Source organism: Pseudomonas sp. MOIL14HWK12:I2, assembly GCF_000510745.1.
Lineage (GTDB): Bacteria > Pseudomonadota > Gammaproteobacteria > Pseudomonadales > Pseudomonadaceae > Chryseomonas > Chryseomonas oryzihabitans.
Genome location: NZ_KI783313.1, coordinates 554389 through 610315, shown reverse-complemented (window position 1 = coordinate 610315; position 55927 = coordinate 554389). Strand labels below are relative to the sequence as shown.

The window sequence follows — 55927 nt, the reverse complement described above, 5'->3', positions numbered from 1 at the left end:
CTCCCCGAGGGGCGCCGCTGCGATGCCTTACCGAATAAAGACAATGAGCGGGAGGTAACAAATGGCTGGACAAGGTCGTGGACTGGTACTCGTCATGCTGTTCCTGGCGGGGGTCGTCAACTATCTGGATCGCTCGGCGCTGTCGGTGGCGGCGCCGCTGATCCAGAAGGACTTCGCGCTCAGCGCCGGCGAGATGGGGTTGCTGTTCAGCGCCTTCTTCGTCGGCTATGCGGCGTTCAACTTCATCGGTGGCTGGGCCGCCGACCGCTATGGCGCCAAGACCACGCTGCTGCTGGCCATGGTGCTCTGGTCGGCGTTCAGCGGCCTGACGGTGCTGGCCTCGGGCTTTGCCGCGCTGATCGTGATCCGGGTGCTGTTCGGCATGGCCGAGGGGCCCCTGAGCGTCTCCACCAGCAAGATGGTCAACAACTGGTACGCGCCGCACAACCGCGGCCGCACCCTGGGCCTGTCGATGTCGGGCACCCCCCTGGGCGGCGCCATCTCCGGCCCCATCGTCGGCGTGATCGCGGTGGCCTACGGCTGGAAGGTGTCCTTTGTCGTCATCATGCTGATCGGCTTCGTCTGGGCGGTGGTCTGGTACCTCTGGATCAAGGACAAGCCAACCGGCCAGCTGGCCGCCGACATCGCCGCCGAGGAGCGCGCCGTGGCCGTGGTGGACACCGAGGTCAGGCCGCTCAAGTACTACCTGCGCCAGCCCACGGTGCTGTTCACCGCCCTGGCGTTCTTCGCCTACAACTACACCCTGTTCTTTTTCCTCACCTGGTTTCCCAGCTACCTGATCCAGGCCTATGGCCTCAACGTGAAGGACATGAGCATCGCCACGGTGATCCCCTGGGTGCTGGGCTTCATCGGCCTGGCGGTGGGCGGCTATCTGTCCGACTGGGTGTTCCGCAAGACCGGCCGGCTGATGTTCTCGCGCAAGGTGGTGCTGGTGAGCTGCCTGCTGGCCTGCGCCCTGTGCATCGCCGTGGCCGGCCTGGTCAGCACCCTCTATGCCGCGGTGGCCCTGGTGGCGCTCTCGGTGTTCTTCCTCTACCTGACCGGGGCGATCTACTGGGCGATCATCCAGGACACGGTGCCGGCGGCGCGGGTGGGCGGGGTGAGCGGCTTCATGCACTTCCTGGCCAACACCTCGGGCATCATCGGCCCGGCGGTGACCGGCTACCTGGTGCAATTCACCGGGGCCTTCACCAGCGCCTTCCTGCTGGCCGGCGCCCTGACCGTGATCGGTTCGCTGTGCGTGGCGCGCTTCGTCAAGCCGCTGGCCGAGCGGCCGGCGGACGCACCCGCCGAGCTGGCCACCGGAGGCGCCCGATGAGCGATTTCGAACGTATTCCTTCGCGCTATCCGGCGCCCGCCATCGGCATCGTCCACCTGGGCCTGGGCGCCTTCCATCGTGCCCACCAGGCGGTCTACCTGGAGCGCAACCTGGCCCGCCATGGCGGCGGCGCCTGGGGCCTGTGCAGCGCCAACCTCAGATCGGGGCGGGCGCTGGTGGAGACCCTCAGCGCCCAGCAGGGTCGCTATCACGTGGCCGAATACCGCAACCGGCGCGAAGGGGTGCTGCGCGAGATCGGCGTCCTGCGCGAGGTGCTCTACGCTGGCGACGGCGGGGCCGGGCGCGAGGCCCTGCTGGCCCGGCTGGCCGATCCCGGGGTGCGCATCGTCACTCTGACGGTGACGGAAAAGGGCTATTGCCTGAGTCCGGCCAGCGGCGCGCTGCGCCGCGACGATCCCGGCATCGTCCACGACCTAACCGAACCGCGGGCGCCGCGCACCGCGCCGGGGCTGCTGGTGGAAGGCCTGCGCCGGCGCCGGGCGGCCGGCATCGCGCCCTTCACCGTCCTCTGCTGCGACAACATGCCGGACAACGGCCAGCGGACCCGCCAGGCGGTGGTGTCCCTCGCCGAGGCCCAGGACGCCGGGCTGGCGGCCTGGATCGCTACCGAGGTGGCCTTTCCCTGCAGCATGGTGGATCGCATCGTCCCGGCCATGGACGAAGCCGCCTTCGCGCGGTTGCGCGATCTCGGCTGCGATGACCCGGCCGCCGTGGTCGGCGAGGCCTTCAGTCAGTGGGTGGTCGAGGACCGCTTTCCGCAAGGGCGCCCGGACTGGGAACATGAAGGGGTGCAGATGGTGGCGGACGTCCGTCCCTTCGAGACCATGAAGCTGCGCCTGCTCAATGGCAGCCATTCGCTGCTGGCCTATGTCGGCAGCCTGGCCGGTCACGGCACCGTGGCCGAGGCCATGGCCGATGAACGCCTGGCGGCCCTGGTGCACCGCTACATGAGTCGCGAGGCGGCGCCGACCCTGGACATGCCGGAAGGCGTGGATCTGCCGGGCTATGCCCAGGCGCTGGTCGCGCGCTTCCGCAACGATGCCCTGCAGCACCGCCTGCGGCAGATCGCCATGGACGGCTCGCAGAAGCTGCCGCAACGCTGGCTGCTGGGCGCCCGGCAGCTGCTGGAGCAGGGCGGTGATCCGGCCTGCACCGCCCTCGGCGTGGCGGCCTGGATCCAATATGGTGAAGGCGAGGGCGAGGCGCTGGACGATCCCCTGCGCGCCACCCTGGCCGCCTTGCCTACGGGCGCGGCGCGGGTGGACGCCGTGCTGGCGCTGGCCGAGGTCTTTCCCCCCGACCTGGCCGCGCACCCCGTCTTTCGCGCCGCGGTGCAACGGGCCCACGCGCGCATCGCCGCGGCGGGTATCGAAGCGGCCATCGCCGATCTGACCGAGCAAGGAGTCTGACATGGAACACACCTGGCGCTGGTTCGGCCCGCGCGATCCCATCTCTCTCGCCGACATCCGCCAGACCGGGGCCACCGGCATCGTCACGGCGCTGCACGAGATCGCCAATGGCGAGGTCTGGCCGGTGGCCGCCATCGCCGAGCGCAAGGCGCTGATCGAGGCGGCGGGGCTGTCCTGGTCGGTGGTGGAGAGCATCCCGGTCCACGAAGACATCAAGCGCGGCCTGCCGGGTCGCGAGCGCTATCTGGAGAACTACTGCCAGAGTCTGCGCAACCTCGCCCAGTGCGGCATCGACGTGGTCTGCTACAACTTCATGCCGGTGCTCGACTGGACCCGCACCCAGCTGGCCCATCGGTTGCCCGACGGCGGCTGGGCGCTGAGATTCGATCAGGACGCCTTCGCCGCCTTCGATCTCTGCATCCTGCAGCGTGACGGCGCCGAGGCCGAGTACAGCACCGCGGAGATCGAACGGGCGCGCCGCTATCACGCCGGGCTCGACGACGCCGGGCGCGAGGAACTGGTGCGCACCCTCATCGCCGGTCTGCCGGGCGCCGAGGAGGGCTACACGGTGGCCGACCTGCGGGCCCTGCTGGCCACCTATGCCGGTATCGACGCCGCGCAGCTGCGCGAGCACCTGGCGACCTTTCTCCAGGCGGTGGTGCCTGTGGCGGAAGAAGTGGGCATCCGCCTGGGGGTGCATCCGGACGATCCGCCGCGACCGCTGCTGGGTCTGCCCCGGGTGGTCTCCACCGCCGCCGATGCCCAGTGGCTGCTGGATGCTGTGCCGAGCCCGGCCAACGGCCTCACCTTCTGCACCGGCTCCTATGGCGTGCGCGCCGACAACGACCTGGTGGCCATGGCCCGCCAGTTCGCGCCGCGCATCCATTTCGTCCACCTGCGCGCGACCCGGCGCGAGGCGGATCCGCGCAGCTTCCACGAGGCCCATCACCTTGACGGCGACGTCGACATGGTCGGGGTAATCCGCGAACTGGTGCGCGAGGAGCGTCGCCGCGCACGCGACGGCGGAGCGCGCCTGCCCATGAGGCCGGACCACGGCCACCAACTGCTGGATGATCAGGGGCGGCGGACCAATCCGGGCTATTCGCTGATCGGCCGGCTCAAGGGTCTGGCGGAATTGCGCGGCGTGGAACAGGCCGTGCGGCAACTGGAAGAGGAGCGCGGTTGATGCGGATCGGCAGCTATCAGGCACCCCTCAGGCGTGATCCAGACCAAATTCGAAGGCTGACGTGGAGACCCCTATGGAATTGATCACCCGCAGCGGCGCCGTGGCCGCTGCCCGCGCCACCCTGCGTCTGCACCCGCAAGACGATGTGCTCATCGCCCGCCAGGCGCTGGTGCCCGGTCTGGAATTGCCGGAGGAGGGCGTGCAGGTCCGCGAGCCGGTGCCCGCCGGGCACAAGGTCGCCGTGCGCGCCATCGCGGCAGGCGCACCGGTGCGGCGCTATGGCCAGATCATCGGCTTCGCTCGCGAGGCCATCGCCGCCGGCAGCCATGTGCACGTACACAACCTGGCCATGGGCGACTTCGCCCGCGAACACGCCTTCGGCATTGAGGCCCGCGGGACACCGGCGCCCATCGAGCGCAGCTTTCTCGGCATCGTCCGCCCGGATGGCCGGGTGGCGACCCGCAATTACATCGGCATCCTCACCTCGGTGAATTGCTCGGCCACGGTGGCCCGGGCGGTGGCCGACCATTTCCGCCGCGACGTCCATCCCGCGGCGCTGGAGCCCTATCCCAACGTCGATGGCGTGGTCGCCCTGACCCATGGCGTCGGCTGCGGCATCGACACCCAGGGCGAGGGCATGGCGGTGCTGCGCCGCACCCTGGGCGGCTATGCGGCCCACCCCAACTTCGCCGCCGTGCTGTTCATCGGCCTCGGCTGCGAAGCCAACCAGATCCCCTCACTGCTGGCTGACCAGGGCCTCGCCGAGCATGCGGGACTGCAGACCCTCAATATCCAGGACAGCGGCGGCACCACCGCCACCGTGGCCCGTGGCATCGCCGCGGTCGAGGCGTTGCTGCCCGCAGCCAATGCGGTGCAGCGCGAACCAGTCAGCGCGCGGCATCTGATCCTCGGCCTGCAATGCGGCGGCTCGGACGGCTATTCCGGCATCAGCGCCAATCCGGCCCTGGGCCGGGCGGTGGACCTGCTGGTGGCCGCCGGGGGCACCGCCATCCTCTCGGAGACGCCGGAAATCTACGGTGCCGAACACCTGCTCACCCGCCGCGCCGCCAGCCCGGCGGTGGGCGAGCGCCTGGTGGAACGCATCCGCTGGTGGGAAGACTATTGCGCCCGCTTCGGCGCCAGCCTGGACAACAACCCCTCGGCGGGCAACAAGGCCGGCGGCCTGACCACCATTCTGGAAAAATCCCTGGGCGCGGTGATCAAGGCCGGTTCCACCGATCTGATGGCGGTCTATGGCTACGCCGAGCCGGTGCGCACCCCGGGCCTGGTGTTCATGGACACCCCCGGCTACGACCCGGTCTCGGCCACCGGCCAGGTGGCGGGGGGCGCCAACCTGATCGCCTTCACCACTGGCCGGGGTTCGGCCTATGGCTGCGCACCGACGCCGTCGCTGAAGATCGCCACCAACACCCGGCTGTGGGAGAGCCAGCGCGACGACATGGACGTGGATTGCGGGGGCCTGGTGGACGGCAGCACCACCCTGGAAGAGCGGGGCGCCTTCATCTTCGAGCGCCTGCTGGCGCTGGCTTCGGGGGAGCGCAGCCGCAGCGAGTTGCACGGCTACGGGCAGAACGAATTCGTCCCCTGGCAACTGGGCGCCACCACCTGAGTGGGCGGTATCAGGGCTCTGCCAGCCCGGTGTCGATGCCGCTGGTCACGGCCTCGCCATCCGGTTGCAGGTGCCGCCAGATGATGATCGCCGCGGTGTGGGTGAAGGCCGCGGCCAGTTCGAGATCCATCGCATCCGGCAGTCGGGGATGTTGGAAATACATCGCCAGGGAACCGAGGCTCTCACCGTCCGCAGTCTTGACCGGAAAGGACCAGCAGCCACGGAAGTCGTATTGACGTGCCATCCACGCCCGGGATTCCCAGAGCGGCTCCTCCAGCACATCGCGGGTGATGACCGGCTCACCCAGCGCGATGGCCAGCCCGCAGGCCAGCGAATCAAGGGAGATCGGGCAACCCTCCACGTCCCGGGCGTAGCGCTCCGTCATACCCACCACATGGCTCAGACCCGTGCTCTTGGAGAGAAAGAAGGCGCACCGGCGCTGATCACCCGCTTCGGCGATCAGGGCCTGGATCAGAATGCCCAGCGACCGGCGTAGGCCTTCTCCCCTCATGGCGGACTGGAAGGCGTCCTTCTGCGCGGTGAGCCATTGCTGACTGCGTTTCAGCTGGCGTTCGCGTTCACGCAGTGCCAGCTCCGCCTGGGTGCGCAGGGTGATATCGGCGAAAGTGACGGCGACACCGGCGACGGCTCGCGGATTGCCCGTATCCGGGTAGATTCGCCGCAAAAACCAGCGGCTGTCCCGGGACTGCACCACCGCCGTGCGGGGCTTGCCATCCTGCAACACCTGCCGAATGTCCTCGAACAGCTCGGGATCCTGGAACTTGGGTACCAGGTCACGCACATGCCGCCCGGTATCGGCCTGTTGCAGCGGCAGCAGGTCGGTCATGGCCGGGGTGAACCAGAGGATCTTCAGCTCGGCATCCAGGCAGAGGGTCATCACGGCGCCGGAGGACAGGACCCGCCGCTGCATCTGCAACTGCCCGATATGGTCCTGCAGCGAATCGTTCGCCCGGTTCAGGTCCTCGTTGCTCAGTTGCAGCTGGTCGTTGGTGTCCTTGAGTTCGTTGTTCAAGGCCTTGAGTTCTTCGGTGAGTGCCTGCAGCTCCTCGCGCGAGGCTTCGAGCTCTTCCTGCGAAAGGCGGATCGCTTCACGCCAGTCCGCTTCCTCTACCACCCGAGTGTCATCGAAAACGTCTGGAGACGCGGGTGTCCCAGCGCTCCCTGACTGACGGATGAAGGACACCAGCACCTGATCCTGTTGACCCGGACCATCCAGGGGCGTGATGCGCAAGGTGACGCTCAAGGTGGCGTCGAAGCGATCCGGCAAGCCCGCGACCAGCGTTGGCTCGCCACCGTGCAGGGCGCCGGTGAGGTGATGGCGCAGGGTGGCGACCCAGGGGCGGGGCACCAGATCGAGCAGTCGGTAGCTCGGTTCACCGACCGGCAGGCCGAGAAAGGCCTCGGTGTTGCCGTACAGGCGCAGCACCTGCCCCTCGACGTCGATCAGCACCGAGGGCAGCTCGAAATGTTCGAGGGCCGTGCGCTCGGCTTCGAGGGCGCGCACTGTCCGGCTGGATCGTCGCCGGGGCAGGGTGGGCGGCGGGCCTGGCAAGGGCCCTGCCTTGCGATGGATGTTCCAGCGCAGGGCCACGGGTTCGAAGCCGAAGCGATGCAGGGGATAGGCCTCGCTCTTGCCCAGCAGCAGATAGCCGCCAGGCCGTAGCGCGCCGTGCAATAGCTGCAGCACGAAGTCGATGGTCTCGGGTTCGAGGTAGATCAGCAGATTCCGACAGCTGATCAGATCCATCGCGGCGAACGGCGGATCGAGCAGTAGGTCCTGGACCGCGAAGACCATGCGCTCGCGCAAGGAGCGCCGAACCCGATAGGCCCCATCGACGGCATAGAAGAATCTTTCCAGACGTGCGGGTGACAGCGTCGCCAGCTCTCTGCCGCGATAGGCGCCACGGCTGGCCTGGGCCAGCATCTCCGGGGCCGGCTCGGTGGCGAACAGCTGCGCTCCGGTGGTGCAGCCATGGGCGGTACGCAGTTCGTCGAGCAACATCGCCATCGAATAGGCTTCCTGCCCCGTGGAGCAGGCGGGGATCCAGATGCGCAGGGGCTCGGTCGCCGGGCGCTTCAGCAGCGGCAGCAGCACCTCTTCGCCGAGTACGTCCCAGGCGTCCGGATCGCGAAAGAATTCGGTGACATGGATAGGGATGCCCTTGACCAGGGCCACCAGCTCGGCGGGGTCGTCCTCCAGCAGCGCGGCATAGTCGCCGAAGGCCCAGACCCGGCGTACATCCATACGCTGCTGGATGCGCCAGAGCAGGGGGGACGTCTTGTAGCCGCTGAAGTCGAACGCCGCCTGGCGGCGGATCAGCTCCAGGATCTGCTCCAGGGTCGTTGCCAGGGAGGTCGGCTGGGTCGTGGGCTCCGGCCAGTGGTACTCCGGCGCGGCGCAGCCGATCAGATAGCGCGCGATAGCGGCGATGGGCAGGGCCAGATGATGCAGACCGCGCTGGGCGATGGCGTTGGGCATGCCTTGATGGGCGGCCGTCAGCGGATCCTGGACGATGACCGTGCCCCCGCACTGGCGGATGTGGATAGCCCCGGCGGTGCCGTCCATGCCACTGCCGGACAGGATCACCGTGACGGTACGGGCGGCCGCCTGCGGCGAAAGGCTCTCCAGGAAGGCATCGATGGCGTCGGTTTCCGGCCTTCGCTGCCCACCTTCGGCTGGGCGCGTGTGAAAACGCTGGTCTTCCAGGGTCAGGATGGCGGCGGGCGAGGGCAGATGGACAGTGCCGGGCTTGGGGTAGGTGTCACTCGCGGCCGTCTCGACCGGCATCGCTGACCAGTTTTGCAGGAGGCTGCGCAGACCACTGGGGCTGCTGGGCGGTAGATGCTGCAGCACGACGAAGGCGAAGGGCAACTGGGTGCCGATGGCCTCGAACAGCTGCTGCAGCGCGGTGATGCCGCCGGCGGAGGCGCCGATCACGATGAGCGGGGGAAGCGCGACAGCCTCCGATGGGGACTGGAGTCTGGTCATGGGAGAGTCCTTGGCGGTGCCCGGGCGGGGGCATCGGGGCGAGGGGCGGCCACAGGAGCGGGTGGCGCCGGATCCCTACCAGCATAACGTCACCCCGCCTTTGCGCCAGCGAAGCGGCGCCTTCGCGCGCCCGGTTGCCCGCTAACGGCGCCCATGGAGCAAGCCATAGAGCACCGGGATCAGCCCCAGGGTCACCAGGGTGCCCAGGGCCAGGCCGCCGATCATGCTGATGGCCATGCCCGTCCACAGGGGGCCGGCAAAGAGCATCAGCGGGATGAGACCGAGGATGCAGGTCAGCTTGGTCATGATGATCGGCCGCAGGCGCTCGCCGGCGGCGTCGAGCAGCGCCGGCACCAGAGGCTTGCCGGCCTGGCGTTCGGCTTCGATGCGCTCGAGCAGCAAGACCGCGTTGTTGACGATGATGCCGGCCAGGGACAGCAGGCCGAAGGTGGCCATGAAGCCGAAGGGATGGCCACTCAGCCAGAGCGCCAGGGCCACGCCGATGAGGATGAAGGGAATGCTGGCAACGATGATGAGCACCTTGCGCCAGGAATCGAATTGCCAGAGGAACAGTAGCAGCATGGCCACGGCGGCCAGCGGCAGGTAGCGCAGCAGGGCGTCGTTGGCGGCGGCGGAATCCTCGCTCTCGCCGCCCAGCTCCAGGCGGTAGCCGGGCGGCAACTGCAGGGTCGGCAACTGGGGCGCGAGGGTGGCGACCAGGGTGGCGGCGGTCATGCCGGGATTGCGCGCGCTGACCGTGAGGGTGCGCTGCAGATTGCGTCTGACCTTGACCCCGGCCTCGCTGGCCAGCTCGATCCGGGCCACCGACGCCAGCGGCAGCGGCGCGCCGCCGCCCTGGGGATAGACCAGCAGGCTGCCTGGATCGCCGTCAGGGGCAGGGCTGCGCGCGGCGATCTCGACCGGATACTGGCCATCGCGCAACCGGGCGCCGCTCAGGCCGTCGCCGGCCAGTTGCAGCGTCTGGGCCAGGTCGCGCCGGTCGAGTCCGGCGGCGCGGGCCCGGGCCGGGTCGACCTCGACCTGATAGCGCAGCAGCCGCGGACCCCAGTCGTCCTGGATGTCGCGGGTCCCGGGGACGGCGGCGAGCAGGTCGGCAAGATCGCTGCCCAGCTGACGCAGGACCGCCTCGTCCGGCCCGCTCAGGCGATAGACCGCCAGGCCGCTCTCGGTGGTACCCAGGGAAAAGCGCTTGGGCTGGGCGCGCACCTCGGGATAGCCGCGCGCCAGCTCGGCGCCGACCCGGGCCATGACCTGGGCGAGATCGGCGTCCGGGCGAGTGGTCACGGTGAAATAGGCGACATTGGGACCGGGCAACGGCGGATTGAGCCCCAGCACGATGCGCGGACCGCCCTCGGCGACGTAGCCGATGCTTTCGACGATATCGGCATCCACGCCCAGCCAGCGGCTGAAGCCCTGCATGAGGTCCAGGGTGCGCTCGGCCGAGGTGCCGGGTTCCAGCTGGATGGGGATCTGGAACTGATTACGATCCGAGGGGGGCAGGAAGTCGTAGGGCAGGCTGAGCACCTTGAGGGTGGCCAGCACCAGCAGCCCGAGCATGGCCAGCAGATAGGCCAGCCGGTGCCGCAGCAGGGCTTCCAGCAGCCGGCGATAGCCGCGGTGCAGGGCGCTGTCGGTGCTGGCGCCGGTATGGGTGGGATCCGGCACCAGGCGCAGGCAGAGCAGCGGCGTCACCGTCAGGCTGAGCGCCCAGGAGCCCAGCAGGGTCAGCGCCAGCACCACGGCCAGGGACCTCAGGTATTCGTTGGTGCTGGTCTGGCCGAGAAAGAACGGCGAGAAGGCCAGGATGATCACCAGCGAAGAGGTCAGCAGCGGGATGGCCAGGGTCCGGCCGGCGGCCTCGCAGGCGGCGCGGCGGTCCTCGCCGGCGCGCAGGCGTCGTTCGATGTCTTCGGCGATGACGATGCCGTTGTCCACCAGCAGTCCCAGCGCCAGGATCAGCGCGGCGATGGACACCGTCTGCAGTTCGATGCCCAGGGCGCGCATGACCAGCAGGGTCGCCAGCACCGTGAGCGGCACGATGGCGCCGACGATCAGTCCCAGGCGCCAACCCAGGAACAGCATGACCACCGCCATGACGATCACCATGGTCTCCATCAGCACGTGCTGCATGCGCGCCATGGCGTGATGGACCACCTCGGCCTGGAAGGTCACCCGGTGCAGGGCGAACCCGGCGGGCAGACTGGCCTCCAGGGCCTTGAGCCGGTCGTGCAGCGCAGCGCCGAAGGCTTCCACGTTGCGTCCCGGGGTCATGGCGATGCCCAGCACCAGGGCGCGCTCGCCGCGATAGAAGGCGGCGCTGCGCACCGGTTGCGCGGGTTCGACCCGCACCTGGGCCAGCTCGGCCAGGGGCACGGCGCGGCCTTCGGCCAGCTGGATCGGCACGGCGCGCAGCGCGGCGGGATCGGCCAGTTCGCCGCCGATGGCCAGGCTCAGCGTACGGTCGCCCTGGCGCAGGCTGCCGCCGCTGATCAGTGCGTTGCGCGCCCGCAGCTGCGCCAGCAGGGCCTGGGGCGAAAGACCGGTCCGCGCCAGGGCGGTGGCGTCCAGTTCGAGGGTGACGCGGTCTTCCTGCAGGCCATAGAGGGCGATGCGATCCACCCCGGGCAGATCATAGAGCGCCCGACGCAGCCGTTCGGCTTCGCTGCGCAGTTCGCTCGGGCTGAAGCCGGGCGCGGTCACGGCGATGGACGCCACTGCCACCCGGCCGAAGTCGTCGTCCACCACCGGCCCCTGGGTGCCTTCGGGCAGCTCTTGCGCCACCTCGGCGACCTTGTTGCGCACCCGTTGCCAGAGCGCCGGCAGGTCCGTGATCTCGTCCCGTGCGGTGAGCTGGACGATGGCCTGGCCGGGTCTCAGGGTGGTCACCATGGTCTTGAGTTCGGGCAATTCGCGCAGCCGGTCTTCCAGCGGCTTGGCCAGCAGCTCTTCCACCCGGTCGCTGGGCAGGCCGGGCAGGGCGACGCTGACCAGGGCGTCGCGCACCGTGACGCTGGGCTCCTCCTGGGAGGGAAAGCCGAGAAAGGCATAGAGACCGCCGAGCAGCAGGGCCAGGGCGACAAAGAGCACCAGGCGACCCCGGCGCAGGGCGAAAGCGGTCAGGGACATAACTTACTCCCCCGTGAGCACGGTGCCGGGCCGATAGGGCAGCACATGCTCGCCCGCGTGCAGGAAGGCGGCCCCGGCCACCACGATCTGGTCACCCTCGGCGAGACCGCTGGCGATCAGCGCCTGGCCCTGCTGCAGGGCCGCCACCGTGACCGGGCGCGGTTTCACCTGCTGGGTCTCCGGCTGGTAGACATAGACCTGACCGGCGCTGCCGCTCTGACCGGGCAGCAGCGCGCCCAGGGGCACCGCCAGCTGCGCCTGGGCCGGCAGCGGCAGACGCACGTCCAGCAGGCTGCCGCTGGGCAGGGCCGGTGCCTCCTGGTCGAGGGCGAAGACCGCTTCCTGCAGCAGGCCCTGCTCGGCACGCGGCGAAAGACCGACCAGCCGGAGCGGCAGGGGCGCGCCGTCGCGCGTGGCATAGGCCTGGGCCTGAGTGCCGGGCGCCAGCCCCTGGGCCAGGGCGGCCGGCACCTGCACCACCACCTGACGTTCGCCGTCGGCCTGCAGCCCGAACAGGGTCTCGCCCGCGCCCACCAGCCGCAGCGGCTCCGGCGCGCGCAGGACGATCTGGCCAGCGAAGGGCGCTATCAGCCGGGTCTGGGCCAGGGCGCGGCGCGCCAGGGCCAGTTCCGCCTCGGCGCCTCCTTGCTGGGCCTGGGCCGCACCCAGGGCGGCGTTGGCGGCTTCCAGCTCAGCCTTGGCCAGGTTGCCGTCGGCGAACAGCTGCCGAGCACGCCGCTGTCCGGCGCGGCGCTGGTCCAGCTCCACCCGAGCGGCCTGCACCCGAGCGCTGGCCTGGGCCAGGCGCAGGCGTGCCGGTTCGGCGTCCTGCTCGGCGAGCAGTTGCCCGGCCGCGACCCGGGCACCCACGTCCACGGCCACCCTCAGCACCCGGCCGCCATTTTCGAAGGCCAGCGCCGAGCTGTGCGGCTGGCGCACCAGGCCGGGTAGCAGCGGGGCCTGGGCCGCAAGCCGCGCGACCGGCGCGAGCTTGACGGTGCGCAGGGGCACCGGACCGGGGCGTTCATCGGGTGAACAGCCGCCCAGCAGGGGCAGCAGCAGGAGTAAGGCGAGGGCGGAGGTCAGGCGCGGGCCAGGCATGGCGGGCTCCAGGATCAGAAGCTGTAGGTCAGGGCGACTTGGGCGGTGGTGGCGGTGGCGCGCTGCCGCAGCGGGCTGTCGCGTGCCTGGTCGCCGTAGTAGGTGGTGGTCAGGGTCGCCACCGAACTCCAGTGCGGATCGAAGGCGTGCAACCAGTTCAGCGCGGCGGAATAGGCATAGATGCCCCGGTCGAGCCGGGCCGGGGCGAAGCCGCTGGCGGCGCTCTGGGCGGCGGTGACGCCGAAATAGGTCTGGTTGAAGCGGCTGTCACTGGCGTGGGCGTCGAGATCCAGCGCCAGGGTGTCCTGGTCGGTGTGCAGGCCGATGGCTTCCACGCCCAGGCGATAGCGATTGCCGCGCTGGGCCCCGGCCAGTCGCCATTCGCCCTCGGCGTTGAGGCTGAGCCAGGGCGCCAGGGCCTGGCTCAGATTGAGGTCCAGCACCGTGGCGCCGTCGACCTCGCCCATACCCTTCAAGCGGTCGGCGCCTGGCCGCGAGGCGTTGTCGCGGTCATCGCGGCCGAAGTCGTAGTTCAGGGCGCCGCTGAGGGTCAGTCCCTGGGCCGACTGCCATTGCAGGCCGAGGCCGCGACTGGTGTCGGCAAAGAAGGGCCCACGCTGCACCACCACCAGCGGCAGCAACTGCGGCCGGTAGGCGGCCGAACCCATGTAGCGACCGACCGCGCCGGCCACCAGGCCGAGGCTGACGTCGGTGTGGTCACCCCAGGGCGAGGCGTCGGCCGCCTGGGCGGCCAGGGGTGTCAGGCAGAGCAGCAGCAGCAGGGTGGTGCGGGTCATGGCGAGTCCTCTTAGGTGGCGGAAGGGTGGTCGAGGCCGTGCAGGGCGCGGTACAGGCGCAGGCGATTGAGGCGCAGGGCCTGGTCGGTCTGGCGCAGCGCCTCGCCGGCGCGCAGCCCGTCGAGACCGGCCTGCAGGCTGGCGCCGGGATCGCCGGCCCCGGCCTGCCACTGGCGCGCCAGACGCTGGCGGCGCTGTTGGCTCAACTGCAGCTGGGCGGCCAGGGTCTGCCGCTGCGCGAGCAGCAGGCGGCGCTCTTCCAGGGCGTCGGCCAGTTCGCGAAAGGCGTCCTGCAGGGTGCGTTCGTAGGCGGCCAGGGCCAGGTCGCGAGCGGTCCTGGCGGCGTCCAGGTTGGCCTGGTTGCGCCCGCCGTCGAACAGCGACAGGGACAGCGACGGCGTCAGCAGGCGCAGCCCTTGACCGGCGCTGAACAGGTCCTGCAATTGCGGACTGGCCAGGCCCACCGCGGTGCTCAGGCGAATGCTCGGGAAAAAGGCGGCACGGGCCGCGCCTATGCTGGCGTTGGCCGCCTGCAGACGCTCCTCGGCCGCGCGTACGTCGAGACGCTCCAGCAGGCGGCTGGAGGGCAGGTCGGCCAGCTCGCCCGGCAGTTCCGGCGGCGGACCGGCCGGGGCAGGCGCAGCGCTGGGCGAGGGCGCCAGCCGGTAGCCGGTAACCCAGGCCAGCGCCCCATAGGCCTTGGTGCGTTGGCTCAGGCGCTGTTGCTCCAGTTGCCGTGCGTCCAGGGCGGCCTGGGTCAGGGGCTCCAGGGCAGCCGGGGCCAGGTCGCCGGCGGCGATGCGTGCCCGGGTCCGCTGCACCAGCTCATCGCTGAGGGCCGCCATGGCCTGGGCGCTGAAGACCTGGGCATCGGCCTCGCGGGCCAGCAGGAAGAGGCGCGCCACCTCGGCTACCAAGGCGCCGCGCTCGGCCTGCTGGCCATAGGCGCTGGCCAACAGTTGGTGGCGGGCCTCTTCGCCGAGGCTGGCTACCCGCCCGAAGAAGTCCAGTTCGAAGGCGTCCACGCCGAGGGTGGCGGTGGCCAGGTCCTGCTGGTAGCGCTCGTCCAGCGCCTGGTCAGCGAAGCGCTGGCGCGGCCGCTGCACCGCCAGGCCCAAGGTGGGCCAGCGGTCGGCCTGGCGCGCGCCCAGCTGCGCCCGCGCCTGCTCGACCCTGAGCTGGGTTATCCGGTAGTCTCGATTGCCCGCCAGCGCCTGGCCCACCAGCTCTGGCAGGAGAGCTTCAGCGCTGACCGCGGCCAGCAGTTGGCGCTCGTTAGGGCTGAGATCAACGCCCGCCGCGGGGGCAGCGTCCTGCCGGTGCCACAGCCCCTGGTGCGCGGGCACCGGCAGGGGCGGCCGCTGATAGTCGGGAATCAGCGAGCAACCGCTGAGGCCCAGCAGACCGATCAGCAGCAACTGGCAGGTGATGGAAGCGGCGAGTGAAGGCATGGCAGGCGGACCCGGTGCAAGGCATGGGTCGCAGGCTAGGGACGCCGAATCAAGATTCCTTCGGCTAATTGTCTAGATTCGATCAAGAGAGCGGACGTGGGCGACAAACTCATACTCATCGTCGAAGACGACGCCGACAGCGCCAGCGTGCTGGAGGCCTATCTGCTGCGCGATGGCTTCGCGGTCATCCTCGCCGAAGACGGCCGCCAGGGGCTGGAGCTGTTCCAGCGCGAGCGACCCGATCTGGTGTTGCTCGACATGATGCTGCCGCGCCTCGGTGGCACCGAGGTGCTGGCACAGATCCGCCGCGCCGGGGATACCCCGGTGATCATGGTGACCGCCATCGGCGACGAGCCGGAAAAGCTCGGCGCCCTGCGCTATGGCGCCGACGACTACGTGGTCAAGCCCTACAACCCCAAGGAGGTGGTGGCGCGGGTGCACGCGGTGCTGCGTCGCTGCCACCAGGCGCCGCGCGATGACCGCTGGCTGCGCCATGGCGCCCTGACGGTGGATCTGGAACGTTTCAGCGCCACCGTCGAGGCACGGGCCCTGGAGCTGACGCCCACCGAATTCGGCCTGCTCGCCACCCTGATGCGCACTCCGCACAAGGCCTTTACCCGCGAGGAATTGCTGGAGCGCTGCCTGCCGGAAAGCGAAGCCCTGGCGCGGGTGGTGGACACCCACCTGCACAACCTCAGGCGCAAGCTGGAAGCGGCGGGCCTTCCCGGCGTGCCGGTGACGGTGCGCGCCATCGGCTATCGCTTTTCATGAAGCGCCAGGCGCCGCTGGGGCGCTGGGTCGGCTGGCGCATGAGCCTGCTGGCCCTGGGCGCGGTGCTGCTGATCGCCGCCGGCATGTACCTCTGGTTTCTCTTCGGCGACTGGTGGGTGCTGCGCCAGGTGCCCCAGGCGGCGCGGGCGGAAATCCTCCAGCTGCGCGCCGATCCACAGGAAAACGAGGCGCGACTCTGGGCGCTGTTCAGCCACTACTATCCGGTGCGCTATTTCCTGCCCGGCATCGCCAGCCGCGACTGGTGGGTGCTGGCGGGGCTGCTGCTGGCGGCCGTGCCGCTGATCCTGCTGGCTGGCTTTCGGCTGTCACGCCCGCTGTCGAGCCAGTTCTCCGCCATCGCCGCGGCGGCGCGGCGGGTGGCCTCCGGCGATCTGGAGACCCGCCTGGAGGTGGCCGAGACGGCGCCGGCGGAATTGCGCCGCCTGGCGCTGGACTTCAACAGCCTCACCGCGCGGCTGCAGCAATACGAGCGCGACGTGCGGGATTCCAGCGCCATCCTCGCCCATGAGCTGCGCACCCCGCTCAACGCCGCCTCGGTGCGGGTGCAGGGCATCCTCGACGAGGTCTTTCCCGCCGATGCCCGCCAGTTGCAGATGGTCAAGCGCCAGCTCGACCTGCTCAACACCCTGGTGGGCGATCTGCACACCCTGTCGCTGGCCGAGGCCGGGCAACTGGCGCTGGATCAGCGGCCCTTCGCCCTGGCGGCATTGGTGGAAGAGCGGCTGGCCTGGTTCGCGCCCCAGCTGCAGGCCGAGGCCATCCAGCTGCGCCTGGAACTGGATCCCCGCCAACGGCTGTACGCCGACCGCCATCGCATCGGCCAGTTGCTCAACATCCTGCTGGAAAATTTCCTGCGCTATGGCGCCAGCGGCGGCGAACTGGAGATCGTCCAGCTGGCCCTGGCCGAGGGCCTGGTGCTGGAATTCCGGGATCGCGGCCCGGGCATCGCCGAAGCCGATCGCGAGCGGGTCTTTCACCGCTTCTGGCGCGCCGACAGTTCCCGGGCACGCCACCTTGGCGGCAGTGGCCTGGGCCTGTCCATCGCCCGCGCCATCTGCGCGGCGCATCAGGGCCGCATCGTCGCCCTGGGGCGCGAGGGTGGGGGGACGGTCATGCGCATCGAATTGCCGGGACGGCTGTCCTAACGCGGCGGGCGTCTGGAACGACTGCCCCTGTCTGGGCGACAGGGGCAGCGGGGCTCAGGCGGAGGCGTCGTCTGCGGGAGCGGCAACGGTCTCGGCCGCTGCAGGCGCTTGCGCTTCGGCAGGCGCGGCGGTGTCCGCCTTGGCCTTGGCCTGCTCACGGCGGGCCTGGGCGCGCTGGCGGCGTGCCTGCTGCTTGGCATAGACCGCCTGGGAGGCGGTCACGGTGCCAGCCGGCTGGCCATCCAGATCCAGGCGCGGGGCGTTTTCGGTCATGGCCGCCCAGTAGCGGGTGCCGCGACACCAGGTGGCGATCGACTGCTTGAGCTGATCACCGGTGATGCCCAGGCGCTCAAGGTGCTGCTCGGCGTCCTTCAGGATGCCTTCCTTGAGCGGCACCTTGGGTGCCGGATTGACCGGGAAGGCCAGCGGGAAGTGCTTTTGCAGACGGCGGATGCCTTCGACCACCGGATCCTGCTCGCGGGGCTTCTGCTCGCGGGGCTTGGCTTTCGGTGAAGGTCTCCGCGCCGGCCGCTCGTTGCTCTCGGTCTTTACCTGCGCTTTTTCGGCCCGCAGGCGGTCGCGTAGTTCAGCTAGTTGCTCAAAGCCCATCGTTCAGCTCACCGCTCCAAATAGAATTCACGTGCAAGGGTAACCCATGCCGGGCTTGGACCGCGCCAATCGCAGATCGGCACGCCCAAGGCTGGCGGCCCGTCATTCTAAAGGCTGGTTTGCCGCTCGTGCATCCTTGGAGGCGTCATTCCCGGCGGATGGTGTGCCCTGCTGGGCGTTTTCCAGGTCCGGTACGAAAGTCGCCGAGCGAAGGTGAGGCGGATTGAAACGACCAACGGGAGTAACCGCCCAAGGCTGCTCAAAGGGGTAGCGCTCACCAACCAAAAAGCAGAGGGAGCGCAGTGTACGTGCGGTAAAGGAGCATTCCGACCGGGCTGGCGATCCAGGGGTTTTTCAACGAAGCATCGCCGATGCGCAGGCACTTCTCGTACTGGACCTAGCCGCCTCCGGTCAGGCGCGACACCCACTGCGCCAGTCGCAGCTTGAAGGGCGAATAGGGCGGCAGCAGCAGACGAACGGCCAGCAGCGGACCGGCGGCGAGCACGCTGCGCTCGTGGGAAAAGGTGCGAAAACCGGCCTGACCATGGGCGCTGCCGCTGCCGGAGTGATTGACGCCGCCAAAGGGCAGGTGCAGCTGGGTGTACTGCTGCATGCACAGATTGAGGCCGACGCTGCCGGAGCTGGTGCGGGTGATGACTCGCTGCTGGATGTCGCGGTCGCGACTCCAGAGATAGAGCGCCAGGGGCTTGGGCCCGGCGTCGATGCGCTGCAGCACCTCTTCCAGGTCGTCGTAGGCGATCACCGGCAGGAGCGGACCGAACAGCTCCTGGCTGTCCAGGGGGCTGTCGATGGCCGAGCAATCCAGCAGGGTCGGTGCGAGGTAGCGCCCGGCCGCGTCGTGCGCGCCGCCGTGGATCAGCTGGGCACCGGCCGCCTGGGCCTGTTCCAGCAGTCCGATCAGCTGGCTGGCGTGGCGTTGGTGAATGAGTCGGGCATAGTCCGGGCTGGCGGCGGCATCGCTGCCGTAGCGCTGCACCAGCAGGGCGCGACAGCGCTCCTTGAAGGCCGGCAGCAGGCGGCGGGCGACGAAGACATGATCGGGCGCCACGCAGGACTGGCCGGCATTGAGGAATTTGCCCCAGAGCAGCAGCTCGGCGGCGGCGTCCAGGTCGGCGCTGGCGTCGATGATCGCCGGCGACTTGCCGCCCAGCTCCAGGGTCACCGAGGCCAGGTGCCGGGCAGCGGCCTGCATCACCAGGCGGCCCACGGCGGTGGAGCCGGTAAAGAAGAAGTGGTCGAAGGGCAGCGCCAAGAGCGCCTGGGCGGTGGAGACATCGCCTTCGCAAAAGGCCACGGTGTCCGGGGTGAAGGCCTCGGCCAGCAGTTCGCGCAGTACCGCGTTGACCGCCGGGGTGAATTCCGAGGGCTTGAGCATCACGCTGTTGCCGGCCGCCAAGGCCGACACCAGGGGGCCGAGCAGGGTGGAGACCGGGTAGTTCCAGGGGCCGATGATCAGGCAGCGCCCGCGCGGCTGGCTGTGGATGTGCGCCGGGCAGCCGAGGGAGGTCAGGGTCGGGCGCACCCGCCGTGGCTTCATCCAGCGGCGCAGGTGGCGGCGCGCGTGCTGGATCTCTTCCAGCACCGGCATGATCTCCGACAGTTCCACCTCCACCTCGGGCTTGCCGAAGTCCTGGCGAAAGGCGGCATAGAGCGCCCCCCGCCGCGCCACCAGGGCGCCATGCAGGCGCTGCAGCAGGCTCAGGCGCTCGGCGGCGCTGGAGCCGCGCAGGGCCAGGGCACGCGGTCCCTGGGCGGCGAATAGCCGCTGCAGGGTCTCGGGGTCGACCAGGGCGGGAGCGGGATCGGGGAGGGGCGCATTCATGGCAGCAGTCCGCAAGGGGGCAGGAAGGGGACGATTCGGTGACGGCGGCAGTATTCAGTCTGGGCGCTGCCAGCGCCAGCGCGGCACCGGCCGGGGGCCGCGGGCACTGAGGGCGAGCAGGGCCGCCAGCCCCAGGGCCAGCAGGGCGAGCAGGGCGCTCGTCAGGGCGGCGGGCCTGACCGCGGCGCCCTGCAACCAGAGCGAGGCCAGCGCCGGGCCGGCGGCGCAGCCGAGCAGTTGCAGCGAGGGCACCAGGGTGGCGACGCGGCCACTGGCGTCCAGCCGCAGGGCCAGGCTGATCTGGAAGGGGGTGAGGGTCTGCCAGAGAAAGGTGAAGGTCAGGCACAGCAGCACGAAACTCAGGTGCGCCCCCGGCGCCAGGCCATAGATCAGCGCGGCCAGGCTGCCCAGCGTCAGGGTCGCCAGGGTCAGGGTGGTGGCGGCCGGCAGCCAGGCCACCAGGACCGCGCCGGCCAGGCCGCCGAGCAACTGGGCGGCGAAGCTGGCGGCGATCAGGGTCTGGGCTTGGCTGGCGTCCAGTCCGAGGGCTTCGCCATAGGGTTCCAGGTAGGCCCAGAGCGCGCCGATGGCCGCCAGCTGGCAACCGACGAAGGCCAGCAGCAGTGCCTGGGGCAGTCGCCATCTATGGCGGACCGGCGCGCTGCCAGGGACGTCCACTGCCGCCAGCCGGCGTGGCAGGGCGACGGTCAGCGGCAGCGCCAGGGCGGTGACACCGGCCAGCAGCCGGAAGCCGCCGGCGCTGCCCAGCCGGGGCAGGATCCACAGCGCCAGCAGGGCGGCCAGCAGGCCCTGGCAAAAGGTCTGCAGAGCCATGAACAGGCCGGACAGCCGCTCGGCGGTGGGTTGACGGACGATCAGCGCCACCGCCGCCCAGAGCAGCAGGCCTTCGCCAAGGCCGGCGAGGGCGCGCAGGCCGAGCAACGGCAGATCACCGCTGGCCTGGGCGCTGGCCAGGTCGGCGGCGACCGCCAGCAGCGTCGCCGGCCACAGTACGGCTGGCAGCCCCAGGCGCGGGCCCAGGGCCTCACCGGCGATCACGCCCAGGCCCAGGGCGACGATCTCGCCCATGGCCACCAGGCCGAGGCCGTCGAGGCTGGCCCGGCCACTGGTGAACAGCTCGCCGAGCAGCAGCGGTTGCAGGCCGAGGATGAGCAGCGCCAGGGAGCCCAGCAGCAGCGCGGCTTGGACCTGGCGAGGCGGAGCGGGCGCGGTGACGGTCATGGGGTCTACCTTCGAAGAGTGGCTAGTAACCACGGCTTTCCGCCGGCAGCCGGCCCTGACGAAAGGCCTCGGCGGCGGCGCGCTGGTCGCGCTGGAGTCGGCGGGTGGCGATCAGCACCACCCACCAGGGCAGGCGGGTGAGCACCGCGCCGGTGGCCTGGGCCAGGGTGTAGGCCTTGGCGCATTTCTCGAACAGCTCGGCATTGAGGGCGGCGCGACTGGCGGTGGTCCCCAGGCACAGTGGCTGGCCGCCGAGCAGCTGGACGTTGCCGCGCGCGGCCAGGGCTTCCGCCAGGGCATCGCCCCGGGCCACCGCGGGCGCCATCCGCCCCAGGTGCCGGGCCTGCTCGTCGAACAGCTCCGGCAACTGGCCGCCGAAGTCCGCCACATGCTGCCCGTAGCGCCCCGCGCCCTGGATGATGGCGCCGACATCCGGTCGCGACCGGTAGACGAGTGCATGATCCAGGGCGGCGCCGCTGCGGCGGGCCAGCTCGATCTCGCAGGGCGCGGCATCGCCCAGGGTGCCGTACCAGAGACTCGCCGCCCCCGGTATGCGCACCGACAGGGCCAGGGCCGAGCGCTCGCCCTGTCGGGCCAGACGCTGCTGCAGATCCAGCCATTGCTGGCGCGATTCGGCTTTCATGGGCGGCCTCATACCAGTTGGAAGACCCGGTCGAAACGCTCCAGGGCGTCGTCGATCACGGCGTCGGTGTCGGCCAGGCTGGTGTAGATGCGGCTGCCGGCCAGGGTGATGAGGCCATGGGCGGTATAGGCCGCGCCCATCTCTTCCATCATGTGCTTGCGCGCCTTGGCCTCGTTGCGCACCCGCAGCAGCTTGAGCGGATTGCCGGTGTCGAGCAGCAGCACCCCGGAGGTCTGCAGGTGGACGATGGAGCCCAGGTTGTAGGCGACATAGGGCAGGTTGCGGCGCTGGATGATCTCCTCCAGGCCCTGGCGCAGTCGATCGCCGGCGCGGCCGGCCTGGCCGGCGGCGTCGAGGCGCTGGATCTCCTTGAGGGCGTAGTAGCCGGCCACGCAGCACAGCGGATTGGCCGACAGGGTGCCGCCGACGAAGGCGCGCTTCGACGAGGTGCCGATGCCGCCCACCAGCAGCTGCATGACCTCGGCCTTGCCGCCCAGGGCCCCGGCCATGGGGTAGCCGCCGGTCAGGCATTTGCCGAGCACGGTGAGGTCCGGCAGCACCTTGAAGTAGCCCTGGGCCCCACCCATGCCGGCGCGGAAACCGGTCACCACCTCGTCGAAGATCAGCAGGGCGCCGAATTCGTCGCAGAGCTTGCGCACCTCGCGGTTGAAGTGCGGATGCACCGGGCGAGTACCGCTCTCCGGGCCGAAGGGTTCCACCAGCACCGCCGCGGTGCCGCCGCGCAGGCGATTGAATTGCAGGCGCCGGCGCAGGGCCTCGAGGTCGTTGGGCGGGCTTTCCTGGGTGTGGGCGGTGGCGCCGCGGGGAATGCCGAGGGCCTCCATGCGCCCGGTACCGGGCAGGCGCATGCCGTACACCAGCTGATCGCTCCAGCCGTGGTAGGCGCCGCCGATCTTGATGATCCAGCGGCGCCCGGTATAGGCCCGCGCCAGGCGTACCGCGGCCATGGCCGCCTCGGTGCCCGAGCCCAGCAACCGCACCTGGTCGATGCCGGGCACGCTCTGGCAAACGAGTTCGGCCAGCTTGACCTCGTATTCGTGCAGCAGGCCGGTGACCGGGCCGCACTCGGCGAGGATGCGCTGCACCTGGTCGCGCACGCCGGGATGATTGGAGCCGAGCAGGGTGGGGCCGCCGGCCTGGAGGAAGTCGATGTACTGGTTGCCGTCGACGTCGGTGAGGTGCGCGCCCTCCGCCCGGGCGATGGCCAGGGGGAAGGGATGGTTGAACGCCAGGTTGTGCTGGATGCCCCCGGGAATGAAGCGCTTGGCTTCTTCGGCGAGCCGCCGCGAGCCCTGGCAGCGCTCGTCGAAATAGCCCATGACCTTGGCCAGCGCCTCGCGGCGCAGCGGGCGCATGGGCTGTTTGACCAGGGCGTCGAAACGGCGATAGAGCGTCTCGGTATCCGGCCAGGCGGAAATCGCCGGAGGCGTGGGTACCAGGGGCGGCGGGGTGGTCAGGGGCTGATTCATGGCGGACCTCAGGACGGGAGGGAGGCGGTGAGGGTGGTCAGCAGGCGCTGGCGCGCCAGGCTGTCGGCTGCGGAGACACCTGGGCGGCTGGCGATACGACCAACTAGGTAGTGCTCGCAGAAGGCTTCCAGCTGCTCCAGCACCGCCAGGGTCTGCCGCGCGCTGGCGCCGTAGCAGAGCACTCCATGGTTGCGCAGCAGATAGGCCGGGCTCTCGGCGCTCAGGGCGCGATCCAGGCGCTTGGCCAGCCAGCCGGTACCGGAGGGGGCATAGCCCACTAGCGGCAGGCGGCGGCCCAGTTCGGGCCAGCGCTCGGGATCGTCGACGCTCAGGGCCTCGCCCAGCAGGGTGCAGGCGCTGGCCAGCGGCTGGTGGGTGTGCAGGCTGCAGCCCGCCGCCGGAAAGCGCCGCAGCACCCGGGCGTGCAACCCGGTTTCCACCGAGGGCGCGCGATCGCCTTCGAGCTGGTGCAGATCGGCCAGGCGCAGGATGCAGACGTCTTCCGCGCCCATCTGGTAGTAGTCGAGGGCGGAGGGGGTCACCGCGATGCGCTCGGCGTCCAGGCGCAGAGCCAGGTTGCCGCCGGTGGCGGCGAAGAAACCACGGCGCACCAGGTGCAGGCAGAGATCCACCACCTGTTCGCGCGCTTCGAGGGTATCGCTCATGGTCGGGCTCCCTGGTTGGGGTTGAGGCGGCGATAGAGCGGCGCCAGGCGCCGGCGGACTTCGAGAAAGGTGGCGTAGCTGTCGTCGTAGCGCGCCCGCGCCTGGGGGCAGGGCTGGTAGAGCCGCGGCGGTCGCTGCAGCGCCGGCACGTCGCTGAAGGCCAGGGCGCCGATGCCGGCGGCGGCGATATAGGCCGAGCCCCGGGCATTGGCCTGGATCGGCGCATCGGGCTGGGCGATCACCTGGCCGGTGACGTCGGCCATGATCTGGCACCAGAGATTGGACTGGGCGCCGCCGCCCACCGCGGTGATCCGCTCCGGCCGGCGGCCGAGGAAGCGGCCGAAGGGTTCCAGCATCCAGCGGGTGTTGAGCGCCACCCCTTCGAGAAAGGCGCGGATGATGTCTTCCCGCGTGTGCTCCAGCGACAGGTTGATCAGCGCCGCGCGCAGGCTGGGATCGTCCACCGGGCTGCGCTCGCCATACAGCCAGGGGGTGTAGAGCAGCCCGCGGGCGCCCGCCGGCACCCGGGCGGCGATGCGGTCGAGCAGGGCATAGAGATCCGGGTGCTGTTCGTCGCTGAGGAGTTCGTCCGGGTGGTAGAGCACCTTGTCGCGCAGGAACGACAGGTTGGCGCCCGCCGCGGTCTGCAGCGCCATGGCCAGGTAGCGGCCCTTGACCGCGCTGGGCACGGCGGCCATGTGGCGCAAGACATCGGACTTCTTGAAGGGCACATGGGCGCCCAGCCAGGAGGAGGTGCCGAGATAGAGGTGCGGCGCGAAGTCTTCTACCGCCGAACCCACCGCCACCGCCGAGGTGTCCACCGAGCCGGCCACCACCGGGGTGCTGCGCGGCAGGCCGAGCTGGTCGGCCACCGCGCCGGTCAGGGTGCCGATCACCTCCGCCGAATCCACCAGGTCGGGCAGCTTGTCGCGGTCGAAGCCCAGGGTGCGGATCAGCCCGGCGTCGTACTTCACCTGGCGCGAATCGCGGTTGTCGGTGATCCAGGCGGTGCAGATGGAATCGGCGGTGGCGCAGCAGCGCCCGGTAAGGCGCAGATTCATGAAGTCGAGGACATTGAGAAACTTCACCGTGCGCGCATAGCGCTCCGGCTGGTGGTCCTGCAGGTAGGCGATGTGCCCGGCGGAATCCTTGCCCGACAGCGAGGGCGCGCCACCGGTGAGGCGGATCCAGCGCCACAGCTTGAAGGGCGAATACCCGGCGACCTTCAGCCGGCCGCCGCCGACCCGCCGCGCCACCGACTCGGCCCCGCGCATGTCCAGCCAGAGCAGCGCCCGGCCCAGGGCTTGGCCGTTGGCGTCCACGCACACCGTGCCCTCGGTCTGGGTCGAGCAGCACACCGCCACCACGCGCCGCCGCCGCGCCGGATCCGCCGCCAGCAATTCGCCGGCGCCGCGCAGGAAGGCCTGCCACCAGTCTTCCGGCTCCTGCTCGGCGCTGTGCCCTTCGACGTGCAGGGTGACGCCGTGGAAGGTCCAGGCGACCACCTCGCCGCCAAGGGTGACCAGCGCGCTCTTGCAGCCGGAGGTGCCGAGGTCCACCACCAGCACCAGGCCATCGAGGGCGGTGGCCTGGACCGGCGCGGGCGGCGTGGCGAAGACGTGAGGTTTCATGGGCGCCAGCTCAGAAGGGGCGGGCCACGGACAGCACCCAGCGGGCCTCGTCCGTCGCGCGCTGATGGTCGCCGTCTTCGGCGATGTAGAGTTCGCGCGCCCGGGTATGGGGACTCAGGTAGTCCAGGCCGAAGTCGAAGCCCCAGTGGCGATGCACCAGGCCGACGCCGTAGTCGCTGAAGTTGGCCTCGGAGAAATTGCGGATCTGCTGGTAGCCGGCGTGCAGCTTGAGGCTGGTGCGCGGGGTCAGCTCGTAGCGATAGTCCAGGTCGTAGAGCAGGCTGCCGCGGGAGTTGTGCTCGCCCTTGGCATAGCACTCCAGGCCCTTGGTGGGGTCGGGGTTGAATTGCAGCTGGGCGCCGCAGACGCCGGCGGTGTTGGCGCCGCGGTAGTTTTCCGAGAGCACGTTGAGGATGCGCCCCTGCAGTGCCCCGTAGCCGATCTCCAGCACGGCGAACTGGCTGTTGTAGTTGGTGCTGCGAAAGCCATCGGGGGCGCCGGTCTCCGGATCGATGCGGCTGGGCGCCTTGAAGTGGGCGCCGGGAAAGAATTCCCCTGCCAGGCCCACGCCGAAGTGCCAGGCCTCCGGATCGCCGAAGCGGTAGCCGCCAGCCAGCAGCACGTTGGCGCCATCGCCGTCGAGGAACTGCTTCTTGCTCACGCTGCCGATTTCCGCCAGGCCGATCAGGCCGCTTTCATGAGCGAACTCCACGGTGACCTTGGCCCCCGGCCGATTGAGCGAGTCCGAGATGCTGCGGTTGCGCACGTCCGAGAGCAGGCGCGGGGTGATGGTCAGGGCATAGCTGGCCAGGTCGTCGTCGGCCTGGACCGCGCTGCCGAGAACGCTCAGGCACAGCAGGGCCGCCGCCTGGGTGCGGTGAAGAATCCGGTTCATGGGGTCGCTCCTTGCGGTGGCTCAGCTGCAGTGCGGGGTGGCGGGGAGGGTGCTCAGCGGGGTGAGCTGTTCGGTCTTGCCGAGCACCTCGGTGCCGACATAGGCGCGGATGTTGAGGTCGTCGCCCTTGCGGCGGACGTAGCCCTTGTACTTCTTGCCATCGCGCGGATCGAACACCCAGCCGTCGCGCCAGGTACCTCCGTCGTCACGCGTCATCTGGAAGACCCGCGTGCCGCAGGTATCGCTGGCCTTGCCGGCGTCCTTGTCCCAGACGATGGTGCCGCACAGGGCACTGGCGTTGTCGGCGCAGGGCGTGACCTTGACGGCGGCGCCCTGATCGGCGGTCAGCCAGAGACCCTGGACCGGTGCGGCGTCAGCCGCCAGAGCGGGCGCCAGGGGTAGCGCCCAGAGGGCGACGGCGAGCGCGAGGGGTGTTTTCATGGAGGTGGCTCCTGCTGTTTGTTGTGGTTGTGGCTGGAGGCAGTAAAGGCAACGCGGTTGCTGATATGATAGTTATCGCTACACGATAGTTATAACTATCATTTTACTGCCCATCAAGGTGTTTTTTCGTCTAGACGAGAGCTTTTTCATGGTCGCCAAAGAGTCCGCTCCATCCTCCCGCGCCACGCCCAAGGCCCGCCCCAGCCAGCAGCGGGCAGCGGAAACCTACGAACGCATCCTGGCCGCGGCGGCGGAGGTGCTCTGTCAGGTCGGCATCGAGCGGCTGTCGACCAATCTGGTCTGCGACTGCGCCGGGCTGACCCCGCCGGCGCTCTATCGCTACTTCCCCAACAAGTACGCCCTGCTGGAGGAGCTGGGCCGGCGCCTGCTGGAAAAGCAGAATGCGCAGATAGACGGGCGGATCAATGCCGAGCTGCTGGCCGGTCCTTTGGAGCGGGTGGAAGACGTCTTGACCGGACTTTTGCTGGATACCTACCGGGTCACCGCCGAGACCGCCGGTGGCATGTGGATCCTCAAGGCGCTGCGCGCGGTGCCCTCGCTGGAGCACGTGCGCCTGGATTCGCACCGCCGGGTCGCGGCGCAGCAGACCGAGTTGCTGGTGCTGTTGCTACCCAGCGTGCCACCGGCCGCCGTGGCCCAGGTCGCGCGGATCGTGGTCGAGCTGATCCACTCCACCGTGGAGCTGCTGTTCGATGAGGAGCTGCCGGCGGAAAGCACCTGCCGCACCGTCGCCGCCATGCTCAGCGGTCATCTGGGGCGCCTGCGCGACGGCTGAGCCGTTCGCCCGCCGGAGCGAGCATCCGTGGGGGACTCAGGTCAGAATCGGCAGGCGTTTCACCACTGCCGAGGCCCGTCATGCCTGATCTGGATATCGCCACCTTCATCGCCGCCTGGCCCAGCCTGCGCCTGGAAGCTGCCCCGCCCTGGACGCTAACTGGTGCCTGCGAGCACCAGGTCAGGCTGCTGCTGGCGCGGCTCGGTCCCGGCTATCGGCGCCAGGGCGACAGCGCTATCCATGAGACCGCGGTGGTGGAGGCGGGCGCGGTGCTCAAGGGGCCGGTCATCATCGGGCCCGGCACCCTGGTGGCGGCGGGCGCCTATCTGCGCGGCGGTGTTCATCTGGGCGCCCACTGCGTGGTGGGGCCCGCCTGCGAGCTGAAGAGCAGCCTGCTGCTGGATGGCAGCAAGCTCGCCCACTTCAATTTCGTTGGGGATTCGCTGATCGGCAGCGGGGTGAATCTGGAGGCGGGTGCCATCGTCGCCAACTACCGCAATGAAAGTGACGGCGCGGTCATCCGCATCCGCCACGGAGACCGGGTGTTAGACACCGGGGTGATCAAGTTCGGCGCCCTGATCGGCGACAATTGCCGACTGGGCGCCAATGCGGTCATCGCGCCGGGCGCGCTACTGTCGCCCGGCACCCGGGTCGCGCGGCTGGAGCTGGTTGACCAGGGCGTGCCTTAAGGCGCTTCGGGCGCCGCAGTGCCCTGGCCGGCGAGATAGGCGTCGGTGGACGCCAGGCTCGCATAGGCGAAGGCCAGCGCCGCCATCAGGGCGGCATGCACCTGGGCCGCCGGCACCCGGACCCCGTTGAATTCCAGATCCAGGGTGGCGCAGGCGTCATGGATCACGGTCACGGCGTAGCCCAGATCGGCCGCGGCGCGGACGCCGGCGTCGATGCACATATGGCTCATGGCACCCACCACCACCAGCGATTCGATACCGCGCTCGTCCAGCAGCTGCTTGAGAGAGGTCTCGCGAAAGGCATTGGGATAGTGCTTCACCACCACCGGTTCGCCGGCGCGGGGCACGACGGCGGCCTGGATCTCGACGCCATCGCTGCCGGGTACGAAGATCGGCGCCTCGGCGCTCAGCGATCGATGCTGCACATGGATCACCGGCACGCCCTGGTCACGGGCGTGGGCGATGATCCGCGCGGCATTGGCGACCGCGGCCTCGATGCCGCTGAGGGGCAGTTTGCCGCGGGGGAGGTACTCGTTCTGCAGATCGATGACGACGACGGCGTGCTTGCTCATGTCCAGCCTCTCGGAAGATGCTTCAGGTTTTGGGTCCGGCCATGATTGGCCAACCGCGCCCGCCGGCGAAGGGGCGTGACCGACAACTTCAGGGGCGCCAGCGACACATGCACGATCAACCACCGATCGAACTCGGCCTGCTGCTCTATCCCGGCGTGCAACAGGCGACGGTCCATGGCCTCACCGATCTGTTCGAGATCGCCGGGCGCCTCACCGGGGCCGCGGAGGATGCCGAGCGCCCGCGGTTGCGCGTCAGCCACTGGCGACTGGAGGAGGGCGAGACGCTGCCCAGGCGGGTCTACGATTCCCTGCCCGGGGCAAGCGGCGCGCCCCAGGTGCTGATCCTGCCGCCCAGTCTGGCCGAGCCGATTTCACCGGCCGCCGCCGCGCCCTATCGTGACTGGTTGCGCTTGCAGCATGGCGCGGGCGTGCGCCTGGCCTCGATCTGTGCCGGTGCCTTCCTGCTGGCGGAAACCGGTCTGCTCGATGGCCGTACCGCCACCACCCACTGGCTGCATGTCGAGCGCTTCAGCACACGTTTCCCCGCCGTGTGCCTGGACGCCGATCAACTCCTCATCGACGGCGAGGACTTGGTCACCGCCGGCGGCCTCATGGCCTGGACCGATCTCGGTCTGCGCGTGGTCGACCGCTACCTGGGCGCCAGGCGGATGCTCGACACCGCGCGGACCCTGGTCATCGACCCGCCTGGCCGACAGCAGCGCTACTACAGCGCCTTTTCGCCGCGCCTGAACCACGGCGACAGTGCCATCCTCGCCGTACAGGAATGGCTGCTGGCGACCGGCGCCCAGGACCTCGCCCTGGACACCCTGGCCCAACGCGCCGGACTGGAACCTCGTACCTTTCTGCGCCGCTTTCGCCAGGCCACCGGCATGACCACCACCGCCTACGGCCAGCAACTGCGCGTCGGCCGTGCCCGCGAGTTGCTGCAGGCCAGCCGCCTGCCGCTCGAACGGGTCGCCTGGGAGGTCGGCTACAGCGATCCAGGCGCCTTCCGCAAGGTCTTTACCCGGGTCGTGGGGCTGAGCCCGGGGGATTACCGGCGGCGGTTTGGCGGATTGGCGGGAAGCGGACGCTGAGGGCGAGGGCGGGGCCAGCCGACCGCCACCCCGGCGGTCCCACGGGCGGTTTTCGGACGACCAAGGACCCGCTGAGCGCAGCTTGTCCAGAAAGCCGTAGCTGTGATCGGAAAGGCCCGCCTGCAGGAATCCGTTGTCGCCAAGCGCAACGGTAGAATCCGCCGGTACCGATCCTTTTGGGGCAGCTGCCGAGAGCGGTAGGGCCGTCCCAGTCTCAGGTGTTCACCCTCTATCTACCGACGGATGCCCGGTGCGCGGAACGGGCGATTCGTCTCCCTGTTTGAACTGAGCCCTGATCCATTCCTCCACAGAAAGAGTACAGATGACGGTGCCTCCAGCTTCCGCGAGGCATCGATCCGAGCGCCGCGCGCTCAGAGATGACAAGCCCCATGCAGGTAACAATGAGTCAAGATCCAAACTTTCAGCTGCTGTTCGAGGCGCTGCCTCACCTGGTCCTGGTACTGACGCCTGGTCCCGATTTCATCATGGTGGCGGCCAACGAAGGGCGGGTTCGCGGCACCAATACCCGACGGGAGGACTGCATAGGCCGCTCGATTTTCGAGGTGTTCGGCCGCAACCCGGACGGGCAGTCGGAGTTCGGGGCCGGTGTGCTGCGGGCCTCGCTGGAGCGGGTGGTGCAGACCGGCAAACCGGATCGCATGGCGATCACCAAGTACGACATTCCCCGGCCAGCCAGCGAGGGGGGTGGTTTCGAGGTCCGTTACTGGAGCCCGCTGAATGTCCCGGTGCTGGATGACCGGGGCGAGGTTCGCTAAATCATCCACCAGACCGAAGACGTCACTGACCAGGTGCTGGCCGAGCAACATTCCAGCACCCATCTGAAGCTTGCCGACGAACGCTTTCGCGCTGCCCTTCTGGCCTCCGAGGCAGGCATTTTCGACTGGTACATCGATGAACACAGCTTCTATTGCGATAGTGCCTTGCAGCAGCTGTTCGGCTTGCCGGACGTCCTGACCTCGGAACCCGTCGAGCGCTTCCTCGACCATGTGCATGTCGCTGACCGGGGCATCGTCAGAGCAGCGCTGGCGGAATGCGTCCATGGCAAGGATTTCGCCGTGGAGTTTCGCCTGAAGCGCGACGCAGGCAGACAGTGGCTCCTGAGCAAGGGCAAGGTCTTCCGGGATGCCGCCGGCAACCCGTCCTACGTCACCGGCACCTGCGCGGACATCACCGCGCGCAAGCAGGCGGAAAAGGCCTTGTCCGACCTCAATGAAACGCTCGAGGCGCGGGTCGCGGCCGAGGTGGCGGAGCGTTCCCGTGTGGAAGACACCCTGCACCAGGCGCAGAAGATGGAGGCCGTGGGTCAGCTCACCGGGGGTATCGCCCATGATTTCAACAATCTGCTCACCGGGGTTATCGGCAGTCTGGAGCTGATGCAGCGGCGTCGGCGCAGCGGTGACGAGACGAATGACGAGCGCTACATCACGGCGGCGGTCACCTCGGCGCAACGCGCGGCGGCCCTTACCCAGCGGCTGCTGGCCTTTTCCCGCCGCCAGACCCTCGATCTGAAACCCCTGGAGGTCAATCCCCTGGTGGCGTCGCTGGAGGACCTGCTGCACCGCACCACCCGGGAAGACATCACCGTCACCACGCACCTGGCCGCGGGCCTCGCCCTGGTGCGGATGGACGCCAACCAGCTGGAAAGCGCCGTGATCAACCTGGCCATCAACGCCCGCGATGCCATGCCGGATGGCGGCACCATCACCATCACCACTGCAGCCGTGCATCTCACGCCGGAAGAGGGTGCCGCGATGGATCTGGCCGAGGGTGATTACGTGACACTCACCGTGGCCGATACCGGGGTGGGAATGACGCCCGAGGTGCTGGCCAAGGTGTTCGAGCCCTTCTATACGACCAAACCGATCGGTCAGGGGACGGGCCTGGGGCTGTCCATGGTGTACGGCTACATGCGTCAGGCCAACGGCGGGGTCCGCATCCTGTCCCAGCCGGGGAAGGGCACCCAGGTGCAACTGTACATGCCGTGCCTGGGCGGTGACCTGGACATCCTGCCCAGCGAAGAAAGCCGCAGCGCACCCCTTGGCGTCGGCGAGGTGGTGCTGGTCGTCGAGGATGAGGCCGTGGTGCGGTCGCTGATCGTGGAAGTGCTGGGCGAACTCGGCTATCAGACCCTCGAAGCCGGGAATGCCCAGGAAGCCATGCCGTTCCTGGAAAATCCCCAGCGCATCGATCTGATGATCTCCGACGTGGGCCTGCCCGGCATGAATGGCCGCCAGCTGGCCGATCTGGCCCAGGCCAACCGCCCGGAGCTCAAGGTGCTGCTGGCGACCGGCTATGCGGAAGGCTCGAACGTGGAGGGTTATCTCGCTGCCAACATGCAGATCATCACCAAGCCCTTCGCCATCGATGCGCTGGCGAACAAGATCAGCGAGATGTTGAATCCGGCGGGTTGAGGAGAGCCCGGGGACGGGCTTGCGCGACTGCCCGCGTTCGGCCATCCGGGCTGTTCCCCGAGCAACAGTTGTCCGGGGAACTGTTCGGTCTGGGACTTCCAGGCGGCGAGGTTTTCACTTAAGTCACTGATATAGCGAGATTTTCGCGCTGGCACGGCATGTGCTCCAGCTCAGGGGTCACTTCCAAGGGAGTCCCTGCATGGCCGTCGCCCCCTCGCTCACTGCCGTTCCCCACGCCTTACCCGAACGTCCCGCCACCGTGTTGCGCGACGCCACCGAGGCCCTCGATGCCGCGGCGGCGCTGGCGGAGGATTTCGCCCGCGAAACGCTCAGTCGCGATCAGGAGCGGCGCCTGCCCTGGGCCGAGATCGAGCGTTTCTCGGCCAGTGGTCTCTGGGCCATCACCGTGCCGCGGTCGTTCGGCGGCGCCGGGGTGGGCTTCGGCACCGTGGCGGAAGTCATCGCTCGGATCTCCGCGGCAGACCCCTCCCTGGGCCAACTGCCGCAGAATCACTTGGGCGTGGTCAACAACCTGCTGCTGACCGGCAGCCCGGACCAGCAGCGTCACTACCTCGGCCTGGTGCTCCAGGGCTATCGCTTCGGCAATGCCTTCTCCGAGGCGCGCAGCAAGACCGTTACCCAGTTCGAGACGCGCATCCGCTTTACCGGGGACACCGCCTGGATCGATGGCGAGAAGGCCTATTGCACCGGCGCGCTGTTCGCCCATGTGGTCCCCACGGTGGCGCTGGACGAGGAGGGTCTGGCTCATCTCGCCCTGGTCCCGCGCGATGCCGGTGGCCTGACGGTGATCGACGACTGGGACGGCTTCGGCCAGCGCACCACCGCCAGTGGCCGGGTGCAACTCAAGGGCGTCAGTGTCCGGCGCAGCGCGGTGCTGCCGGCCTGGAAGGCCTTCGAACGGCCGACGGCGGACGGCCCGGTGTCCCAGATCATCCAGGCGGCGGTGGACGTCGGCATCGCCCGCGGCGCCTTTGCCGCCACCCTAGCGGCTGCCCGGGTGGCGCGGCCCTGGACCGACAGCGGACTCGAGCACGGCTGGCAGGATCCGCTGAGCCAGGCGCTGATCGGCGACCTGAGCTGGCGGCTGGCCGCCGCCGAGGCCTTGCTGGAAGACGCCGGCGCCGCCGTCGACCGGGCTCTGGCGGCGCCCTCCGCGGCCAGCGTCGCCGAGGCCTCGGTGGTGGTGGGGCAGGCCAAGATCGCCTCCACCGAGATCGCCCTGGCCGCCGCCAATCGCCTCTGCGAGCTGGGCGGCACCCGCAGCGTCTCGGCTCGCTTCGGCCATGACCGCCACTGGCGCAATGCCCGCACCCATACTCTGCACGATCCGGTGCGCTGGAAGTACCACCTGATCGGCAACCACCTGCTCAACGGCGTCGAGCCGCCCCGTCACGCCTGGAACTGATGCCATGACCGATCTCGCCCCTGCCATCCAAGCCGAACTCGCCTTCGCCGACCAGGTACTCGCTGACCTGCGCGAGGCGCTGCCCCTGGACGCCCGCGCCCGCGATCCGCTGGTGATCGCCACGGTGGGTGACCTCCAGGTGCGCCTGGCCGCCGCTCGCGCCCTGCAGCGACCGCACCGCAGCGAAGACGCCCCGGTACGCCAGATCCAGGCGCGCCTGGCTGCCGACCATGCCCGCCAGCTCGCGGCCGAACTCAAGCGCGAATGGCTGACGGACGCCCCGGCGCCCCGTCAGCCCGGGCCGAGCGTTCGCGACCTCCGGCGCCTGCTGGGCGAGCACCACCTGACGATCACCGACTAGAAAAGGACTGCCATGTCACTGCGTACACTGCTTCGTTCCCTCCTGCTAATGCCGCTGCTGGCCACGACCGCGCTTGCGGCTGCCGACGAGATCCCGTCGCTGGCCGGCAAGCGCATCGCCATCAGCATGACCGGCACCAGTCACTACTTCGATCTCAAGGCCTTCCAGGCCCAGGTGGAAGAGGTCAAGCGGCTGGGCGGCACGCCCATCACCCTGGACGCCGGTCGCAACGACAAGAATCTGGTGACCCAGCTGCAGACCCTGGTGACCCAGAAGCCGGACGCGGTGATCCAGACCCTGGGCACCCTGAGCGTGATAGACCCCTGGCTGCGCCGCATCCAGGCGGCCGGCATCCCGCTGTTCACCATCGATGCGCCCTCCCAGTACAGCCTCAACAACACCACCTCGGACAACGCCGCCGCTGGGCGGGAGCTGGCCGAGCAACTGGCAAAGGACACCGGCGCCAAGGGTGACATCCTGGTGTTCAACGGCTTCCAGGGCGTGCCGGTCTGCGCCATCCGCTACGCCGAGTTGCGCAAGGTACTCGACGCCCATCCGGGACTGAAGATCATCCAGCCCGAGTTGCGCGACGTGATTCCCAACACCGTGCAGGACGCCCGTGGCCAGATCGCGGCGCTACTCAACAAGTATCCCAAGGGGCAGATCGCCGCCATCTGGTCGGCCTGGGACATTCCCCAGCTCGGCGCCAGCCAGGCGCTGATCGAAGCGGGCCGCACCGAGATCAAGACCTATGGCGTCGACGGCACGCCCGAGGTGCTGGAGTTGCTCAAGCGCGGCGACAGTCCGGTCGGCGCGGTGGTCGCCCAGCAACCGGCGCTGATGGGCCGGACCGCGGTGCAGAACGTCGCCCGCTATCTGGCCGGTGCGCGCGACCTGCCTAGGGAGACCCATGTGGCGACCCTGCTCACCACCCCTGGCAACCTGAGTCAGGTCGCGGCGCTGCGAGGTGATCCATGAGCAGGGCGATCCTCGAACTGCAGGGTATCTCCCGGCGTTATGGCGCCACCCGGGCGCTGGACGGTGTGGACCTGACCCTGAGGGCCGGCGAGATCCACGGCCTGATCGGCGAGAACGGTGCCGGCAAGTCCACCCTGATCAAGGTGCTCGGCGGCCTGGTGACGCCCGACACCGGGGCGCTGCGCCTGCATGGTGAAGTCCTGACGGGCGTCGGGCCGCGCGAGTTGGCCCGCCGTGGCATCGCCATCATCCACCAGGAGCGGCTGCTGCCGCCCAACTTCACCCTGGCCGAGGCGCTGTTCTTCGGGCAGGAGCGGCGCCTCGGCCCGCTGCTGGATCGCCGTGAGCAGGAACGGGCGGCGGAGCGGTTGCTGGCCGAGCGTTTCGGCCTGGACTGCCGCGCGCGAACCCGGGTGGCGGACCTGAGCAGCGCCGAACAGCAGCTGCTGCAGATCAGTCGGGCGCTGCTCGGCACGCCGGAGGTGCTGGTGCTCGACGAACCCACTGTGGCCCTGGCCCATGGCGAGGTGGAGCGCCTGCTGAGCCTGCTGCGCCAGTTGCGCGACCAGGGGCTGGCCCTGCTCTATGTGTCCCACTACCTGCAGGAGGTCGAGCGCCTTTGCGATCGCGCCACGGTATTGCGTGGCGGCCGGGTGGTGGCCGAGGTGACGCCCAGCGTGACGCCGGCAGCGGCCATGGCGCGGTTGATGATCAACAGGGACCTGGGCGAGGCCTATCCCAAGGCCCGGACCGCGCCAGGCGAGGTGCTGCTGGAGACCCGCAGGCTGGGCCGTCCGGGGGCCTTCGCCGAGGTCGACGTGCAGGTGCGCCGTGGCGAGGTGGTCGGAATCGCCGGCCTGGTGGGCTCAGGTGCCAAGGAGCTGCTCAAGACGCTGTTCGGTCTGTTGCCGGTAGCCGAGGGCGAGTTGCTGCTGGACGGTCGCCCGCACCGCTTCGCCAGTCCCCGCGCGGCGGTGCGAGCAGGACTGGCGTTGTTGCCGGAGAATCGCCGCCAGCAGGGCGTGGCACTTGATCTCACCGTGACCGAGAATCTAACGCTGGCCGCCCTGGAACGTTTCAGCTGGTTCGGTCTCCGCCGGCCAGGCGCCGAACGCCAGGCGGCGCTACGGCTACGCGAGGCGCTGGACATCCGTACCCCGGATCTGGAGACGCCGGTGCGTCATCTCAGCGGCGGCAACCAGCAGAAGGTCGCCCTGGGCAAATGGCTGGCCCGGGACGCGCGGCTCTATCTGCTCGACGAACCCAGCGTGGGCATCGATCTCGCCGCCCGCGCCGAACTCTATCGCCAGGTCGCCCGGCTGGTGGAGCAGGGCGCCGGCGTCCTGATCCTGTCGGTGGATCTGCCCGAATTGCTCAATCTCTGCGACCGCATCCATGTGATGCATCGCGGGCGCTTGCTGCCGGCACGCCCGGCGGCCGAATCGACAGCGGAGGAGCTCCTGGCGGCCGCCACCGGAGCCAGCGAATGGCCCGCCAGACAGCAGCGGAGGGCGGATCTTGGCCTCGCCTCCTGAGCGGTTGTCGATCCCGGTCCCGACCTGGCGCCCGGACCTCTGGCGCCATGGCGCGCTGCTGGCCTTCGCGGTGATCGCGGCCCTGTTCGCCTGGCGCGCGCCAGGCTTTCTCGGGTCAGGCAATCTGGCCAACATCCTGGCCCAGGCCGCCATTCCCGGCATTCTCGCCCTCGGCCTGACCCTGGTGATCGTCGGCGGCGGAGGTAACGTGCTTGCCGGTGGCCTGGACCTGTCGCTGGCGGCCAATCTCGGACTCTGCGCGGCGTTACAGGCGACCCTGGTCAACGCCGGCTACGGCGCGCCGCTGGCCATCGGCCTGACCCTGGTCTGCGGGCTGCTGGTGGGGGCGCTCAACGGCCTGACGGTGACCCTGCTGGGCCTGCCGCCGCTGCTGGCCACCCTGGCCAGTCTCAACGTGGTAGCCGGTCTGGAACTGGTGCTGAGCGAGAATACCGTGCTGCCGGCCAGTGCGCGCTGGCTGGATCTACTGGGCCTCGGCAGCTGGCTGGGCATACCGGCCGCGGGTTGGGTGCTGCTGCTGACCGCTCTGGCGCTGGCGGTGCTCCTGCAGCGCACCCCCTATGGGCTGCGCCTGGCGGCGGTGGGCGACCATCCCGAGGCGGCCCGCGCGGCGGGTCTACCGGTGCGCGGGCTGGTGTTTTCCAGCTATCTGCTGGCCGGCGGCTGCGCGGGCCTGGCGGCGCTGCTGTCGGTCGCCTGGTTCAGTGGCAGCACCCCGGGTTCGGGCGAGTTGCTGCTGCCGGTGGTGGCCATCGCCTTTCTCGGCACGGTGTTCTCCTGGCGCTCGCAACCCAGCGTCGGCGGCACCCTGCTGGCGGCCCTGCTGGTGGGGATGCTTGGCAATGGCTTTCAGTTGCTCGGGGTGAGCAGCTTCCTGGTCAATGGCGTCCAGGGCACGCTGATCCTGCTGGTGGTGGCCGCAGCCAGCCTGCGCCAGGAGAGCCATCGATGAACGCGACCCTTGCCCTCGGCCGGTCCGGTCTGCGCCTGGCGTTGCCGCTGCTGTTCCTGGCGCTGGTGGTGGTCTTCGCCCTGGCCGCGCCCGGTTTTCTCAGCCAGGGCAACCTGCTCAGTCTGTTGCTGAACAATGGCCTGGTCCCGGCGCTGGTGGCCCTGGGGTTGACCTACGCCATCGCCGCGGGCGGCATCGATCTTTCGGTGGGCATCGCCCTGGATCTGGCGGCCTTCGGTTGCATCGCCCTGCTCAACGCCGGTTGGCCGCTCGCCGTGGCGCTCGCCGGTGGGGTGGGGCTGGGCTTGCTGGTGGGGCTTGCCAACGCCCTGCTGGTGGCCGGCGTGGGGCTGTCGCCGTTCCTGGCCAGCCTGGGCGTGCTGTTCATCGGTACCAGCCTGCAACAGCTGCTGTCCGAGGGCGGCCTGCCGCTCTACCTCAAACCCGAATTCCGACCCCCTGCGAGCAGCTGGCTGGGCGCACCGGCGGCGGTCTGGGCGGTGGCGCTGCTGGCACTGCTCTACGGGGTGGTACTGGCGCGCGGCCGCCTGGGCCGCGCGCTGCTGGCCCTGGGCAGCCAGCCGCTGGTGGCGCGTCATTCGGGGTTGGCGCTGCGCCGCCTGGCGCTCTGGACCTGCCTGGCCACGGCCCTGGCGGCGGCGGTCGCCGGCATCCTGCTGGCGCTGCGTATCGATGCCTATGTGCCGCTCTCGGGCAATGCCTACCTCATCAACGGCATCGGCGCCGTCTTCATCGGCGCCAGCCTCAATCGCCACGGCCGGCCCAACGTCCCCGGCAGTCTGCTGGGTGTACTGCTGTTGGCGGTGGCCGCCAACGGCCTGCTGCTGGTGGGCTGGAATTTCTACTGGCAGCAGGTGGCCACCGGGCTGCTGATCCTGCTGGTGCTGACCCTCAACCAATTGGCACGGCGCCGCGACGCGTCGCGCTAGGAGTCCCCATGTCCCGCGAAATACGCCTCAATGCCTTCGACATGAATTGCGTGGCCCACCAGTCGCCCGGACTGTGGCGCCATCCGCGCGACCGCTCCTGGGAGTACAAGGACCTCGAATACTGGACGGAGCTGGCGCAAATGCTCGAACGCGGGCTGTTCGATGGCCTGTTCATCGCCGATGTGCTCGGCCTCTACGACGTCTATGGCGGCGGCCCGGCGGCGACCCTGCGCGAGGCCACCCAGGTGCCGGTCAACGATCCCCTGGCGCTGATCACCCCCATGGCGGCGGTGACCCGTCACCTGGGTTTCGGCCTCACCGCCTCCCTGAGCTTCGAGCATCCCTATCCCTTCGCCCGGCGGCTTTCCACCCTGGATCACCTGACCCGGGGGCGCATCGGCTGGAACATCGTCACCTCCTATCTGGAAAGCGGCGCGCGCAACCTCGGCCAGTCCGTGCAGGCCGATCACGATGCCCGCTACGACTACGCCGAGGAATACCTGCAGGTGGTCTACAAGCTGCTGGAAGGCAGCTGGGAAGAGGGCGCGGTGCTGCGCGACCGCGCCTCCGGCCGCTTCACCGATCCGGCCAAGGTGCATCCCATCGGCCACCACGGGCGGCACTTCCAGGTGCCCGGCTATCACCTCTGCGAACCCTCGCCGCAGCGCACGCCCGTGCTCTACCAGGCCGGCGCCAGCAGCCGTGGCCGGCAATTCGCCGCCGAGCACGCCGAATGCGTCTTCGTCGCCGCCCCGTCCAAGACGGTGCTGAAGAAAACCGTGGCCGATATCCGCCGCCGGGCTGCCGAGGCCGGTCGCGATCCGCGCCAGGTGCTGATCTTCAACCTGCAGACGGTCATCGTCGGCGAAACCGATGCCCAGGCGCGGGCCAAGTGGCAGGACTACAAGGGCTACGTGAGCTACGAAGGCGCCCTGACCCTGATCTCCGGCTGGACCGGTATCGACTTCGCCGCCTACCGCCCGGACCAAGTCCTCAAGCACCTGCACACCAATGCCATCCAGTCCGCCGTGGAGGCCTTTTCCACCGCCGATCCCGGCAAGCAATGGACGGTGCAGGAACTGGCCGACTGGGTCGGCATCGGCGGCTTCGGGCCGCTGTTGGTAGGCAGTCCGGCGACGGTGGCGGACGAGTTGCAGAGCTGGGTCGAGGAGACCGACGTGGATGGTTTCAACCTGGCCTATGCCGTGACCCACGAGACCTTCGCCGACGTGGTGGACTTGCTGGTTCCGGAGCTACAGCGGCGCGGGGTCTACAAGCGCGCCTATCAGCCGGGCACGCTACGCGAGAAGCTCGGCAGCGCCGGCCCGCGGCTGCCGGCGGAGCACCCGGCCGCCGGCTATCGCGACCTGGCGCGGCAGCGGGAGAAAAGCGTGATACGGGTGCCGGCCTAGTCCGCCCCGTTATTCCGCCTTTTCATAGACGGCAAAGCCCCAGTAGCCACTGCCGGTCTTGCTGACTTCTAGCCAGCCTTGGCGTAGCAACTGCCTGGCGATCAGTCGGTTCATGAAGCCGTGGCCCAGCAGCAATATGCTGTCCGGGCCACCGGCCAGGGCGGCGAGCTTGTCTGCTGCCTGTCTCGACCGCTGTTTCGCCTGGGTACAGGACTCGGAGTCTTTCGCCACTCCGCACAGCCACAGCAGACGAAAGACGAAAGACGAAGGCCCAGGTGAAGGGTGACAGGCTTAGCAGCGGAACGCTCACCGCGGGCAGTGCCGCCTCGCGAAAGGTCGTGTCCTCGATGGCTGGCGCCTTGCCCAATGCGGCGAGAGAAGTCAGGGCGCGTGGTGCAGTGCTGGTGGCTGCCAGGCCGATATCCCTGGCCGCGGCTATCGCCTCCGGAGTGGCGGCATCCGTGCCTATATCGGACCGATCATAGTCCGCGATCCAGTCGACCATGTCTCGCGCGGCGACGGCACGGTAGTTCTCCAGCGCCGGCTTGCCGTGGCGCATCAGTATGATTTTCATGGGACCTGGGTCGTTGCCGGAAGAAAAACGCTTGGATATGAACGCCTCTTGCAACTAGGTCATGGCAAGGGCTATCCCGTGATTATAACGGCGACTCCCAGCGTATCGTGCGCTGGGCACTCCGGCGTTGGCGAGGCTGCGCCAGCTTTGCTCCGGGCGCCTTGCTGGTCCGGTTGCCAAGGGCAGGAGGCCGCAGGGGCGAACCCACTGTGCCGCCGGCTGGGGGACGAGGCGGACATGGGGCAGCGCCTACACCAGCGGCTCGGCGATCCGCTCCAGCAACTCGGGTCCATCGTTCTTCACGCTGCCCACGGCCTTGCCCACCGGGTACCAGTCGAAGGCGTCCACCGGCGTACCCTCGACCTCGCCGATCTCGCTGGCGCGTTCCATGGGCAGCTCGGGGTCCAGCCATTCGCGCGCCACGGCGGGTGGCAGGACCAGCGGGCGGCGGTCGTGGATGTCGACCATGCCGGCGTCGGAGGCAGCCGTGATGATGACGAAGCCGTCATCGTCCTGAGGTGCCTGGTCGGCCGGGCGGAAGTGGCCGATGGCGGCAAAGAACAGCGGTTCGCCGGATTTCAGCCTGATGAAGTAGGGCTGCTTGAGCTTGGGATCGGCGGAATCCTTCTTCCATTCGTACCAGCCATCGGCGATGACCAAGGCGCGGCCTCTTTGCCAGAGGCCGCGAAACATTCGGCTGGTGGCCGCCGTCTCCACGCGCGCGTTGATCACCGGCGGCCGCTTGGCCTGGCGCGCCCAGGCGGGCTGGTAGCCCCAGCGCACCGGATCCAGGTGCAGGCCATCGGCCTGCTGGTGGAGCAGCTGAACCCGGGTGCCGGGCGCCACGTTGTAGCGACCCAGGGCGCGGGGCTCCAGGCCGGTGCGGACGTCCGCGGGCTGGGCGCCCAGGGCGTCCAGGTAGTCGAGGGCATAGCGGTACTGGGCGAAACGGCCACACATGGGATGCTCCTGGGCGAGGGAGACACAGGCTGAAGCGCCGCGCGTCCCTACTTTGGACCGCGCCCCACGCGTGAAGTACCTGGCGCTCAGGCCTTGGGCGCCGCCGTCTCGCGTCCGGCCAGACCACGGTCGTGCAGCATCATCCCCGCGACCAGGGCTGCGACGAAGCCATAGATCTTCGCGATACCCAGCCCCAGCGCCGCCAGCGCCGGGCCCGGGCAGAGGCCTGCCAGACCCCAGCCCAGGCCGAAGAGCGCTGCGCCCAGTAGCAGGCGGCGGTCGATGGGTGCCATTGGCGGCAGATGGAATCGGGTGTCAAGCAGAGGGCGGGTGAGTCGACGCTGCAGCTGGACGGCGGGCAGGGCGACCAGCAGGGCGCCGCCCAGGACGAGCAACAGGCTGGGGTCCCAGTGGCCGCTGGCGAGATCGAGGAAGCCCAGGACCCGTGCGGGATCGAGCATGCCGGAGAGGGCCAGACCGCTGCCGAAGATCACCCCGGCCAGCAGGGTGACGACCAGCCGCCAGGACGTCATCGCAGCAGCTCCGTCAGGCTGGCGGTCGTGAGGCCAACGGCCAGGAATACCGCGGTGGCGGCCAGCGAACGGCGTGAGCCGCGAGCCACGCCGAGGATGCCGTGGCCAGAGGTACAACCCGAGCCCAGGCGCGTGCCGAAACCTACTAGCAGCCCGGCCAGCAGTACCGTCGGCCAGGTCGCCGCCACGGTCGGCTGAGGAAGGGCGTCTAGACCGCGCATCAGCAGCGGACCCAGGACCAGGCCCAGCAGGAAAACCAGACCGGTGCCGACCTGCTGGCCGCCCAGCAACCGACCAAAGATGCCGCTGATGCCGGCGATCCGGCCGTTGACCAGCAACAGCAGGCTGACCGCCGCACCCAGCAGCAGTCCGCCCGCCAGGGCAGGGAGATAGGCGGCGAGGGTCATGCTGGCGTGTCCTGCGCCTGGCAGAAGATCTGGTAGAGCGCCTGCAGCAGCTGGGCGGCCTTGTCTTCGGTGAGGCGGTAGAAGATCTGCTTGGCCTCGCGGCGGGTGGTGACCAAGCCGGCTTCGCGCAGCACGCCGAGTTGCTGGGAAAGGGTGGGCTGGTGGATGTCCAGGCGGGCTTCCAGTTCGCCGACCGCGTACTCGCCTTCGGCCAGGGCGCAGGCCAGCAGCAGGCGAACCGGATGCGCCAGGGTCTTGAGCAGGGCGGCCACCTCCCGGGCGCGGACCTGCATATCCTGGGCAGAGAGGGCCGCGCCGGGGGAGGGTTGGGCAGGAAGAGTCGTCATAAGCACGCCTGAGCGATGACAATATACATATTTATATAATGTATATTGTCTCTCCGGCAAGCGTGATGTGGCGCGTTGATCCGCGCCAGGGTGGTACCCGTCAGCCGATCAGCGCCCGGGCGAAGTCGCGATAGCCGTGCAGCGGGCGCCCCAGCATCTGCACCAGCCGCTCGCGGTCGCCGGGTTGCGGCAGCATGCCGTCGCTGACATAGCGCTCAGCCATGAGCCTCATCTCGTAGGCCATCCAGGCCGGCATGAAGGTGGCCATGTTCTGCTCGAAGCCCTGGGGATCGTCGCCGGCGTAAAGGATGGGGCGACCCAGCAGTTCGCTCCAGATCGCCGCGGCGCCCTCGCCGGTGAGGCTGTCCGGGCCGACCAGGTTGAGCGTCGTGCTGGGCAGCCTGCCCGGCGCCTGATCGCGGCGGATGAGCTCGAGGGCGGCGACCTCGGCGATGTCCCGGGCATCGACCATGGCCACGCCCTTGCCGCCGAGAGGCATGGGATAGATCCCGTGCTGCAGGATGACGTCCTTGAGCATGGCTTCGTTGTCGATGAAATAGCTGGGCCGCAGGATGGTGGCGCCAAAGCCCATGGCCGCGAGCATGCGTTCGGCGCCGAACTTCACCGCGAAGTGCGGCACGTTGACCGCGCTGTCGGCGCCGAAGACCGAGAGATAGACGACCCGCTCGACGCCGCTCTCCCGGGCGATGTTGAGGGTGATGAGCGCCTGGGTGAATTCGTCGCCGGTCACGGCGTTGAGCAGGAAGAGGGTGGAAACGCCGCTGAAGGCGCGGCGCAGGGCGGCGAGATCAAGCAGGTCGCCCTGCATGACCTCGACGGTGGCCGGAAAATCGGTGCCGGCCGGGTTGCGGGTCAGCACCCGGACCTTGGCATCGCGCTGCACGAGTTGCTGGACGAGGTGGCGGCCTACGCGGCCGGTGGCGCCGGTGACGAGGATGGTCATGTCGGTAACTCCAGGTGGGTGAGAGGTGGAGCCACCTTAAGTCGTCTCACCTTGAGTCAATAGCCGCTAAAATAGGAACACGTCGTTCCACAATCGAGACACTGCCTTGGACTTCAGTCTGCTCTTCGACTTCCAGCTCATCGCCACCCACGGCGGCATCGGCAAGGCCAGTCGCGCCAGTGGCCGACCCAAGGCCAGCCTGTCGCGGCGGCTGGCCGAGCTGGAAGAGACCCTGGGTGTCAGGCTGATCGAGCGGGGTGGGCGCAGCCTGCTGCTGACGCCGGCCGGTGCCGAGTTGGCGGCCCGGACCCTGGGGCCGCTGCGCGAAGTGCAGGAGGCGATGGCGGCGGTGCAGGAGGGGGTGGCGGTGCCGCGTGGGCGGTTGCGCATCGCGGCGCCGCTGCTGTTTTCCCAGGTGGCGCTGGGACGTCTGAGTGCGGATTTTCGCCGGCAGTATCCGGAGATCCTGATCGAAGCGGTGGGCGAAGATCGCCTGGCCGATCTGGTGGACGAGCATTTCGACCTGGCCATCCGCATTAATCCGGCGGTCGATAGCCGCCTTGTGGGGCGCTGTTTCGCCCGGGATCGAAGGGTGCTGGTGGCAGCACCTGGCCTCGATCGCCCCCCGGAATCCGCTGCCGAACCCATGCCCCTGCCGGCGGTGGTCATGCCCGGCCATGGCGACGGCGAGGTCTGGACGCTCGCGGAGGACGGGGCGCGCTTCCTGCCCCAGCCGGTGGTGCAGCTGACCTCGCTATTGACCATCCGCGAGGCGGTGCTCGCCGGGGCGGGTGCGGCGCTGTTGCCGCTGTCCCTGGTGCAACGGCAGCTGGATGAGGGTGCGCTGAGCCGCTGGGGCACCCAGGCCGGCGAGACCGAACTCTGGGTGCTGCACACCTCGCGGCGACTGCAGAGCCCCAAGGTCAGGGCCTTCGTCGATTTTCTCTGCGCGCGCTATCCGGACGGCATCTTTCGGCTGGACTAGCGGACACCGCTGGCGGCGAGACGACAGCCTGCGTATCACCCGCCGCCCTTTGTCCGGATAATGGCGGCCACTCTGTCGCCAAACCGGAATGCTGTGCATGGAAATCAAGGTCAATTTTCTCGACAACCTGAGGCTCGAGGCCAAGTTCGACGACTTCTCGGTGATCGCCGATCAGCCCATCCGCTACAAGGGTGACGGCTCGGCCCCGGGGCCCTTCGACTATTTCCTGGCGTCCTCGGCGCTCTGCGCGGCCTATTTCGTCAAGCTCTATTGCCAGACCCGCGACATCCCCACCGATAACATCCGCCTGGCCCAAAGCAACATCGTCGACCCGGAGAATCGCTACAAGCAGACCTTCAAGATCCAGGTCGAGCTGCCCGCCGATCTGTCCGACAAGGACCGCCAGGGCATCCTCAGATCCATCGATCGCTGCACGGTGAAGAAGGCGGTGCAGGCCGGTCCGGACTTCATCATCGAGGCGGTGGAAAGCCTCGACGCCGATGCCCAGGCCCTGCTGCTGCCCAGCGATAGCACCCGCCAGACCTACATCCCCGGCAAGGACCGGCCGCTGGAAGAGACCATCGCCAAGCTCTCCGGCATCCTCGCCGAGCTGGGCATGAAGGTGGAAATCGCCTCCTGGCGCAACATCGTGCCCAACGTCTGGTCGCTGCACCTGCGCGATGTGCAGTCGGCGCTGTGCTTCACCAATGGCAAGGGCGCGACCAAGGAAGCGGCCCTGGCCTCGGCGCTGGGTGAATTCATCGAGCGCCTCAACTGCAACTTCTTCTACAACGACCAGTACTGGGGCGAGGCCATCGGCAACGCCGCCTTCGTCCACCATCCGGACGAACGCTGGTTCCAGCCGGGGCCCAAGGACGCGCTGCCCCGGGAGATCCTCGACCGCTACTGCCGCAAGCTCTACGACCCGGAAGGCGAATTGCGCGCCTCGCACCTGCACGACACCAACTCCGGCAACGTGGCGCGCGGCATCTGCGCGCTGCCCTTCGTGCGCCAGTCCGACGGCGAGGTGGTGTACTTTCCCTCGAACCTGATCGAGAACCTCTACCTCAGCAACGGCATGAGCGCCGGCAACACCCTGGCCGAAGCCCAGGTGCAGTGTCTGTCGGAAATCTTCGAGCGGGCGGTGAAGCGCGAGATCCTCGAAGGCGAGCTGGCGCTGCCGGATGTGCCTGAAGAGGTATTGGCCCGCTATCCCGCCATCGTCGAGGGCATCCGCGGCCTGGAAGCCCAGGGCTTCCCGGTACTGGTCAAGGACGCCTCCCTGGGTGGTGAATTCCCGGTGATGTGCGTGACCCTGATGAATCCGCGCACCGGCGGGGTGTTCGCCTCCTTCGGCGCCCATCCGCGCCTGGAGATCGCCCTGGAGCGCAGCCTCACCGAGCTGTTGCAGGGTCGCAGCTTCGAGGGCCTCAACGACCTGCCGCAGCCGACCTTCGAGAGCCAGGCACTGATGGAGCCCAACAACTTCGTCGAGCACTTCATCGATTCCAGTGGCCTGGTCTCCTGGCGCTTCTTCAGCGCCAAGGCCGATCACGAGTTCGTCGACTGGGACTTTTCCAGCGAGGGTGAAGACGCCACCGCCCAGGAGGCCGCCACCCTGTTCGGCATCCTCGCCGAGCGGGATCTGGAGGCCTACATGGCGGTGTACGAGGAACTGGGCGCGCCGGCCTGTCGTATCCTGGTGCCGGGCTACTCGGAGATCTATCCGGTCGAGGACCTGATCTGGGACAACACCAACAAGGCCCTGCCGGTGCGCGAGGACATCCTCAACCTGCACCGCCTGGACGATGCGGCCCTGGAATCCCTGCTCGAACGCCTGGACGATACTCAGGTGGACGACTACACCCGCATCGCCACCCTGATCGGCGTGGAATTCGACGAGAACACCGTCTGGGGCCAGTTGACCCTGCTGGAACTCAAGCTGCTCATCCACCTGGCGCTGCAGCAGTTCGAAGAGGCCAAGGAAGAGGTCGAGACCTTCCTGCAGTTCAACGACAACACCCTGGAGCGCGGCCTGTTCTACCAGGCGCTCAATGCGGTGCTGGAAGTGGAGCTGGACGACGAACTGGAACTGGCCGACTTCGAGGTCAACTTCCGGCGCATGTTCGGCAATGAGCGACTGGACGCCGCCCTGGGTTCGGTGTCGGGCGAGGTGCGCTTCCACGGCCTCACGCCCACCAGCCTCAAGCTGGAAGGCATCGACAAGCACCTGCGGCTGATCGACAGCTATCGCAAGCTGCACGCGGCGCGGGCCCGGGCGGCCGGCATCGCGCTCTGACGAATAGCCCGCCCGGACCCGGGCGGGACTTTCCCGGCGGTCAGCAAACCGCGATATGGGAATCCGCGCGCGGCTCGGTGCCGCCGCAGAGCACGCCGGTTTCGGGATCGCGGACGATGATCTGGCCGCGACCGAAGTCGGTGGAATCGTGGGCGATCTCGATCTGGTGGCCGCGCCGCGCCAGGCCACTGGCCAGGGCGCGGGAAGCCGCCTGCTCGATGCCGACCTTCATCTCCCCCAGCCATTGCCAGCGCGGCGCATCCAGCGCCGCCTGCGGATTCAGGCCGAAGTCCACCAGGTTCATCACCATCTGCACATGCCCCTGGGGTTGCATGTAGCCCCCCATGACGCCAAAGGGTCCGATGGGCACGTCACCCCGGGTCAAAAAGCCCGGGATGATGGTGTGGAAGGTCTGCTTGCCCGGCGCCAGAGCGTTGGAATGCGCGGTATTCAGGCTGAATTCCGAGCCGCGATTCTGCAGGCCGATGCCACTGTCGGGCAGCACCACGCCGGAGCCGAAGCCGTGGTAGGCGCTCTGGATGAAGGACACCATGTTGCCCTCGCCATCGGCGGTGGCGATGTAGACGGTGCCGCTGGCCTGGGGATCGCCGTGCAGCGGCGGCTGGGCCTGGTCGGTGATCTCGGCGCGACGGCGCTCGGCATAGGCGTCGTCCAGCAGCACGCTGGCGGCGACCCTCATGTGCTCGGGATCGGTGATGTAGTGCAGGCCGTCGGCATAGGCCTTCTTCATCGCCTCCAGCTGGCGGTGCCAGGTGAGCTGGCTGTCGCGCTGGTCGAAGTCATAGCCTTTGAGGATGTTCAGGGTCATGAGCGCGATCAGGCCCTGGCCGCTCGGCGGGATCTCCCACACCTGATAGCCACGGTAGTCGACCTTGATCGGCTCGACCCAGCGCGGCTGGTAGCCGGCCAGGTCAGCGGCGGTCAGGTGGCCGCCGGTCGCGGCGGCATGTTCGGCCAGACGCTGGGCGAGGGCGCCGCGGTAGAAACTCTCGCAGCGGGTCTGCGCCAGGTCTTCCAGGGTGCGCGCCTGGGCCGGATTGCGAAACAGCTGGCCGGCGACCGGGGCCTTGCCGTCGATGAGGAAGGTGTCGAACCAGGCTTCCAGTTCGGGCGCCTGATCCCGGCTGGCCTGGTACTCGGCCTGGGCGATGCGCCACTGGTGGGCGACCACCGGCGAGACCGGGAAGCCATCGCGGGCCAGGGCGATGGCGGGCTCGAACAGGGTGGCGAAGGGCAGCGTGCCGAAGCGCCGCGACAACTCGGCCCAGGCCGCCGGACAGCCCGGCACCGTGACCGGCAGCCAGCCGTGCACCGGCATGCGTTCGTGGCCAGCGGCCTTGACCGTGGCGATGTTTAGGCTGGCCGGGGCATGACCGCTGGCGTCCAGGCCGTGCAGCCTGTCCTTGACCCAGACCAGGGCGAAGGCATCGCCGCCGATGGCATTGCCGGTGGGTTCCACCACGGTCAGGGCCGCGGCGGTGGCGATGGCCGCGTCGATGGCGTTGCCGCCCTGGCGCAGCATGGCGATGCCGGCCTCGGCGGCCAGCGGCTGGGAGGTGGCGACCATGCCATTGCGCGCGAAGACGCTCTGGCGTTGCGAGGCATAGGGGTAGTCGTGGGCGGAGAAATTCAGCATGGCAGGCTCTTCGTCTTCAATCGGGTAGCGGCGTGCGTCGGCTCAGAGCACGCGACTGAGGAATTCGCGGGTGCGCGGATGGGTGGGATTGCCGAACACCTGGGCGGGCGGGCCTTCCTCGATCAGTTCGCCCTGGTGCAGCACCACCACGCGATCGGCCACCTCGCGGGCGAAGCCCATCTCGTGGGTCACCACCACCATGGTCATGCCGTCCTCGGCCAGTTCCTTCATCACCTGCAGCACCTCGCCGACGGTTTCCGGGTCGAGGGCGCTGGTGGGTTCGTCGAACAGCATGGCCTGGGGCTTCATGGCCAGGGCGCGGGCGATGGCCACGCGCTGCTGCTGGCCGCCGGAGAGTTGCGCCGGATAGTGGTCGGCCTTGTCGGACAGCCGCACCCGGGCGAGCAGGGCGCGGGCCTGCTCCACGGCGGCGGTGCGCGCCACGCCGAGCACCTGGATCGGGGCCTCGATGATGTTTTCCAGCACCGTCATGTGCGGGAACAGATTGAACCTCTGGAACACCATGCCGATGTCGCGGCGGCGGCGGGCGATGTTGCGCTCGGAGTCCTTGACCCTCGATCCATCGGGACGCTCGCGAAAGCCCATCAGCTCGCCGTTGACGCGGATGGTGCCGCCCTGGATGTCCTCCAGATGGTTGAGGCAGCGGATGAAGGTGGTCTTGCCGGAGCCGGAGGCGCCGATCAGCACCACCACCTCGCCGCGGCGCACCTCCAGGCTCACGCCCTTGAGAATGTCCAGCTCGCCGAAGGCCTTGTGCACCTCCAGCGCCTGGATCACGGGTTCTTGCGTGGTCGTCATGGCTAGCGTCCCCGTAGTTTGAAGCCCTGCAGGCTGAACAGCCGGCCGGTGGCGGTGGGCCTGTGACCGTCGGCCTTGCCGAAGCGCCGCTCCAGCCAGGCCTGGAAGAAGCCCCAGAGGGTGGTCAGGACCAGGAAGTAGATGGCCACCACCAGGTACAGCTCGAAGACGCGAAAGGTCGCCGAGGTGATCATCTGGGTGCTGAGCAGCAGCTCCTGCACCCCGATGACGCTGACCAGGGTGGTGTTCTTGAGCATCACGTTGAACTCGTTGCCGAGCGGCGGAATGATCACCCGCAGCGCCTGGGGCAGCACGATGCGCCGCATCAGCTTGGCCGGCGTCATGCCAAGGGAGCGCGCCGCCTCGTACTGGCCGCGATCCACCGCACCGATGCCGGCGCGGATGATCTCGGCCATGTAGGCGCCTTCGTTGAGACCCAGGGCGATGATGGCCGCCTGGATGTTGCCCGGGATCACCAGGAAACCCAGGTCCAGGTCCTCGAAGCGGAAGATGCCGCCGGCCGCCAGGGCCGTGTAGAGGAAGACGATCTGCACCAGCAGCGGCGTGCCACGCATCAGCCAGACATAGAAGCGCACCGGGTATTGCAGCGCCCGGTAGCGCGACAGCCGTGCCAGCGCCGCCAGCAGGCCGAGCGCGCAACCCAGCAGCATGGCGCCGACGGCGATGACGCAGGTCAGCCCGAGGCCGTAGAGGTAGACGTCGCTCGGGTGCAGCAGGTACTGCCAGAACACATCCCAGCTGAAGTTCATCGTGACCGTCCCTTAATCGAGCTTGTCGCCTTCCAGGTGCCACTTGGCCATGAGGGCGGCGTAGCTGCCATCGGCCTTCATGTCGGCGAGGATCTGGGTGAGGGCGGCGCTGAGCTGGCTATCGTCCTTGCGCACGCCGATCCCGGTGAGGATGCGGGCGAAGGCCGGCACGCCGGTCTCGAATTGGCCGGGCGCCACGCCCTGGTAGTAGGCGGCGGTTTCCACCGTGGTGCCGTAGGCGTCGGTCTGGCCCAGGCGCAGCGCCTGGAAGGCATCGGTGTCGCTGTTGTAGGCCACCAGCTTCATGGGCGCCTTGCCGGCCTTCTTCAGTTCTTCGTTGTGGGCGTCGAGCAGGGTGCGAATGGTGGAGCCGTTGAGCACCGCCACCTTCTTGCCGGTGAGGTCATCCAGGGTATGGATGCCGGCCTTGTTGCCGGCCGGCACCACCACCGCCTGGCTGGAGTACATGTAGTTGACGATGTCGATCACCTGGCGGCGCTCGGGCTTGTCGAACAGCTGGTCGATCAGCAGGTCGCACTGACCGGCCAGCAGCGCCGGGATCAGGCCCGAGAAGGGCACTACGCGCCAGTCGGCCTTCTTGTCGCCGAGGCGCTTGGCGATCTCGGCGCCGAGGTCGACGGTGAGGCCCTTGGGCTTCTGGGCTTCGTCGAAGAAGCCGATCGGCGGGGTATCGAGGGCGCCGCAATAGGTGATCTTGGAGGCCTTGGCCAGGCGCTCGGGGATCTGGGGAGCGGCCTGGGTGAAGCCGGCAGCGAGGGTCAGGGCGAGCAGACTGCAGGAAAGCCGGTGGCGGGTCATGGTCTTCTCCGGAAGGACGGGGGTGGGCAGGGCGGATGGCTCAGCGCGGGGGCGCACTTCGGGTCTGGTCGCCCGATCGTTCGATAAAGGTCAGCAGGTCGGGCACCGTGCCCTCGATGTGCTCGCGCAGCACCCGCTCGGCCTCGGCGGCATCGCCGGCGCGCAGTGCGGCGAGGATGGGCGCGTGTTCGTCGCGGGCCGACTGGGGCCGGTCGGCGTGCAGCCAGAGCTGCATGTGCGGCTCGATCAGGGCATAGAGGCCGTTGATCTGGCGCAGCAACCGCGGCCGGCCGGCCAGGCTGCACAGGTATTCATGGAAGGCGCGGTGCTGGGCGACCCAGGCGCCGGGTTCCTGCTCGTCGTCCAGGTCTTCCAGCAGCCGCTCCAGGCGCGTCATCTCGCGGGGGCCGACATGGGGCGTGGCCAGGCGGATGGCCAGGCCTTCGAGGGCGCTGCGCATCTCGAACACCTCGCGCATGTCGTCCAGGTCCAGGCCGCTGACCACCGCGCCGCGGTGCGGCCGGAGGATCACCAGGCCTTCGGCGGCGAGGCGCTGGAAGGCGCTGCGCACCGGCATGCGACTCATGCCCAGGGTGGTGGCGATGTCCTCGGCGATCAGGCGTTCGCCATTGCGATAGTGCCCGGCGCAGATGGCCTGCAGCAGATGGCGATAGGCCTCTTCTTCGGCGCTCAGGGCGGTGGAGCGGGAAAGGGCGGAGAGCGGCATGGGCTGGCTTCCTGGATTTTTGTATCCAATCTGCTAAGGCAAGGCCCATGCCAGGGAACCAAATGCTTGCCAGCGCTGGGCCGCGGGTCAGGGCGGTCCGGCGCCGGCGTTACCTTTTGCACCAGCCTGGGTCGCAGTTGCCGCCGCCTTGCTACCCCAGGACCCGAAACGGGGCGGCGTCAGTCCAGCAACTGGCCGTCGGCGGCGAAGAAGGGATAGGGCCCGGGATAGTTGCCCAGCGGCAGATGGTGGGTCACCAGCGCCTCGTCCGCCCAGCGATGCAGCAGCAGGCCCGGCGGCTCCAGGCGGAAGCGCGAGGGCGCCGCCTCGCGCAGGTCCAGGTCGACCTGGTGCGACACGCCAGGGCAGACGCAGGCCAGGGTGCCGCCGAAGCGGCGCTGGATCAGCCGGTGCAGGTGACCGCAGAGCAGGCGTTCCACCTGGGGATGGCGGCGGATCACGGCTTCCAGTTCGGCACCGCCGGCCAGGCCGATGCGATCCATATGGCCGATGCCGACCGGGAACGGCGGGTGATGCAGGAGCACCAGGGTCGGCTGGTCGGGTGCCTGGGCGAGCTGGTCGTCGAGCCAGGCCAGTTGCCTGGCGTCGAGACGCCCCCCGTGCTCGCCGGGGATATGGGTATCCAGGCCGATCAGCCGCAGCGGGCCGCAGTCCTGCTGCCAGTCCAGGGTGCCCTGGGCCGGCAGATAGGGGTGATCGGCGAAGGCGGCGCGCAGGGCGGCGCGGTCGTCGTGATTGCCGGGGATGACGAAGAAGGGCATGGCCAGCTCGGCCAGCACCTCGCGCAGGGTGGCGTATTCCTCGGGGGTGCCGAAGTCCACCAGGTCCCCGGTGATGACCAGGGCATCCGGGCGCGGTTGCAGGGCGTTGAGGCGGTCCACCGCCAGGCGCAGGGCGCCGAGGGTATCGACCACCCCGTAGGACAGCCGGCCGCCGGCCTTGATGTGCAGGTCGCTGAGCTGGGCCAGCAGGAAGGGCGCGTGCATTAGTGTCTCCAGTCAGGAAACCAGGGTGAAGAGGGCGTCGGGGCGCACGTTCAGGTGCAGCAGGTCGCCCGGTTGCGCCTGCAGGGGCTGGGCGGTGTCCACCAGCAGCGGCTGGCCGGTGCCCACCTCCACCAGCAGCCGCGAATGGGCGCCCTGGAAGAATTGCCCGACCAGGATGCCGGTGAGGTGCGCGGGCGTCGCGCTCGGCTCCAGGTGCTCCGGACGACAGAACAGGGTGCTGGCCGCGCCGGTCCAGGGCAGCCGCCCGCCAGCGACCGCCACCTCGGAGCCGCTGTGGGCGCGCACCTCGAAGCGGTTGAGCTGGCCGACGAAACCGGCGACGAAGCGACTGGCCGGGCGCTGGTAGATCTGCGTCGGGGTGCCGATCTGGGCGATGCGGCCTTCGCCCATCACCACGATGCGATCGCCCAGGGCCAGGGCTTCCTGCTGGTCGTGGGTGACGTAAACCGCAGTGGTGCCGAGTTCGCGCAGCAGGGCGCCGATGTCGGCCCGCAACTGCTCGCGCAGCTGGGCGTCCAGCGCCGCCAGGGGTTCGTCGAACAGCAGCACCCGGGGGCGCGGCGCCAGGGCCCGAGCCAGGGCCACGCGCTGGCGCTGGCCGCCGGACAGCTGCTGGATGCGCCGCTCGGCCAGGGGCTCGAGATGCATCATGGCCAGCAGCTCGGCGACCCGGGCATCGCGCTCGGCGCGCGGCAGGCCACGGATCTTCAGGCCGTAGGCGATGTTGCCGGCCACGTCCAGGTTAGGAAACAGGGCGTAGTTCTGGAACACCATGCCGACGTCGCGGCGCTCGATGGGCAGGCCAGTGACGTCGCGGTCGTCGAACAGCACCTGGCCACCGGCATCGGGCTGCTCCAGGCCGGCGATCAGGCGCAGGGTGGTGGTCTTGCCACAGCCGGACGGGCCGAGGAACACCAGGGTCTCGCCCGGGTGGATGTCGAGGTCCAGGGGCTGCAGCACCTGGCGGCCTCCGGCAAAGGTCTTGGCGCAGTGGCGCAGGCGGACGGCGGTACCTTGGGTCATCGCAGGGCTCCACGGGAGAGACGGGCGCTGAGGGCCTGGAGGGCGACCAGCAGCGGCACGATCAGCAAGAGGAAGATCAGGGTGTAGGCGGAACCCACCTCCAGCCGCGCCGAGGCGTAGCTGTCGGCCAGGCCCACCGGCAGGGTCTTGGTCAGGGGCGTGTGCAGCATCCAGGTGAGGTTGAATTCACCCAGCGACAGGGTGATCACCATGAGGCTGCCGGCCAGGATGCCGGCGCGGGCATTGGGTACCACCACGCCGAAGAAGCGCCGCCAGGGACCGGCGCCAAGGCTGGCGGCGGCTTCCTCCAGCAGCGGCAGCTGGCTGCGTCTGAGCACCGCCATCACCGGGCGGATCAGGAAAGGCAGGGTGAACAGCAGGTGGCCCACCAGGATGATCGCCGGGCTGTGGCGAAAGCCGCCGAGGTGACCGTAGGTCAGCAGCAGCGCCAGCGCCGAGGCGAAGCCGGGCATGGCCACCGGCAACACCAGCAATTCCTCGAAGGCGCGGGCGAAACGGTTGTCCAGACGCACCAGGGCATAGGCCGCCGGGACGCCGAGTACGACTGCGAGGGCCGCCGTGCCCAGCGCCAGTTGCAGCGACAGCCAGACGGTGGGGGCATAGGCCTGCCAGACCTGGATCACCCAGTCGAGGGTGAGGCCGCTGGCGAGGCCCTGGAAGTAGTTGCGGGTGAGGCCGGCCAGTATCGAGAGCAGCACCGGCACCAGCAGGAAGGCCGCCACCAGAAGAGTGAACAGCAGTTGCAGCCAGAAGCGCAGGGGTCGATTCATCGCAGGTCTCCCTGGACGCCGCCGAGGCGCCGCGCCAGCAGCAGGACCAGCCAGGTGACGAGGCCGAGCACCACCGAGAGCGCCGCGGCCACGCCGAAATTGGCGAAGTTGGTGAAGGTGTCGTAGATGGCGATGGGCGTCACCGCCAGCCGCGTGCCGAGGGTGAAGGCGGTGCCGAAGGCGCCCATCGCGGTGGCGAAGCACAGGGCGCCGCTGGACAGCAGCGCCGGGGTCAGGCCCGGGATCAGCACATCGCGCACCACGGCGAAGAGCCCAGCGCCCAGGGAGCGGGCGGCTTCTTCCAGGCTGGTGTCGAGGGTCTCGCAAGCCGCCATCACCGTGAGGATCACCCGCGGGATGGAGAAATAGAGATAGCCGAGAAACAGCCCGAACAGCGAATAGGCGAACACCCAGGGCTCGCCGACCAGGCTGCGGCCGAGACCGGCGAACAGCCCCTGGCGGCCGCCCAGCAGGATGATCAGGAAGCCCACCACCACGCCCGGAAAGGCCAGCGGAAAGGTCAGCAGGGCCACCAGCAGGCTGCGCCCGACGAAGGCATGCCGCGCCAGGAAGCAGCCGGCGATGCCGGCCACCAGCAGGGTGGCCAGGGTGGTGACGGCGGCCAGGGCCACCGTCTGGGCGAGTCCGGACAGATAGCCGGCGCTGGTCAGCACCTGCCAGTAGCCGGAGCGGCCGGCAGCGTCCGGATGGGCGCCGAGTACCAGCAGCTGCGCCAGCGGCAGCAGCCAGAAGGCCAGCAGAAAGGCGCTCGCCGGTGCCAGGGCGACGAGCACCGGCCAGGGCAGCCGGCGCGGCACCCGGCGGCGCCCGAGGGAGACGGCGAGGCCCTGCATCTCAGCGCACCTCGGCCTGATAACGCTTGGCGAAGGCTTCCTGGACCGCTGCCATGTGACCGTAGTCGACGGTGCCGGCGCGGGCATAGTCGGCGTCGGGCAGGAAGCGCGCCTTCACCTCGGCCGGCAACGGCACGTCCCGCACCGGGCGCAGATAGGCCTGGGCCCAGAGCGCCTGGCCCTTGTCCGAGAGCACGTAGTCCAGCACCTTCTCGCCATTGGCGCGATGCGGCGCGCCCTTCACCAGGCTCATGGTGTAGGGCACCGTCAGGCTGCCTTCCTGGGGAATGACGAAGGCCACCGGGGCGTTGTCCTTGTAGCGGGCGCGGTAGGCGTTGAAGTCGTAGTCGACCAGGATCGGGATCTCGCCGGAGAGCAGGCGGGCATAGGCGGTCTGCTTGGGCACGATGGGATCGTTGGCGGCCAGCTTTTTGAAGAAGGCCATGGCCGGGCCGAAGTCGTCGAGGTTGCCGCCCAGGGCCTGGTTGAGCGCCACTGCGGTGACGTAACCGACGAAGGCGCTGGACGGATCCAGGTAGCCCACCAGGCCGCGGTACTCGGGCTTGAGCAGATCGGCCCAGCGCTGCGGCACCGGCTTGCCGCCCAGGGCCTGGGTATTGACCATGAAGCCGAGCGTGCCGGAATGGATGGCGGTCCATTCA

The 55927-nt window shown here is 69.1% G+C and carries 49 protein-coding genes and 1 pseudogene (1 of these 50 cut by a window edge); 19 read left to right on the top strand and 31 right to left on the bottom strand.

Annotated elements, in window-relative coordinates; translation table 11 throughout:
- Positions 1-61: 61 nt before the first annotated feature.
- The 4 genes from PSK12I2_RS0119115 (at position 62) to PSK12I2_RS0119100 (ending at position 5585) form a co-directional block, all read left to right on the top strand.
- Entirely contained in the window at positions 62-1339 is a 1278-nt protein-coding gene (locus PSK12I2_RS0119115; RefSeq protein WP_037007848.1) for an MFS transporter, read from the top strand.
- Positions 1336-2769: a mannitol dehydrogenase family protein gene (locus PSK12I2_RS0119110; protein ID WP_027599644.1), complete on the top strand. Its 1434-nt coding sequence runs from the start codon at positions 1336-1338 to the stop codon at positions 2767-2769. The genes PSK12I2_RS0119115 and PSK12I2_RS0119110 overlap by 4 nt, the downstream gene beginning before the upstream one ends.
- A 1-nt stretch (position 2770) precedes the next feature.
- Positions 2771-3955 (top strand): mannonate dehydratase, encoded by a 1185-nt coding sequence (gene uxuA / locus PSK12I2_RS0119105; RefSeq protein ID WP_027599643.1) that lies wholly within the window; start codon positions 2771-2773, stop codon positions 3953-3955.
- A gap of 73 nt (positions 3956-4028) precedes the next feature.
- Positions 4029-5585 carry a UxaA family hydrolase gene (locus PSK12I2_RS0119100; protein ID WP_027599642.1) on the top strand — a complete coding sequence of 519 codons (1557 nt, stop codon included), beginning with the start codon at positions 4029-4031 and terminating at the stop codon, positions 5583-5585.
- A gap of 10 nt (positions 5586-5595) precedes the next feature.
- On the opposite strand, the gene PSK12I2_RS0119095 is transcribed toward PSK12I2_RS0119100, so the two are convergent.
- The 5 genes from PSK12I2_RS0119095 to PSK12I2_RS0119075 form a co-directional block, all read right to left on the bottom strand.
- Positions 5596-8595: a chemotaxis protein CheB gene (locus PSK12I2_RS0119095; RefSeq protein WP_027599641.1), complete on the bottom strand. Its 3000-nt coding sequence runs from the start codon at positions 8593-8595 to the stop codon at positions 5596-5598.
- 141 nt (positions 8596-8736) lie between these two features.
- Entirely contained in the window at positions 8737-11742 is a 3006-nt protein-coding gene (locus PSK12I2_RS0119090) for an efflux RND transporter permease subunit (RefSeq protein ID WP_027599640.1), read from the bottom strand.
- 3 nt (positions 11743-11745) lie between these two features.
- The gene (locus PSK12I2_RS0119085) at positions 11746-12843 is read right to left on the bottom strand and encodes an efflux RND transporter periplasmic adaptor subunit (protein ID WP_051398759.1); all 1098 of its coding nucleotides are present in this window, start codon (positions 12841-12843) and stop codon (positions 11746-11748) included.
- A 14-nt stretch (positions 12844-12857) separates the two neighbouring features.
- Positions 12858-13640, bottom strand: a complete 783-nt coding sequence (locus PSK12I2_RS0119080; protein WP_027599638.1) for a MipA/OmpV family protein — start codon at positions 13638-13640, stop codon at positions 12858-12860.
- Between the two features lie 11 nt (positions 13641-13651).
- Complete coding sequence (locus tag PSK12I2_RS0119075; protein WP_027599637.1) at positions 13652-15091, bottom strand: TolC family protein; 1440 nt, start codon at positions 15089-15091, stop codon at positions 13652-13654.
- 96 nt (positions 15092-15187) lie between these two features.
- On the opposite strand from PSK12I2_RS0119075, the gene PSK12I2_RS0119070 reads away from it, so the two are divergent.
- Together PSK12I2_RS0119070 and PSK12I2_RS0119065 are read left to right on the top strand one after the other, a co-directional pair.
- On the top strand, positions 15188-15862 hold the full coding sequence (locus PSK12I2_RS0119070; protein WP_007158636.1) for a response regulator: 675 nt from the start codon (positions 15188-15190) through the stop codon (positions 15860-15862).
- Positions 15859-17028 carry a cell wall metabolism sensor histidine kinase WalK gene (locus PSK12I2_RS0119065; protein ID WP_007158635.1) on the top strand — a complete coding sequence of 390 codons (1170 nt, stop codon included), beginning with the start codon at positions 15859-15861 and terminating at the stop codon, positions 17026-17028. The genes PSK12I2_RS0119070 and PSK12I2_RS0119065 overlap by 4 nt, the downstream gene beginning before the upstream one ends.
- 54 nt (positions 17029-17082) lie before the next feature.
- On the opposite strand, the gene PSK12I2_RS0119060 is transcribed toward PSK12I2_RS0119065, so the two are convergent.
- The 9 genes from PSK12I2_RS0119060 to PSK12I2_RS0119020 all read right to left on the bottom strand — a co-directional run bounded on the left by PSK12I2_RS0119060 (position 17083) and on the right by PSK12I2_RS0119020 (position 26487).
- The gene (locus tag PSK12I2_RS0119060; RefSeq protein ID WP_027599636.1) at positions 17083-17637 is read right to left on the bottom strand and encodes a ProQ/FinO family protein; all 555 of its coding nucleotides are present in this window, start codon (positions 17635-17637) and stop codon (positions 17083-17085) included.
- 397 nt (positions 17638-18034) lie between these two features.
- Complete coding sequence (locus PSK12I2_RS0119055) at positions 18035-19480, bottom strand: aldehyde dehydrogenase family protein (RefSeq protein ID WP_027599635.1); 1446 nt, start codon at positions 19478-19480, stop codon at positions 18035-18037.
- A gap of 54 nt (positions 19481-19534) precedes the next feature.
- Positions 19535-20722, bottom strand: coding sequence for a hypothetical protein (locus PSK12I2_RS24155; RefSeq protein ID WP_051398758.1), 1188 nt, complete (start codon positions 20720-20722; stop codon positions 19535-19537).
- Between the two features lie 22 nt (positions 20723-20744).
- A complete protein-coding gene (locus tag PSK12I2_RS0119045) occupies positions 20745-21365 on the bottom strand; it encodes a hypothetical protein (protein WP_007158631.1) in 621 nt (206 codons plus the stop codon).
- Between the two features lie 8 nt (positions 21366-21373).
- Complete coding sequence (locus PSK12I2_RS0119040; RefSeq protein WP_007158630.1) at positions 21374-22855, bottom strand: aspartate aminotransferase family protein; 1482 nt, start codon at positions 22853-22855, stop codon at positions 21374-21376.
- A gap of 8 nt (positions 22856-22863) precedes the next feature.
- A complete protein-coding gene (locus PSK12I2_RS0119035) occupies positions 22864-23520 on the bottom strand; it encodes a class II aldolase/adducin family protein (protein WP_027599633.1) in 657 nt (218 codons plus the stop codon).
- On the bottom strand, positions 23517-25151 hold the full coding sequence (locus PSK12I2_RS0119030) for an FGGY-family carbohydrate kinase (protein ID WP_027599632.1): 1635 nt from the start codon (positions 25149-25151) through the stop codon (positions 23517-23519). Before PSK12I2_RS0119030 ends, PSK12I2_RS0119035 begins: the two co-directional genes overlap by 4 nt.
- 10 nt (positions 25152-25161) lie before the next feature.
- The gene (locus PSK12I2_RS0119025) at positions 25162-26046 is read right to left on the bottom strand and encodes a TorF family putative porin (protein WP_027599631.1); all 885 of its coding nucleotides are present in this window, start codon (positions 26044-26046) and stop codon (positions 25162-25164) included.
- 21 nt (positions 26047-26067) lie between these two features.
- Complete coding sequence (locus PSK12I2_RS0119020) at positions 26068-26487, bottom strand: DUF2147 domain-containing protein (protein ID WP_027599630.1); 420 nt, start codon at positions 26485-26487, stop codon at positions 26068-26070.
- Between the two features lie 148 nt (positions 26488-26635).
- Here PSK12I2_RS0119020 and PSK12I2_RS0119015 point away from each other — a divergent pair, with 148 nt between their 5' ends.
- A complete protein-coding gene (locus PSK12I2_RS0119015) occupies positions 26636-27283 on the top strand; it encodes a TetR/AcrR family transcriptional regulator (protein ID WP_007158625.1) in 648 nt (215 codons plus the stop codon).
- 80 nt (positions 27284-27363) lie between these two features.
- Positions 27364-27972 carry a DapH/DapD/GlmU-related protein gene (locus PSK12I2_RS0119010; RefSeq protein WP_027599629.1) on the top strand — a complete coding sequence of 203 codons (609 nt, stop codon included), beginning with the start codon at positions 27364-27366 and terminating at the stop codon, positions 27970-27972.
- On the opposite strand, the gene PSK12I2_RS0119005 is transcribed toward PSK12I2_RS0119010, so the two are convergent.
- Positions 27969-28544, bottom strand: coding sequence for a cysteine hydrolase family protein (locus PSK12I2_RS0119005; protein WP_027599628.1), 576 nt, complete (start codon positions 28542-28544; stop codon positions 27969-27971). The genes PSK12I2_RS0119010 and PSK12I2_RS0119005 overlap by 4 nt on opposite strands.
- A gap of 107 nt (positions 28545-28651) precedes the next feature.
- Here PSK12I2_RS0119005 and PSK12I2_RS0119000 point away from each other — a divergent pair, with 107 nt between their 5' ends.
- From PSK12I2_RS0119000 to PSK12I2_RS0118960, 9 genes and pseudogenes are all read left to right on the top strand, one after another.
- The gene (locus PSK12I2_RS0119000) at positions 28652-29641 is read left to right on the top strand and encodes a GlxA family transcriptional regulator (RefSeq protein WP_027599627.1); all 990 of its coding nucleotides are present in this window, start codon (positions 28652-28654) and stop codon (positions 29639-29641) included.
- 401 nt (positions 29642-30042) lie between these two features.
- Positions 30043-32073: pseudogene (locus tag PSK12I2_RS24150) on the top strand (ATP-binding protein).
- 199 nt (positions 32074-32272) lie between these two features.
- Positions 32273-33499, top strand: a complete 1227-nt coding sequence (locus PSK12I2_RS0118990) for an SfnB family sulfur acquisition oxidoreductase (protein WP_027599626.1) — start codon at positions 32273-32275, stop codon at positions 33497-33499.
- A gap of 4 nt (positions 33500-33503) precedes the next feature.
- On the top strand, positions 33504-33860 hold the full coding sequence (locus tag PSK12I2_RS0118985; RefSeq protein ID WP_027599625.1) for a hypothetical protein: 357 nt from the start codon (positions 33504-33506) through the stop codon (positions 33858-33860).
- A 12-nt stretch (positions 33861-33872) separates the two neighbouring features.
- Positions 33873-34838 (top strand): sugar ABC transporter substrate-binding protein, encoded by a 966-nt coding sequence (locus PSK12I2_RS0118980; protein WP_027599624.1) that lies wholly within the window; start codon positions 33873-33875, stop codon positions 34836-34838.
- The gene (locus PSK12I2_RS0118975) at positions 34835-36373 is read left to right on the top strand and encodes a sugar ABC transporter ATP-binding protein (RefSeq protein WP_027599623.1); all 1539 of its coding nucleotides are present in this window, start codon (positions 34835-34837) and stop codon (positions 36371-36373) included. The genes PSK12I2_RS0118980 and PSK12I2_RS0118975 overlap by 4 nt, the downstream gene beginning before the upstream one ends.
- Positions 36357-37346, top strand: coding sequence for an ABC transporter permease (locus tag PSK12I2_RS0118970; RefSeq protein ID WP_084222121.1), 990 nt, complete (start codon positions 36357-36359; stop codon positions 37344-37346). The genes PSK12I2_RS0118975 and PSK12I2_RS0118970 overlap by 17 nt, the downstream gene beginning before the upstream one ends.
- Positions 37343-38296: a branched-chain amino acid ABC transporter permease gene (locus PSK12I2_RS0118965; RefSeq protein ID WP_027599621.1), complete on the top strand. Its 954-nt coding sequence runs from the start codon at positions 37343-37345 to the stop codon at positions 38294-38296. Before PSK12I2_RS0118970 ends, PSK12I2_RS0118965 begins: the two co-directional genes overlap by 4 nt.
- 8 nt (positions 38297-38304) lie before the next feature.
- Positions 38305-39708, top strand: a complete 1404-nt coding sequence (locus tag PSK12I2_RS0118960; RefSeq protein WP_027599620.1) for an LLM class flavin-dependent oxidoreductase — start codon at positions 38305-38307, stop codon at positions 39706-39708.
- Positions 39709-39717: 9 nt separating this feature from the next.
- Here the strand turns inward: PSK12I2_RS0118960 and PSK12I2_RS25315 are convergent, their stop codons facing one another.
- The 6 genes from PSK12I2_RS25315 to PSK12I2_RS0118930 form a co-directional block, all read right to left on the bottom strand.
- On the bottom strand, positions 39718-39939 hold the full coding sequence (locus PSK12I2_RS25315) for a hypothetical protein (protein ID WP_256204002.1): 222 nt from the start codon (positions 39937-39939) through the stop codon (positions 39718-39720).
- Positions 39940-40531: 592 nt separating this feature from the next.
- Positions 40532-41242, bottom strand: coding sequence for an SOS response-associated peptidase family protein (locus tag PSK12I2_RS0118950; protein WP_027599618.1), 711 nt, complete (start codon positions 41240-41242; stop codon positions 40532-40534).
- Between the two features lie 86 nt (positions 41243-41328).
- Positions 41329-41775: a DUF6691 family protein gene (locus PSK12I2_RS0118945; protein ID WP_027599617.1), complete on the bottom strand. Its 447-nt coding sequence runs from the start codon at positions 41773-41775 to the stop codon at positions 41329-41331.
- Positions 41772-42182 (bottom strand): YeeE/YedE family protein, encoded by a 411-nt coding sequence (locus tag PSK12I2_RS0118940; protein WP_027599616.1) that lies wholly within the window; start codon positions 42180-42182, stop codon positions 41772-41774. Before PSK12I2_RS0118940 ends, PSK12I2_RS0118945 begins: the two co-directional genes overlap by 4 nt.
- Positions 42179-42529 carry a sulfite-sensing transcriptional repressor BigR gene (gene bigR, locus PSK12I2_RS0118935; protein WP_027599615.1) on the bottom strand — a complete coding sequence of 117 codons (351 nt, stop codon included), beginning with the start codon at positions 42527-42529 and terminating at the stop codon, positions 42179-42181. The genes PSK12I2_RS0118940 and bigR overlap by 4 nt, the downstream gene beginning before the upstream one ends.
- A gap of 100 nt (positions 42530-42629) precedes the next feature.
- The gene (locus PSK12I2_RS0118930) at positions 42630-43493 is read right to left on the bottom strand and encodes an SDR family oxidoreductase (RefSeq protein WP_027599614.1); all 864 of its coding nucleotides are present in this window, start codon (positions 43491-43493) and stop codon (positions 42630-42632) included.
- Positions 43494-43599: 106 nt separating this feature from the next.
- Here PSK12I2_RS0118930 and PSK12I2_RS0118925 point away from each other — a divergent pair, with 106 nt between their 5' ends.
- Positions 43600-44478, top strand: coding sequence for a LysR family transcriptional regulator (locus PSK12I2_RS0118925; RefSeq protein ID WP_027599613.1), 879 nt, complete (start codon positions 43600-43602; stop codon positions 44476-44478).
- Between the two features lie 97 nt (positions 44479-44575).
- Positions 44576-46777, top strand: coding sequence for an OsmC domain/YcaO domain-containing protein (locus tag PSK12I2_RS0118920; RefSeq protein ID WP_027599612.1), 2202 nt, complete (start codon positions 44576-44578; stop codon positions 46775-46777).
- A 40-nt stretch (positions 46778-46817) separates the two neighbouring features.
- On the opposite strand, the gene PSK12I2_RS0118915 is transcribed toward PSK12I2_RS0118920, so the two are convergent.
- The 10 genes from PSK12I2_RS0118915 to PSK12I2_RS0118870 all read right to left on the bottom strand — a co-directional run.
- On the bottom strand, positions 46818-48434 hold the full coding sequence (locus PSK12I2_RS0118915) for a gamma-glutamyltransferase family protein (protein ID WP_027599611.1): 1617 nt from the start codon (positions 48432-48434) through the stop codon (positions 46818-46820).
- A 42-nt stretch (positions 48435-48476) separates the two neighbouring features.
- Positions 48477-49253 (bottom strand): amino acid ABC transporter ATP-binding protein, encoded by a 777-nt coding sequence (locus PSK12I2_RS0118910; RefSeq protein WP_027599610.1) that lies wholly within the window; start codon positions 49251-49253, stop codon positions 48477-48479.
- Positions 49254-49255: 2 nt separating this feature from the next.
- A complete protein-coding gene (locus tag PSK12I2_RS0118905) occupies positions 49256-50023 on the bottom strand; it encodes an amino acid ABC transporter permease (RefSeq protein ID WP_007158607.1) in 768 nt (255 codons plus the stop codon).
- Positions 50024-50035: 12 nt separating this feature from the next.
- Positions 50036-50842 (bottom strand): ABC transporter substrate-binding protein, encoded by an 807-nt coding sequence (locus tag PSK12I2_RS0118900; RefSeq protein ID WP_027599609.1) that lies wholly within the window; start codon positions 50840-50842, stop codon positions 50036-50038.
- 40 nt (positions 50843-50882) lie between these two features.
- Positions 50883-51569 (bottom strand): GntR family transcriptional regulator, encoded by a 687-nt coding sequence (locus tag PSK12I2_RS0118895; protein ID WP_027599608.1) that lies wholly within the window; start codon positions 51567-51569, stop codon positions 50883-50885.
- A 179-nt stretch (positions 51570-51748) separates the two neighbouring features.
- The gene (locus PSK12I2_RS0118890; protein WP_027599607.1) at positions 51749-52576 is read right to left on the bottom strand and encodes a phosphodiesterase; all 828 of its coding nucleotides are present in this window, start codon (positions 52574-52576) and stop codon (positions 51749-51751) included.
- 12 nt (positions 52577-52588) lie between these two features.
- Positions 52589-53620, bottom strand: coding sequence for an ABC transporter ATP-binding protein (locus PSK12I2_RS0118885; RefSeq protein WP_027599606.1), 1032 nt, complete (start codon positions 53618-53620; stop codon positions 52589-52591).
- Positions 53617-54411: an ABC transporter permease gene (locus PSK12I2_RS0118880; RefSeq protein WP_027599605.1), complete on the bottom strand. Its 795-nt coding sequence runs from the start codon at positions 54409-54411 to the stop codon at positions 53617-53619. The genes PSK12I2_RS0118885 and PSK12I2_RS0118880 overlap by 4 nt, the downstream gene beginning before the upstream one ends.
- Positions 54408-55265, bottom strand: a complete 858-nt coding sequence (locus PSK12I2_RS0118875; protein WP_027599604.1) for an ABC transporter permease — start codon at positions 55263-55265, stop codon at positions 54408-54410. The genes PSK12I2_RS0118880 and PSK12I2_RS0118875 overlap by 4 nt, the downstream gene beginning before the upstream one ends.
- Position 55266: 1 nt before the next feature.
- On the bottom strand, positions 55267-55927 hold the 3' portion of the coding sequence (locus tag PSK12I2_RS0118870) for an ABC transporter substrate-binding protein (RefSeq protein ID WP_027599603.1). The gene runs 353 nt beyond the window's last position; the window shows 661 of its 1014 coding nt (coding positions 354-1014); its start codon lies off the right edge, out of view — the gene reads right to left on this strand; the stop codon is at positions 55267-55269.

Excerpts from the sequence above, each read along its gene's own strand:
- PSK12I2_RS0119115 (WP_037007848.1), top strand. The coding sequence starts at position 62 with ATGGCTGGACAAGGTCGTGGACTGGTACTCGTCATGCTGTTCCTGGCG.
- PSK12I2_RS0119110 (WP_027599644.1), top strand. The coding sequence starts at position 1,336 with ATGAGCGATTTCGAACGTATTCCTTCGCGCTATCCGGCGCCCGCCATC.
- uxuA (WP_027599643.1), top strand. The coding sequence starts at position 2,771 with ATGGAACACACCTGGCGCTGGTTCGGCCCGCGCGATCCCATCTCTCTC.
- PSK12I2_RS0119100 (WP_027599642.1), top strand. The coding sequence starts at position 4,029 with ATGGAATTGATCACCCGCAGCGGCGCCGTGGCCGCTGCCCGCGCCACC.
- PSK12I2_RS0119095 (WP_027599641.1), bottom strand. The coding sequence starts at position 8,595 with ATGACCAGACTCCAGTCCCCATCGGAGGCTGTCGCGCTTCCCCCGCTC.
- PSK12I2_RS0119090 (WP_027599640.1), bottom strand. The coding sequence starts at position 11,742 with ATGTCCCTGACCGCTTTCGCCCTGCGCCGGGGTCGCCTGGTGCTCTTT.
- PSK12I2_RS0119085 (WP_051398759.1), bottom strand. The coding sequence starts at position 12,843 with ATGCCTGGCCCGCGCCTGACCTCCGCCCTCGCCTTACTCCTGCTGCTG.
- PSK12I2_RS0119080 (WP_027599638.1), bottom strand. The coding sequence starts at position 13,640 with ATGACCCGCACCACCCTGCTGCTGCTGCTCTGCCTGACACCCCTGGCC.
- PSK12I2_RS0119075 (WP_027599637.1), bottom strand. The coding sequence starts at position 15,091 with ATGCCTTCACTCGCCGCTTCCATCACCTGCCAGTTGCTGCTGATCGGT.
- PSK12I2_RS0119065 (WP_007158635.1), top strand. The coding sequence starts at position 15,859 with ATGAAGCGCCAGGCGCCGCTGGGGCGCTGGGTCGGCTGGCGCATGAGC.
- PSK12I2_RS0119060 (WP_027599636.1), bottom strand. The coding sequence starts at position 17,637 with ATGGGCTTTGAGCAACTAGCTGAACTACGCGACCGCCTGCGGGCCGAA.
- PSK12I2_RS0119055 (WP_027599635.1), bottom strand. The coding sequence starts at position 19,480 with ATGAATGCGCCCCTCCCCGATCCCGCTCCCGCCCTGGTCGACCCCGAG.
- PSK12I2_RS24155 (WP_051398758.1), bottom strand. The coding sequence starts at position 20,722 with ATGACCGTCACCGCGCCCGCTCCGCCTCGCCAGGTCCAAGCCGCGCTG.
- PSK12I2_RS0119045 (WP_007158631.1), bottom strand. The coding sequence starts at position 21,365 with ATGAAAGCCGAATCGCGCCAGCAATGGCTGGATCTGCAGCAGCGTCTG.
- PSK12I2_RS0119040 (WP_007158630.1), bottom strand. The coding sequence starts at position 22,855 with ATGAATCAGCCCCTGACCACCCCGCCGCCCCTGGTACCCACGCCTCCG.
- PSK12I2_RS0119035 (WP_027599633.1), bottom strand. The coding sequence starts at position 23,520 with ATGAGCGATACCCTCGAAGCGCGCGAACAGGTGGTGGATCTCTGCCTG.
- PSK12I2_RS0119030 (WP_027599632.1), bottom strand. The coding sequence starts at position 25,151 with ATGAAACCTCACGTCTTCGCCACGCCGCCCGCGCCGGTCCAGGCCACC.
- PSK12I2_RS0119025 (WP_027599631.1), bottom strand. The coding sequence starts at position 26,046 with ATGAACCGGATTCTTCACCGCACCCAGGCGGCGGCCCTGCTGTGCCTG.
- PSK12I2_RS0119020 (WP_027599630.1), bottom strand. The coding sequence starts at position 26,487 with ATGAAAACACCCCTCGCGCTCGCCGTCGCCCTCTGGGCGCTACCCCTG.
- PSK12I2_RS0119015 (WP_007158625.1), top strand. The coding sequence starts at position 26,636 with ATGGTCGCCAAAGAGTCCGCTCCATCCTCCCGCGCCACGCCCAAGGCC.
- PSK12I2_RS0119010 (WP_027599629.1), top strand. The coding sequence starts at position 27,364 with ATGCCTGATCTGGATATCGCCACCTTCATCGCCGCCTGGCCCAGCCTG.
- PSK12I2_RS0119005 (WP_027599628.1), bottom strand. The coding sequence starts at position 28,544 with ATGAGCAAGCACGCCGTCGTCGTCATCGATCTGCAGAACGAGTACCTC.
- PSK12I2_RS0119000 (WP_027599627.1), top strand. The coding sequence starts at position 28,652 with ATGCACGATCAACCACCGATCGAACTCGGCCTGCTGCTCTATCCCGGC.
- PSK12I2_RS0118990 (WP_027599626.1), top strand. The coding sequence starts at position 32,273 with ATGGCCGTCGCCCCCTCGCTCACTGCCGTTCCCCACGCCTTACCCGAA.
- PSK12I2_RS0118985 (WP_027599625.1), top strand. The coding sequence starts at position 33,504 with ATGACCGATCTCGCCCCTGCCATCCAAGCCGAACTCGCCTTCGCCGAC.
- PSK12I2_RS0118980 (WP_027599624.1), top strand. The coding sequence starts at position 33,873 with ATGTCACTGCGTACACTGCTTCGTTCCCTCCTGCTAATGCCGCTGCTG.
- PSK12I2_RS0118975 (WP_027599623.1), top strand. The coding sequence starts at position 34,835 with ATGAGCAGGGCGATCCTCGAACTGCAGGGTATCTCCCGGCGTTATGGC.
- PSK12I2_RS0118965 (WP_027599621.1), top strand. The coding sequence starts at position 37,343 with ATGAACGCGACCCTTGCCCTCGGCCGGTCCGGTCTGCGCCTGGCGTTG.
- PSK12I2_RS0118960 (WP_027599620.1), top strand. The coding sequence starts at position 38,305 with ATGTCCCGCGAAATACGCCTCAATGCCTTCGACATGAATTGCGTGGCC.
- PSK12I2_RS0118950 (WP_027599618.1), bottom strand. The coding sequence starts at position 41,242 with ATGTGTGGCCGTTTCGCCCAGTACCGCTATGCCCTCGACTACCTGGAC.
- PSK12I2_RS0118945 (WP_027599617.1), bottom strand. The coding sequence starts at position 41,775 with ATGACGTCCTGGCGGCTGGTCGTCACCCTGCTGGCCGGGGTGATCTTC.
- PSK12I2_RS0118940 (WP_027599616.1), bottom strand. The coding sequence starts at position 42,182 with ATGACCCTCGCCGCCTATCTCCCTGCCCTGGCGGGCGGACTGCTGCTG.
- bigR (WP_027599615.1), bottom strand. The coding sequence starts at position 42,529 with ATGACGACTCTTCCTGCCCAACCCTCCCCCGGCGCGGCCCTCTCTGCC.
- PSK12I2_RS0118930 (WP_027599614.1), bottom strand. The coding sequence starts at position 43,493 with ATGACCATCCTCGTCACCGGCGCCACCGGCCGCGTAGGCCGCCACCTC.
- PSK12I2_RS0118920 (WP_027599612.1), top strand. The coding sequence starts at position 44,576 with ATGGAAATCAAGGTCAATTTTCTCGACAACCTGAGGCTCGAGGCCAAG.
- PSK12I2_RS0118915 (WP_027599611.1), bottom strand. The coding sequence starts at position 48,434 with ATGCTGAATTTCTCCGCCCACGACTACCCCTATGCCTCGCAACGCCAG.
- PSK12I2_RS0118910 (WP_027599610.1), bottom strand. The coding sequence starts at position 49,253 with ATGACGACCACGCAAGAACCCGTGATCCAGGCGCTGGAGGTGCACAAG.
- PSK12I2_RS0118905 (WP_007158607.1), bottom strand. The coding sequence starts at position 50,023 with ATGAACTTCAGCTGGGATGTGTTCTGGCAGTACCTGCTGCACCCGAGC.
- PSK12I2_RS0118900 (WP_027599609.1), bottom strand. The coding sequence starts at position 50,842 with ATGACCCGCCACCGGCTTTCCTGCAGTCTGCTCGCCCTGACCCTCGCT.
- PSK12I2_RS0118895 (WP_027599608.1), bottom strand. The coding sequence starts at position 51,569 with ATGCCGCTCTCCGCCCTTTCCCGCTCCACCGCCCTGAGCGCCGAAGAA.
- PSK12I2_RS0118890 (WP_027599607.1), bottom strand. The coding sequence starts at position 52,576 with ATGCACGCGCCCTTCCTGCTGGCCCAGCTCAGCGACCTGCACATCAAG.
- PSK12I2_RS0118885 (WP_027599606.1), bottom strand. The coding sequence starts at position 53,620 with ATGACCCAAGGTACCGCCGTCCGCCTGCGCCACTGCGCCAAGACCTTT.
- PSK12I2_RS0118880 (WP_027599605.1), bottom strand. The coding sequence starts at position 54,411 with ATGAATCGACCCCTGCGCTTCTGGCTGCAACTGCTGTTCACTCTTCTG.
- PSK12I2_RS0118875 (WP_027599604.1), bottom strand. The coding sequence starts at position 55,265 with ATGCAGGGCCTCGCCGTCTCCCTCGGGCGCCGCCGGGTGCCGCGCCGG.